48 protein-coding genes and 1 pseudogene (1 of these 49 only partly in view) are annotated in these 54,160 nt (G+C 73.2%); 30 read left to right on the top strand and 19 right to left on the bottom strand.

The window, feature by feature from the left end:
- The 10 genes and pseudogenes from ACQZ2A_RS09435 to ACQZ2A_RS09390 form a co-directional block, all read left to right on the top strand.
- A pseudogene (locus ACQZ2A_RS09435) lies at positions 1 to 516 on the top strand (metal-sulfur cluster biosynthetic enzyme); the annotation flags it as partial.
- Entirely contained in the window at positions 513 to 1,547 is a 1,035-nt protein-coding gene (locus tag ACQZ2A_RS09430) for an NAD(P)-dependent alcohol dehydrogenase (RefSeq protein WP_430209974.1), read from the top strand. The pseudogene ACQZ2A_RS09435 and the gene ACQZ2A_RS09430, both read left to right, overlap by 4 nt.
- A 62-nt stretch (positions 1,548 to 1,609) precedes the next feature.
- Positions 1,610 to 2,116, top strand: a complete 507-nt coding sequence (locus ACQZ2A_RS09425) for a DUF1097 domain-containing protein (protein WP_430209972.1) — start codon at positions 1,610 to 1,612, stop codon at positions 2,114 to 2,116.
- 109 nt (positions 2,117 to 2,225) lie between these two features.
- Positions 2,226 to 2,555 carry a putative quinol monooxygenase gene (locus tag ACQZ2A_RS09420; RefSeq protein ID WP_430209969.1) on the top strand — a complete coding sequence of 110 codons (330 nt, stop codon included), beginning with the start codon at positions 2,226 to 2,228 and terminating at the stop codon, positions 2,553 to 2,555.
- Between the two features lie 175 nt (positions 2,556 to 2,730).
- Positions 2,731 to 3,057 (top strand): DUF6504 family protein, encoded by a 327-nt coding sequence (locus ACQZ2A_RS09415; protein ID WP_430209967.1) that lies wholly within the window; start codon positions 2,731 to 2,733, stop codon positions 3,055 to 3,057.
- A gap of 11 nt (positions 3,058 to 3,068) precedes the next feature.
- Positions 3,069 to 3,485: an SAV_6107 family HEPN domain-containing protein gene (locus ACQZ2A_RS09410; RefSeq protein WP_430209964.1), complete on the top strand. Its 417-nt coding sequence runs from the start codon at positions 3,069 to 3,071 to the stop codon at positions 3,483 to 3,485.
- Positions 3,486 to 3,494: 9 nt separating this feature from the next.
- Positions 3,495 to 7,436, top strand: coding sequence for a DNA polymerase III subunit alpha (locus ACQZ2A_RS09405; protein WP_430209961.1), 3,942 nt, complete (start codon positions 3,495 to 3,497; stop codon positions 7,434 to 7,436).
- 45 nt (positions 7,437 to 7,481) lie between these two features.
- The gene (locus ACQZ2A_RS09400) at positions 7,482 to 8,255 is read left to right on the top strand and encodes a class I SAM-dependent methyltransferase (protein WP_430209958.1); all 774 of its coding nucleotides are present in this window, start codon (positions 7,482 to 7,484) and stop codon (positions 8,253 to 8,255) included.
- Positions 8,256 to 8,273: 18 nt separating this feature from the next.
- Complete coding sequence (gene dinB / locus ACQZ2A_RS09395; protein ID WP_430209955.1) at positions 8,274 to 9,572, top strand: DNA polymerase IV; 1,299 nt, start codon at positions 8,274 to 8,276, stop codon at positions 9,570 to 9,572.
- 59 nt (positions 9,573 to 9,631) lie between these two features.
- Positions 9,632 to 10,015 (top strand): DUF3040 domain-containing protein, encoded by a 384-nt coding sequence (locus tag ACQZ2A_RS09390; RefSeq protein ID WP_430209953.1) that lies wholly within the window; start codon positions 9,632 to 9,634, stop codon positions 10,013 to 10,015.
- Between the two features lie 34 nt (positions 10,016 to 10,049).
- On the opposite strand, the gene ACQZ2A_RS09385 is transcribed toward ACQZ2A_RS09390, so the two are convergent.
- The gene (locus ACQZ2A_RS09385; RefSeq protein WP_430209951.1) at positions 10,050 to 10,544 is read right to left on the bottom strand and encodes a DUF456 domain-containing protein; all 495 of its coding nucleotides are present in this window, start codon (positions 10,542 to 10,544) and stop codon (positions 10,050 to 10,052) included.
- A 1-nt stretch (position 10,545) separates the two neighbouring features.
- The gene (locus ACQZ2A_RS09380) at positions 10,546 to 10,758 is read right to left on the bottom strand and encodes a DUF7455 domain-containing protein (RefSeq protein WP_430209949.1); all 213 of its coding nucleotides are present in this window, start codon (positions 10,756 to 10,758) and stop codon (positions 10,546 to 10,548) included.
- A 228-nt stretch (positions 10,759 to 10,986) separates the two neighbouring features.
- Between ACQZ2A_RS09380 and ACQZ2A_RS09375 the strand changes: the two genes are divergently transcribed.
- Both ACQZ2A_RS09375 and ACQZ2A_RS09370 read left to right on the top strand, forming a co-directional pair.
- The gene (locus ACQZ2A_RS09375; RefSeq protein ID WP_430209947.1) at positions 10,987 to 13,113 is read left to right on the top strand and encodes a DNA gyrase/topoisomerase IV subunit B; all 2,127 of its coding nucleotides are present in this window, start codon (positions 10,987 to 10,989) and stop codon (positions 13,111 to 13,113) included.
- 98 nt (positions 13,114 to 13,211) lie between these two features.
- Positions 13,212 to 14,666, top strand: a complete 1,455-nt coding sequence (locus ACQZ2A_RS09370; RefSeq protein ID WP_430209945.1) for an APC family permease — start codon at positions 13,212 to 13,214, stop codon at positions 14,664 to 14,666.
- 30 nt (positions 14,667 to 14,696) lie between these two features.
- Here ACQZ2A_RS09370 and ACQZ2A_RS09365 read toward each other — a convergent pair whose 3' ends face one another.
- The 6 genes from ACQZ2A_RS09365 to ACQZ2A_RS09340 all read right to left on the bottom strand — a co-directional run bounded on the left by ACQZ2A_RS09365 (position 14,697) and on the right by ACQZ2A_RS09340 (position 22,506).
- A complete protein-coding gene (locus ACQZ2A_RS09365) occupies positions 14,697 to 15,695 on the bottom strand; it encodes a LacI family DNA-binding transcriptional regulator (RefSeq protein ID WP_430209942.1) in 999 nt (332 codons plus the stop codon).
- Between the two features lie 52 nt (positions 15,696 to 15,747).
- Complete coding sequence (locus ACQZ2A_RS09360; protein ID WP_430209941.1) at positions 15,748 to 16,716, bottom strand: carbohydrate ABC transporter permease; 969 nt, start codon at positions 16,714 to 16,716, stop codon at positions 15,748 to 15,750.
- A complete protein-coding gene (locus tag ACQZ2A_RS09355) occupies positions 16,716 to 17,741 on the bottom strand; it encodes a carbohydrate ABC transporter permease (RefSeq protein WP_430209939.1) in 1,026 nt (341 codons plus the stop codon). Before ACQZ2A_RS09355 ends, ACQZ2A_RS09360 begins: the two co-directional genes overlap by 1 nt.
- A gap of 87 nt (positions 17,742 to 17,828) precedes the next feature.
- Complete coding sequence (locus ACQZ2A_RS09350) at positions 17,829 to 19,202, bottom strand: ABC transporter substrate-binding protein (protein ID WP_430209937.1); 1,374 nt, start codon at positions 19,200 to 19,202, stop codon at positions 17,829 to 17,831.
- Between the two features lie 162 nt (positions 19,203 to 19,364).
- The gene (locus tag ACQZ2A_RS09345; protein ID WP_430209935.1) at positions 19,365 to 21,809 is read right to left on the bottom strand and encodes a DNA gyrase/topoisomerase IV subunit A; all 2,445 of its coding nucleotides are present in this window, start codon (positions 21,807 to 21,809) and stop codon (positions 19,365 to 19,367) included.
- Between the two features lie 91 nt (positions 21,810 to 21,900).
- Complete coding sequence (locus tag ACQZ2A_RS09340) at positions 21,901 to 22,506, bottom strand: nitroreductase family protein (RefSeq protein ID WP_430209933.1); 606 nt, start codon at positions 22,504 to 22,506, stop codon at positions 21,901 to 21,903.
- A gap of 53 nt (positions 22,507 to 22,559) precedes the next feature.
- Between ACQZ2A_RS09340 and ACQZ2A_RS09335 the strand changes: the two genes are divergently transcribed.
- From ACQZ2A_RS09335 to ACQZ2A_RS09320, 4 genes are read left to right on the top strand one after another with little or no spacing between them, the layout of a single operon-like run.
- Positions 22,560 to 25,226, top strand: a complete 2,667-nt coding sequence (locus tag ACQZ2A_RS09335; protein ID WP_430209930.1) for a GNAT family N-acetyltransferase — start codon at positions 22,560 to 22,562, stop codon at positions 25,224 to 25,226.
- Between the two features lie 47 nt (positions 25,227 to 25,273).
- On the top strand, positions 25,274 to 25,864 hold the full coding sequence (locus tag ACQZ2A_RS09330) for a DUF5998 family protein (RefSeq protein ID WP_430209927.1): 591 nt from the start codon (positions 25,274 to 25,276) through the stop codon (positions 25,862 to 25,864).
- 2 nt (positions 25,865 to 25,866) lie between these two features.
- On the top strand, positions 25,867 to 27,018 hold the full coding sequence (locus ACQZ2A_RS09325; RefSeq protein ID WP_430209925.1) for an alkaline phosphatase family protein: 1,152 nt from the start codon (positions 25,867 to 25,869) through the stop codon (positions 27,016 to 27,018).
- 11 nt (positions 27,019 to 27,029) lie between these two features.
- Positions 27,030 to 27,707, top strand: a complete 678-nt coding sequence (locus ACQZ2A_RS09320) for a thymidine kinase (RefSeq protein WP_430209922.1) — start codon at positions 27,030 to 27,032, stop codon at positions 27,705 to 27,707.
- A 25-nt stretch (positions 27,708 to 27,732) separates the two neighbouring features.
- On the opposite strand, the gene sepH is transcribed toward ACQZ2A_RS09320, so the two are convergent.
- Complete coding sequence (sepH, locus tag ACQZ2A_RS09315; protein ID WP_430209920.1) at positions 27,733 to 28,806, bottom strand: septation protein SepH; 1,074 nt, start codon at positions 28,804 to 28,806, stop codon at positions 27,733 to 27,735.
- A 107-nt stretch (positions 28,807 to 28,913) separates the two neighbouring features.
- On the opposite strand from sepH, the gene ACQZ2A_RS09310 reads away from it, so the two are divergent.
- From ACQZ2A_RS09310 to ACQZ2A_RS09280, 7 genes are all read left to right on the top strand, one after another.
- A complete protein-coding gene (locus ACQZ2A_RS09310) occupies positions 28,914 to 30,023 on the top strand; it encodes a ferrochelatase (RefSeq protein ID WP_430209918.1) in 1,110 nt (369 codons plus the stop codon).
- Positions 30,023 to 30,907: an inositol monophosphatase family protein gene (locus tag ACQZ2A_RS09305; RefSeq protein ID WP_430209915.1), complete on the top strand. Its 885-nt coding sequence runs from the start codon at positions 30,023 to 30,025 to the stop codon at positions 30,905 to 30,907. Before ACQZ2A_RS09310 ends, ACQZ2A_RS09305 begins: the two co-directional genes overlap by 1 nt.
- 149 nt (positions 30,908 to 31,056) lie before the next feature.
- On the top strand, positions 31,057 to 31,356 hold the full coding sequence (locus ACQZ2A_RS09300; RefSeq protein ID WP_430209912.1) for a DUF4193 domain-containing protein: 300 nt from the start codon (positions 31,057 to 31,059) through the stop codon (positions 31,354 to 31,356).
- Complete coding sequence (gene dut, locus ACQZ2A_RS09295) at positions 31,344 to 31,841, top strand: dUTP diphosphatase (RefSeq protein WP_430209909.1); 498 nt, start codon at positions 31,344 to 31,346, stop codon at positions 31,839 to 31,841. Before ACQZ2A_RS09300 ends, dut begins: the two co-directional genes overlap by 13 nt.
- Positions 31,842 to 31,878: 37 nt before the next feature.
- A complete protein-coding gene (locus ACQZ2A_RS09290) occupies positions 31,879 to 32,643 on the top strand; it encodes a DUF3710 domain-containing protein (RefSeq protein ID WP_430209906.1) in 765 nt (254 codons plus the stop codon).
- On the top strand, positions 32,643 to 33,002 hold the full coding sequence (locus ACQZ2A_RS09285; protein WP_430209903.1) for an OB-fold nucleic acid binding domain-containing protein: 360 nt from the start codon (positions 32,643 to 32,645) through the stop codon (positions 33,000 to 33,002). Before ACQZ2A_RS09290 ends, ACQZ2A_RS09285 begins: the two co-directional genes overlap by 1 nt.
- On the top strand, positions 32,999 to 33,742 hold the full coding sequence (locus tag ACQZ2A_RS09280) for a DUF3159 domain-containing protein (protein WP_430209900.1): 744 nt from the start codon (positions 32,999 to 33,001) through the stop codon (positions 33,740 to 33,742). The genes ACQZ2A_RS09285 and ACQZ2A_RS09280 overlap by 4 nt, the downstream gene beginning before the upstream one ends.
- A gap of 13 nt (positions 33,743 to 33,755) precedes the next feature.
- On the opposite strand, the gene ACQZ2A_RS09275 is transcribed toward ACQZ2A_RS09280, so the two are convergent.
- Together ACQZ2A_RS09275 and ACQZ2A_RS09270 are read right to left on the bottom strand one after the other, a co-directional pair.
- Positions 33,756 to 34,448 carry a potassium channel family protein gene (locus tag ACQZ2A_RS09275; protein ID WP_430209898.1) on the bottom strand — a complete coding sequence of 231 codons (693 nt, stop codon included), beginning with the start codon at positions 34,446 to 34,448 and terminating at the stop codon, positions 33,756 to 33,758.
- A gap of 21 nt (positions 34,449 to 34,469) precedes the next feature.
- Positions 34,470 to 35,132: a potassium channel family protein gene (locus tag ACQZ2A_RS09270; RefSeq protein ID WP_430209895.1), complete on the bottom strand. Its 663-nt coding sequence runs from the start codon at positions 35,130 to 35,132 to the stop codon at positions 34,470 to 34,472.
- 71 nt (positions 35,133 to 35,203) lie between these two features.
- Between ACQZ2A_RS09270 and ACQZ2A_RS09265 the strand changes: the two genes are divergently transcribed.
- From ACQZ2A_RS09265 to ACQZ2A_RS09250, 4 genes are all read left to right on the top strand, one after another.
- Positions 35,204 to 37,228, top strand: a complete 2,025-nt coding sequence (locus tag ACQZ2A_RS09265; RefSeq protein ID WP_430209892.1) for an APC family permease — start codon at positions 35,204 to 35,206, stop codon at positions 37,226 to 37,228.
- Complete coding sequence (locus ACQZ2A_RS09260; RefSeq protein ID WP_430209889.1) at positions 37,228 to 38,529, top strand: class I SAM-dependent RNA methyltransferase; 1,302 nt, start codon at positions 37,228 to 37,230, stop codon at positions 38,527 to 38,529. Before ACQZ2A_RS09265 ends, ACQZ2A_RS09260 begins: the two co-directional genes overlap by 1 nt.
- Positions 38,529 to 39,386, top strand: a complete 858-nt coding sequence (locus ACQZ2A_RS09255; protein WP_430209886.1) for an alpha/beta hydrolase family protein — start codon at positions 38,529 to 38,531, stop codon at positions 39,384 to 39,386. The genes ACQZ2A_RS09260 and ACQZ2A_RS09255 overlap by 1 nt, the downstream gene beginning before the upstream one ends.
- Before the next feature lie 226 nt (positions 39,387 to 39,612).
- The gene (locus ACQZ2A_RS09250) at positions 39,613 to 42,426 is read left to right on the top strand and encodes an aconitate hydratase (protein ID WP_430209883.1); all 2,814 of its coding nucleotides are present in this window, start codon (positions 39,613 to 39,615) and stop codon (positions 42,424 to 42,426) included.
- A gap of 76 nt (positions 42,427 to 42,502) precedes the next feature.
- On the opposite strand, the gene ACQZ2A_RS09245 is transcribed toward ACQZ2A_RS09250, so the two are convergent.
- From ACQZ2A_RS09245 to ACQZ2A_RS09230, 4 genes are read right to left on the bottom strand one after another with little or no spacing between them, the layout of a single operon-like run.
- Positions 42,503 to 43,399 (bottom strand): carbohydrate ABC transporter permease, encoded by an 897-nt coding sequence (locus ACQZ2A_RS09245; RefSeq protein ID WP_430209880.1) that lies wholly within the window; start codon positions 43,397 to 43,399, stop codon positions 42,503 to 42,505.
- Positions 43,396 to 44,577, bottom strand: a complete 1,182-nt coding sequence (locus ACQZ2A_RS09240) for a carbohydrate ABC transporter permease (RefSeq protein WP_430209877.1) — start codon at positions 44,575 to 44,577, stop codon at positions 43,396 to 43,398. Before ACQZ2A_RS09240 ends, ACQZ2A_RS09245 begins: the two co-directional genes overlap by 4 nt.
- Positions 44,574 to 45,824 (bottom strand): sugar ABC transporter substrate-binding protein, encoded by a 1,251-nt coding sequence (locus ACQZ2A_RS09235; RefSeq protein WP_430209875.1) that lies wholly within the window; start codon positions 45,822 to 45,824, stop codon positions 44,574 to 44,576. The genes ACQZ2A_RS09240 and ACQZ2A_RS09235 overlap by 4 nt, the downstream gene beginning before the upstream one ends.
- Positions 45,825 to 45,864: 40 nt before the next feature.
- Positions 45,865 to 46,890 (bottom strand): LacI family DNA-binding transcriptional regulator, encoded by a 1,026-nt coding sequence (locus ACQZ2A_RS09230; protein ID WP_430209873.1) that lies wholly within the window; start codon positions 46,888 to 46,890, stop codon positions 45,865 to 45,867.
- A 105-nt stretch (positions 46,891 to 46,995) separates the two neighbouring features.
- Between ACQZ2A_RS09230 and ACQZ2A_RS09225 the strand changes: the two genes are divergently transcribed.
- The gene (locus tag ACQZ2A_RS09225; RefSeq protein ID WP_430209870.1) at positions 46,996 to 49,107 is read left to right on the top strand and encodes a glycogen debranching N-terminal domain-containing protein; all 2,112 of its coding nucleotides are present in this window, start codon (positions 46,996 to 46,998) and stop codon (positions 49,105 to 49,107) included.
- Positions 49,108 to 49,138: 31 nt separating this feature from the next.
- Here the strand turns inward: ACQZ2A_RS09225 and ACQZ2A_RS09220 are convergent, their stop codons facing one another.
- On the bottom strand, positions 49,139 to 49,855 hold the full coding sequence (locus ACQZ2A_RS09220) for a phosphoadenylyl-sulfate reductase (protein WP_430209867.1): 717 nt from the start codon (positions 49,853 to 49,855) through the stop codon (positions 49,139 to 49,141).
- The gene (locus ACQZ2A_RS09215; RefSeq protein ID WP_430209864.1) at positions 49,852 to 51,561 is read right to left on the bottom strand and encodes a nitrite/sulfite reductase; all 1,710 of its coding nucleotides are present in this window, start codon (positions 51,559 to 51,561) and stop codon (positions 49,852 to 49,854) included. The genes ACQZ2A_RS09220 and ACQZ2A_RS09215 overlap by 4 nt, the downstream gene beginning before the upstream one ends.
- 111 nt (positions 51,562 to 51,672) lie before the next feature.
- On the opposite strand from ACQZ2A_RS09215, the gene ACQZ2A_RS09210 reads away from it, so the two are divergent.
- Positions 51,673 to 52,131 (top strand): hypothetical protein, encoded by a 459-nt coding sequence (locus ACQZ2A_RS09210; protein WP_430209861.1) that lies wholly within the window; start codon positions 51,673 to 51,675, stop codon positions 52,129 to 52,131.
- A 5-nt stretch (positions 52,132 to 52,136) separates the two neighbouring features.
- Here ACQZ2A_RS09210 and ACQZ2A_RS09205 read toward each other — a convergent pair whose 3' ends face one another.
- Together ACQZ2A_RS09205 and ACQZ2A_RS09200 are read right to left on the bottom strand one after the other, a co-directional pair.
- A complete protein-coding gene (locus ACQZ2A_RS09205) occupies positions 52,137 to 52,781 on the bottom strand; it encodes a DUF305 domain-containing protein (RefSeq protein WP_430209858.1) in 645 nt (214 codons plus the stop codon).
- Positions 52,782 to 52,792: 11 nt separating this feature from the next.
- Entirely contained in the window at positions 52,793 to 53,440 is a 648-nt protein-coding gene (locus ACQZ2A_RS09200; RefSeq protein WP_430209855.1) for a DUF3105 domain-containing protein, read from the bottom strand.
- A 224-nt stretch (positions 53,441 to 53,664) separates the two neighbouring features.
- On the opposite strand from ACQZ2A_RS09200, the gene dxs reads away from it, so the two are divergent.
- Positions 53,665 to 54,160 carry the start of a 1-deoxy-D-xylulose-5-phosphate synthase gene (gene dxs, locus ACQZ2A_RS09195; RefSeq protein ID WP_430209852.1) on the top strand. 1,373 nt of this gene lie beyond the right edge of the window, so the window shows 496 of its 1,869 coding nt (coding positions 1–496); its start codon is at positions 53,665 to 53,667; the stop codon falls past the right edge of the window.

Raw genomic sequence — 54,160 nt, 5'->3', positions numbered from 1 at the left:
GACTCCGACCTCATCAACGCCGGGCTCGCGGCGGACGCCGGCTACCGGGGCACCTTCGGCCACGAGGCGGAGAAGGACCTCGAGGAGCTGCGGACGACGTTCCGGCGCAAGGCGCACACCGCCGCGATGGAGCGCTGCCTCACCGCGCTGCTCCGGGCCGACTCCACTCTCGCGGAGGACGGGCTGGGGGAGGTACGGCTCGGTGACCTCGTCCCCGGGCGGCACACCGAGGCGCTGCTGCGCCGGCGGGCGGCCATCGGGCTCCCGCTCGACGACGGTGCCGCGGTGCTCGTCGACCACGCCGGGCACGGGTACCCGCCCGAGCGGGTGCCGATGGCCCTGCGCCGCGCCCGGGCCACCCGCATCTCGATCGACGGCAACGCCCACTTCTGCCGCGGGCTGTTGCGGACGCGGTACGACGGCTCGGGGTCCGACCAGGTGCCCCGTCCGGAGGGTGCCGAGCCGTCCGACCACCACCACCTGATCCCCCTGAGCGTCAAGGAGATTCCCCGATGAGCACCATGCGCGCCGTCCAGGTCGTCGGCTACCACCAGAAGCTCGAGATGACCGAGCTGCCGATCCCGGAGGCCTCGAACCCGTGGGACGTCGTCGTGCGGATCGGGGGAGCGGGCGTGTGCCGCACCGACCTCCACATCCTCGAGGGTCAGTGGGCCGAGAAGTCGCAGGTGACGCTGCCGTACACCATCGGCCACGAGAACGCCGGATGGGTGCACGCCGTCGGGTCCGCGGTGACCAACGTCCGGGAGGGCGACAAGGTCATCCTCCACCCGCTCGTCACGTGCGGGCTCTGCCGCGCCTGCCGCTCCGGCGACGACGTCCACTGCGAGACGAGTGTGTTCCCCGGCATCGACAGCAACGGCGGGTACGCGGAGTACCTCCTGACCTCGGCCCGCTCGGTCGTGCGGATCGACGACGCGCTGGAGCCGTCCGACGTCGCGGCCCTCGCCGATGCCGGCCTCACCGCGTACCACGCGGCGGCCAAGGCGGCCCGACGCCTCACCCCGCGCGACACCTGCGTCGTCATCGGCGCAGGAGGGTTGGGGCACATCGGGATCCAGGTGCTCAAGGCGCTCTCACCCGCCCGCCTCGTCGTCGTCGACCGCAACTCCGCGGCCCTCGACCTCGCGAAGGGCATCGGGGCCGACGTGGGCGTCCTCGGCGACGGCACGCAGGTCGAGCAGGTCCTCGAGCTCACGGCCGGACAGGGCGCCGAGGTCGTCGTCGACTTCGTCGGGGAGAACGGCTCGACCGCCGAGGGCATCGCGATGACGCGCCGCGCCGGCGACTACCACGTCGTCGGCTACGGCGAGAACGTCGACGTCCCGACGATCGACCTCATCTCGACGGAGAAGAACGTCCTGGGCAACCTCGTGGGGTCCTACAACGACCTCCAGGACCTCATGGCCCTCGCGGCCTCCGGGGCGGTGACGCTGCACACCCAGAAGTACGCGCTCGACGACTTCCAACAGGCCGTCACCGACCTCGACGACGGTGCCGTCCGCGGCCGCGCCATCCTCGTGCCCTGACCGGGCTCCGGCCCTCGGCGCACCCTCTCTCGCAACCTCCCTCTCGGACAAAGGAGTCCGTCATGAAGAGCTACATCGGCGTCGCCGTCTCGATCGGCGTCCTCGCGGGTGTCTGGACCCAGGTCAGCACCGAGCTGGGCCTGGTCACCTGGATCGCGTTCATCGTCTGGGCGGGGTTCTTCGCCGCCGGCGGCGGGCGTGACGGGTTCGTGCGCGTCCTCGCCTCGGCGCTCTCGGGCGTGCTGTACGGCTGGCTGGCCGTGTGGTTCGCCGGACACGTCCCGGTCCCGGGTGCGCTGGCGATCGGGGTGGCGGTGATCGCCGCCGCGATGTGCCTGCAGGCCGGCTGGCACGTGCTGTCCTTCATCCCCGGGGCGTTCTTCGGCGCCGCGTCGCTGTTCGGCAACGCCGTCGACGTCTGGCCGACGGTGCTCGCGATCGTCATCGGGGCGGTGCTCGGATGGGCCTCGGCCGTGGCCGGTGCCCGCATCCAGGCGATGGTCGACGGCCGCTCGCCCGCGGCCCAGCCGCCCGCCGCCGAGCCGCCGGCCTCGCCCGCCACCGCCTGACCCTGCCCCACCCCCCACCCCGGGCCCGGCCCGGTGGCCCCACCGCCACCGGGTCGGGCCGCCCCGTAGCGTGACGGCGCACGACCCACTCCCCGAGAAAGGACCCCCGATGATCCTCATCACCGTGAAGTTCCCCATCCGCGAGGACAGGCTCGAGGAGTGGAAGGAGCTCTCGCAGTTCTACGTCGAGCACGTCACGGCCGAGCCGGGCAACGTCTTCTTCGAGTTCTCCGAGAGCGTCCACGAGCCGAACACCTTCGTGTGCATCGAGGGTTTCCGCGACGGTGACGCCGGGGCCGAGCACATGCGCAAGGCCCACGTCGAGCGGTTCATGGCCGAGATGCCCGACATCGTCTCCGCGCAGCCGCAGATCATCTACGTGGACGCCGAGGAGGTCACCGGCTTCGGGCCGATGGGGGAGATCCAGCCCCGCGCCTGACCTCCCGCCGGGGGCGGCGTCGCGGGTTCCTCCGAACGGCTTGACGCGACGTCGGACCCCCGGGGTACAGTGGACGGAGTAGTCGAACGCATGTTCGATCACTCCATCCACCGGGTCGCGCCGGCGGGGCAGTCCGCCCGTCGGGCGATCGGTGCTGCCCACCCGGAGGTGTCCCATGGTCCGTCGCCACGACGCGCCGCTCCAGGTCGCCACGGGGGAGCGGGCCACCGACACCGCCGCGGCGAGCCGCGCCGGCACCCTCCACGACGACGCCCCGCGCTCCTTCGTCTGGCGCGGCCGGCGCTACACCGTGTGCGCCGTCCTCGACGCCTGGCAGGAGCGGCGGGCGTGGTGGCGCGAGGTCGGCGAGCACCCCGAGGGCCCCACCGACACCGAGCGGAGGGTCTGGCGGGTCGAGGCCCGGCCCCCGTCCGGCAGCGCCGGGGTCTTCGACCTCGGCCGCGACGACGACCACTGGCTCCTCCTGCGGGCCCACGACTGAGGAGACACGCGATGCCCCACGCCGAGACCACCCTCGACCTCCTCGAACGCTCCCGCGAGGCCCTGACCCGCGGCTACACCGACACCCTCGCCTCCGCGCGCCACCTCGACGCCACGCTCGCCGCGCTGCGGGCCGCGGCCGCCCTCGTCTCCTCCCGCGCCGGCGCCGCCCCGGCCGGCAACGGGCCGCACGACGTCTGGGCGCTCGCCGCGCGCACCGCCCCCGAGCTCGCCGAGTGGGCCGACCGGTTCGCCGGCGTCACCGGGCAGCGGGTCGGGGTCGAGACCGGGCTGGTACGGGTCAGCGCCCGCGAGGCCGACGACCTGCTGCGCGAGGCCGAGACCTTCGTCGACCTCGTCGCGGCGCGCCTCGGCGTCCCCGCCGTCCACCCGGCCACCCGGCGGCTGGTCCCCGTCCGCTCGGCCTGAGGCCCGGCCGTGCCCGGCCCCGACGGCTTCGCCCACCTCCACGTCGCCTCCGGGTTCTCGATGCGCTACGGCGCCTCGCCCCCCGAGGACCTCGTCGCCCGCGCCGCCGAGCTCGGCCAGGGCGCGCTCGCCCTCACCGACCGCGACGGCCTCTACGGCGCGATCCGGTTCGCCCAGGCCTGCGGGTCCGCCGGCCTCGACCCGGTCCTCGGCGTCGACCTCGCCGTCACCGACCTCGTCCCCGACCCGCACGCCCGCCCGGCCCGGCCCACCCGCACCCCGGTGCGCGGCGGGGCGATCGTCGACCCGCGCCGGCCGCGGGTCACCGTCCTGGCCCGCGGCGGGGCCGCCGGCACGGGCGCCGGGGCCGGCTGGGCGGCGCTGTGCCGGCTCGTCACCGGCACCCACCTGCGCGGCGAGCGCGGCGTCCCGGTCACCACCCCCGAGCTCCTCGCCACGTGGTCCCGCGGCGCCGATCCGGGCGCCCCGGCCCGCCTCGTCGTCCTGCTCGGCCCGGACTCCGACGTCGGCCGGGCGGTCCTCGCCGGGGAGCGCGAGCACGCCCGCACACTCCTCGCCCGCTGGCGCGCCCTCCTGCCCCGCGACGCCCTCGCCGTCGAGGTCGTCCTCCACGGCGGCCCCGAGGGCACCCCGGGCTGCCGCTCGCACGCCGCCCGTCTCCTCGGCCTCGCCGACGCTGCGGGGCTGCCGGCCGTCCTGTCCGCCGCCGTCCGGCACGCCGAGCCCGGCCAGGTCCGCACCGTCGACGTCCTCGACGCCGCGCGCCGCCTCGTCGTCCTCGACTCCCGCCACCTCGACCGCGTCACCGACGCCGGCCACCTCGCCGGCACCGACACGATGCGCGCCCGCGCCCTCGAGGTCACCTCCGGCGACACCGCCCGCGCCGACCGCCTGCTCGTGATGACCGCCCGGCTGGCCGCCGAGTGCACCCAGGACGCCCGCGACGACCTCGGCATCGGGGCGGTGCACCTGCCCGAGCCGGAGGTCCTCGGCATCGAGCCCGGCACCGACCCGATGGACGTCCTCGCGCAGAAGTGCCGGGCCGGGGTCGAGCGGCGCTACCCGGGCGCCGGCGACACCGAGCGGCGGGTCGTCCTCGACCGCCTCGACGCCGAGCTCACCGTCATCCGCTCGCTCGGCTACCCCACGTACTTCCTCACCGTCGCCGAGGTCACCGACCTCATCCGCGCCCGCGGCGTGCGGGTCGCCGCCCGCGGTTCGGGCGCCGGCAGCCTCGTCAACCACCTGCTCGGCATCAGCGGCGTCGACCCCATCCGCCACCGCCTCCTCATGGAGCGCTTCTGCTCCCCGCTGCGCGCCGAGCTGCCCGACATCGACGTCGACGTCGAGTCGGCCCGCCGCACCGAGATCTACGAGGCCGTCCTCGAGCGCTTCGGCGGCGAGCGCGTCACCTGCGTCTCGATGATGGACACCTACAAGGTGCGTCACGCCGTCCGCGACGTCGGGGCCGCGCTCGGGATGCCACCGGTCGAGGTCGACGAGATCGCCAAGGCCTTCCCGCACGTGCGGGCCAAGGACGCCCGGCACGCCATCGCCGACCTCCCCGAGCTGCGCAGCCGCGGTCTCGACAGCCCGCGCCTCGCACAGTTCTTCGACCTCGTCGAGTCCCTCGACGGCCTGCCGCGGCACATCGCCCTGCACCCGTGCGGCGTCGTGCTGTCCAACGCCGGGATGCTCGACCGCACCCCCGTCGAGGCCTCCTGGCTCGGCTTCCCGATGAGCCAGTTCGACAAGGACGACGTCGAGACCCTCGGCTTCCTCAAGCTCGACGTCCTCGGCATCCGGATGCAGTCCTCGATGGCCCACGCCGTCGCCGAGGTCGAGCGGGTGAGCGGGCAGCGCATCGACCTCGACGACGAGCGCGAGGTCACGCTCGACGACCCCGACACCTTCGAGCTCATCCGCACCACCCGCACCCTCGGGATGTTCCAGATCGAGAGCCCCGGCCAGCGCGAGCTCGTCGGCAAGCTCGGGCCCACGGCCTTCGACGACCTCATCGTCGACATCTCGCTGTTCCGGCCCGGGCCGGTCAAGTCCGACATGATCACGCCGTTCCTCGAGTCCCGGCACGGCTGGCGCGAGACGCGCTTCCTCCATCCCAGCCTCGTCCCGGCGCTGGCCGAGACCGAGGGGGTCGTCGTCTTCCACGAGCAGGTGCTGCTCATCGTCGCCGAGACCACCGGCGTCACCCTCGCCCAGGCCGACGAGGTCCGCCGCTCGATGGGCACGCCGCACGGCCAGGAGGAGGTCGAGGCGTGGTGGCGCCCGGCGGCCGCCGCCCGGGGCTACGCCGCCGAGGACCGCGACCGGATCTGGGAGGTGCTGAAGTCCTTCGCGTCCTTCGGGTTCTGCAAGGCGCACGCCGCGGCCTTCGCGCTGCCCACCTACCACTCGGCCTGGCTGAAGACCCACCACCCGGCGGCCTTCCTCTCCGGCATCCTCACCCACGACCCGGGGATGTACCCCAAGCGGCTCCTCCTCGACGACGCCCGCTCCTTCGGCATCCCCGTCCTCGGCCTCGACGTCAACGCCTCCGGCGACACCTACCGCATCGAGCCCGTCGTCGAGACCCCCGCCGACGACTCCGACGAACGACGAGAACATGCCGCCGGCCCGGGCGAGGAGGCGGCATGTCCTCGTCGTTCGACCGGTGGTCCGGGGTGGAAGCAGGACCCGCAGCCGTACGGCATCCGGCTCTCGCTCGCCGACGTCAAGGGCATCAACGAGGCCGAGGTGGCGCGCGTCGTCGCCGGCCAGCCGTACGCCGACCTCGGCGACTTCTGGACCCGCGCCCGGGTCAGCCGTCCGGTGATCGAGCGGCTCGTGCTCGCCGGCGCCTTCGACTCCCTCCACGGCACCGGCGACGGCGGGCTCGGGCGCCGCGGGCGGGTCACCCGGCGCGACCTGCTGCTCCACGTCGCCGAGCTCGACCGCTGGGACCGGGGGAGCGGGCGCCCCCGCCCGAGCCGGCGCCGCACCCTGCCCACCTCGGCCGCCCGCGAGGTCCAGGACGCCGGTGTCGACGTCCGGGTCCGGGCCCGGGCGCAGAGCCAGGCGGCTCGCGAGGTCGTCCCGGCCGCCGAGCAGCCCACCCAGCTGACCCTCGACCTCGGCGACCGGCCGACCCTCGTCGCCGGCACCGGCCTCCCCGAGCTCACCGGTCCCGAGCGGGTGCGCGCCGAGCTCGACGTCCTCGGCCTCGACGTCTCGGCGCACGTCGTCGCGTTCTACGACCCCCTGCTCACCGCGCTCGGGGTCACCCGCAGCCGCGACCTCGTCGGCACCCGCAGCCGCAGCGAGGTGTGGGTCGCCGGCGTCAAGGTCGCCACCCAGACCCCGCCGGTGCGCTCCGGGCGCCGGGTCGTCTTCCTCACCCTCGACGACGGCACCGGCCCCTCGGACTGCACCTTCTTCGAGGACGTCCAGGGCCCCTACTCGGGCGTGGTCTTCCACTCCTGGATGCTCCTCGTGCGCGGCGTGCTGCGGCGCACCGGCGAGCGCGGCGTCTCCATCCGGGCCACCGGCGCCTGGGAGCTCGCCGCCCTCTGGGACGCCTGGCAGCTCGGCGGCACCGCCGGGGCGCGCGCGGCGATCGCGGCGGGGGAGGCCGACGCGATCGCCCGGGCCGAGGCCGCCGAGCACGCCGCCCGCGAGGCCGCCGAGCGCACCGGCCGACGGGTCCTCGTCCACGCCTCGGGGTTCCGGCAGTCGCCGTACGCCGACATCAAGCCGGCCGGGGCCGACCCGCGGGCCGGGCGCGGCGCGCCGGTCCTGGACCACCCCGGGGGCCTGCCCCGCCCGGTCCCCGGCACGCCGCCGGGCGCGGTCGTGCCGCCCGCCGCGGCCGCCGCACCGGCCCTGCCGTCGCGCAAGCTGTGGCACGCGAGCCCGGGCAGCTCGGGACACTAGGGTGGAGCGCGCCCAGCCATCGCCCGCCCGACGAGGAGACCCACCGTGCCCGAGCACCGCGGCCGGCGCCCCGGCCCCGCGGGCGGACCGCGCACCACGGCGGTCCAGCGCGTCCTCGACGCCCACACCGAGCAGCGGCGCACCGCGCTCGGCCGCCCGCTGCGGGTCCTCGACCTCGGGGGCGGCACCGGCGGCACCGCCGTGCCGCTCGCCGTCGCCGGCCACGAGCTCACCGTCGTCGACCCCAGCCCCGACGCCCTCTTCTCGCTGCGCCGCCGGGCCACCGAGCGCGGCGTCGAGGACCACGTGCGCGCCCTCCAGGGCGACGCCGACACCGTCGGCGACCTCGTCGGCGCCGACCCCGCCTTCGACCTCGTCTGCCTCCACGGCACCCTCGAGGTCGTCGACGACCCCGCGGCCGCCGTGGCCGCGGTCGCCGCGCTGCTCGCCCCGGGTGGCACGCTCAGCCTCGTCGTCGCCCAGCGGCTGCACGCCGTCCTCACCCACGCCCTCGCCGGTCGCCTCGAGCGCGCCCGGGCCGTCCTCGAGCGCCCCGACGGCCGCTGGGGCGAGGAGGACCCCGCGCCCCGCCGCTTCGACGAGGACGCCGTCCTCGACCTCGTGCGGGCCGCCGGGCTCGGCCCCGTCCACGTCCAGGGCGTGCGGGTCTTCGCCGACCTCGTCCCCTCGGCCCTCCTCGACTCCGAGGCCGACCGCACCGCCCTGGCCGCCCTCGAGGAGGCCGCGGCCGCCGCGCCCGGGCACCCGCTGCTCGGCAGCCTCGGCAGCGCCCTCCACGTCCTCGCGACCAGGGACTGAGTCCCGGGGGAGCACCCGATGAGCCGCCGCCAGTTCGCCCTCCCCGAGCGCATCGCCGACGGCCCGCCCGACGACACCGGCTGCACGGTGCTGCACGTCGACATGGACGCCTTCTACGCCTCGGCGACCCTGCTGTCCCACCCCGAGCTCGTCGGCACGCCCGTCATCGTCGGCGGCGGCACCCGCGGCGTCGTGCTCTCGGCCACCTACGAGGCCCGCCGCTTCGGGGTCACGAGCGCGATGCCGATGTCCCGCGCCCGCCGGCTCTGCCCGCAGGCCACGGTGCTCGCCCCTGACCACGAGCTCTACGCGCAGATCTCCGCCGGGGTGATGGAGACCTTCCGCGCGGTGACGCCCGTCGTCGAGCCGCTCTCCCTCGACGAGGCCTTCCTCGACGTCTCGGGCGCGGTCCGGCGGATGGGCAGCCCGGCCACCATCGGGCAGCTGGTCCGCGACACCGTCCACGACGAGCAGGGCATCACCTGCTCGGTCGGGGTCGCCCCGAGCAAGTTCGTCGCCAAGCTCGCCTCGGGCCTGGCCAAGCCCGACGGGATGGTCGTCGTCCCGCGCGACGAGGTCGTGCCGTTCGTCCAGCAGCTGCCGGTCGCCGCCCTCTGGGGCGTGGGGGACAAGACCGAGGAGGCGCTGGTGCGCCTCGGCCTGCGCACCGTCGCCGACATCGCACACACCCCGCTGGCCACCCTCGTCCGGGGGCTCGGCGAGGCCACCGGGCACCACCTCCACGAGCTGGCCTGGGGCCGCGACCCCCGCCCCGTCGAGCGCGAGCAGCGCGAGAAGAGCATCGGCAGCGACCAGACCTTCGAGGCCGACATCGACGACGCCGCCGAGATCCGCCGCCGGCTGCTCGGCCTCAGCGAGCGCACGGCGGCCCGGATGCGCGCCGCCGGGATGACCGGGCGCACCGTCACCCTCAAGGTGCGCTTCAGCGACTTCACGACGATCACCCGGGCCCGCACGCTGCGCGAGCCCACCGACAGCGGCCGGGCCGTCCACGAGGCCGCCGTCGGCCTCTTCGACGCCCTCGGGCTCCAGCGGGCCCGCCTCCGGCTCGTCGGGGTGCGGATGACCGGCCTCGTCCCGGTCCACGAGGCCCCGATCCAGGGCGTCATCGGCGAACCGGAGCACGGCTGGCGCGACGCCGACCGCGCCGTCGACCGGGCCCGGGCCCGCTTCGGGTCCGGTGTCGTGCGGCCCGCGAGCCTGCTCGATCGGGCCGGTTCCCGTCCGGAACGTGACACAGTCCGCACACAAGGTGACCCATCCGCTTCCGCACGGCGACGCGGCGACCTATCCTGAGGTCTCAGGGACAACGTGGGGCGCCCAGCCGGGCGCCCGGGCCGACCACGGGAGGATCAGTGCCCCTCTCAGACCACGAGCAGAAGATGCTCGACCAGATGGAGCAGGCGCTCGCCGCCGAGGACCCGAAGTTCGCGTCGCAGATGCAGGGCAGCGGGCTCGCCGCGCTCCAGCGTCGACGCTGGCTCGTCGGTGCCGTCGGGGCGCTCGCCGGCCTCGGCCTGGTCATCGTCGGGATCAGCACGACGATGTGGGTGGGCGCCATCGGCTTCGCCCTCATGGTCGCCGCCGTCGCCTTCGCCGCCACCCCACCGCGCAAGGCGCGTCTCGGGGTGGTCCAGCAGGACGGCGGGGTCGCGCCCAAGGCCGGCCGCGGCCGGAAGAAGAGCTCACTCCTTGACCGCCTCGACGAGCGCTGGGAGCGCCGCGAGAACAACTGGTGAGCCCCCGCCGCGCGGATGACCCGGCGCGGCGGCCTCAGGAGACCAGCAGCCCCACCACGTAGAGCCCGGCCACGCTCAGCGCGCCCGCCAGCTCGATCCCCACGCTCTGCAGGACCCCCACGGCCGCGTGCTTCGTGCGCGTCCAGGCCTGCGCGCGCGGCGTGCCCCGCCCGACCTCCACGAGCCAGATGCCGAGCAGGAAGCCCACGGCGGCCCCGATGACGGGGATGACGAAGAACCCGACGACGGCGAGCAGCACCGCGACGGCGAGGGTGGAGGTGCGCACCCCCTGCTGCTTCATCCGGCGGCCCGGGACGAGGTACTGGAGCACCCGGGCGACCGCGGCGACGAGCACCGACAGCGAGAGCACCACCCATCCGGTGGTGCTCTGCTCGGTCAGGGCCCAGACGAGGACGCCGGCGAGGACGAGGAGGGTGCCCGGGAGGACCGGGACGACGACGCCGACCAGCCCGACGACGACCAGCAGCGGCGGGAGGATCTGCCAGGTGTCCGCCGCCAGGGCGTCCACGTCAGTCGACGGCCGGGGTCACCGGCTCGTTCAGCCGCTCGCTCTCGTCGATGATGTCGGCCTTGTCGGCCAGGGCGGGCACGTGCTCGCGCCCGTGGTGCGCGCAGAACAGCAGCTCTCCGCCGGCGTGCAGACGGGCCCGGACGTACGCCTGGGCACCACAGCGGTCACAGCGGTCCGCGGTGGTCAGGGTGGGTGCCAGTGCGGCGTTCACGTCGGCCTCCTCGGCTCGGCTCGGGGTGGGTCTCGCGGGTGGTTCGTGGCCGACGACCCAACGGATCGGCGACCTGTCCAACAGTCAAGCACGCCGGATGCTTCCCACTGCGCAGGGGGGCCCGAATGGGCCACGTGGTGTCGAGATCGTGACCGTTCGCCCGAGCGTGGCCTGGGTCGTCGGTGCGCCTGTCCGGCGGCGTCGGGGGCGCCGGATACCCTGCCGGACGTGCCTGCGACCGCTGCCAAGAAGACCGCGACGAGCAAGTCCGCGTCCGAGTACACCGCCCACCACCTCCAGGTCCTCGAGGGCCTCGAGGCGGTGCGCAAGCGTCCCGGCATGTACATCGGCTCCACCGACTCCCGCGGCCTCATGCACTGCCTCTGGGAGATCATCGACAACGCCGTCGACGAGGCGCTCGGCGGCCACTGCGACCGCGTCGAGGTCGTCCTGCGCGCCGACGGCTCGGTCGAGGTCGGCGACAACGGGCGCGGCGTGCCGGTCGACATCGAGCCGCGCACCGGCCTGACCGGCGTCGAGCTGGTCTACACGCGCCTGCACGCGGGCGGGAAGTTCGGCGGCGGCTCCTACACCGCCTCCGGCGGCCTGCACGGCGTCGGCGCCTCCGTCGTCAACGCTCTCTCCGCGCGCCTCGACGTCGAGGTCGACCGCGGTGGCAAGACCTACGCGATGAGCTTCCGGCGCGGCGAGCCGGGCGTCTTCTCCGACGTCGCGGGCGCCCAGGGCCGCAAGGACCCCGAGCACGCGTTCACCCCCTACGTGAAGACCAGCGCCCTCGAGGTCGTCGGCAAGGCCAAGCGGGGGGTCACCGGCACCCGGGTGCGCTACTGGGCCGACGGGCAGATCTTCCTCAAGGACGCCGGCCTCGACCTCGAGGGCCTGCTCGGGCGGGCCCGCCAGACCTCCTTCCTCGTCCCCGGCCTGACCATCGTGGTCCGCGACGAGCGCGGCGAGGAGCCCACCGAGGAGGTCTTCCTCCACGACGGCGGCATCTCCGAGTTCTGCGAGTACCTCGCCCCCGACTCCCCGGTCACCGACGTGTGGCGGCTCCAGGGCACCGGCACCTTCACCGAGACCGTCCCGGTCCTCGACGCCCAGGGCCACATGACCCCCACCGAGGTCGAGCGCGAGTGCGGGGTCGACGTCGCCGTGCGCTGGGGCACCGGCTACGACACCACGGTCCGCTCGTTCGTCAACATCATCGCCACGCCCAAGGGCGGCACCCACCTCGCGGGCTTCGAGCAGGCGCTGCTCAAGGTGCTGCGCAAGCAGGTCGAGGCCAACGCGCGCCGGCTCAAGGCCGGCAACGACAAGCTCGACAAGGACGACGCCCTCGCCGGGCTCACCGCCGTCGTCACCGTCCGCCTCGCCGAGCCGCAGTTCGAGGGCCAGACCAAGGAGGTGCTGGGCACCGCCGCGGTGCGGGCCATCGTGGCCAAGGTCGTCGAGACCGAGCTCGCCACCCTGCTCACCTCCGCCAAGCGCCCGACCAAGCAGCAGGCCGCGACCCTCCTCGAGAAGGTCGTCGCCGAGATGAAGTCGCGGATCAGCGCGCGGATGCACAAGGAGACCCAGCGCCGGAAGACCGCGCTCGAGTCCTCCTCGCTCCCGGCCAAGCTCGCCGACTGCCGCAGCAGCGACCCCGAGCGCACCGAGCTCTTCATCGTCGAGGGCGACAGCGCCCTCGGCACCGCCAAGCTGGCCCGCAGCAGCGACCACCAGGCGCTGCTCCCGATCCGCGGCAAGATCCTCAACGTCCAGAAGGCCTCGGTCACCGACATGCTCGGCAACGCCGAGTGCGCGGCGATCATCCAGGTCATCGGGGCCGGGTCCGGGCGCACCTTCGACCTCGAGTCGGCCCGGTACGGGAAGGTCATCATCATGACCGACGCCGACGTCGACGGCGCCCACATCCGGACCCTGCTGCTCACCCTCTTCTTCCGCTACATGCGCCCGCTCGTCGAGGCCGGGCGGGTCTACGCCGCCGTGCCGCCGCTGCACCGCATCGAGGTGGTGAACCCGGGCAGCAAGGCCAACGAGGTCATCTACACCTACTCCGAGGCCGAGATGCGCCGCACGATGGCCGCGCTCGCCAAGCGCGGCAAGAAGACCAAGCCGCTGCAGCGCTACAAGGGCCTCGGCGAGATGGACGCCGACCAGCTGGCCGAGACCACGATGGACCCTGGGCACCGCACGCTGCGCAAGGTGACCCTCGGCGACATCGAGAACGCGGGACGGGTCTTCGAGCTGCTCATGGGCGGCGAGGTCGGCCCGCGCAAGGACTTCATCATCGACAGCGCGGCCTCCCTGGACCGCGAGCGGATCGACGCCTGAGCCAGATTCTCTGCACCGACAGTCCACAGGACCCTCGGCCCACGCCACAGTAAGGGCCACGAGGACGTCGGCCGACGTCCGACGTCCGGGAGGGCACGATGAGCACCACGGTGGGTCGAGACGAGCAGGCCGGCGCGGTCGAGGGCGAGGAGCCCACCGAGCTCAAGCGGGTGATGGGGCCCAAGCTGCTCCTGCTCTTCATCGTCGGCGACATCCTCGGCACCGGCGTCTACGCGCTGACCGGCGAGGTCGCGGCCGAGGTCGGCGGTGCGGCCTGGGTGCCGTTCCTCGTCGCCTTCGTCATCGCGACGATCACGGCGTTCTCCTACCTCGAGCTGGTCACCAAGTACCCGCAGGCCGCGGGTGCTGCCCTGTACACGCACAAGGCGTTCGGCCTGCACTTCGTCACGTTCATCGTGGCCTTCACGGTGATGTGCTCGGGCATCACCAGCGCCTCGACCGCCTCGCGGGCCTTCGCCTCGAACCTCGCCACGGGCTTCGGCCTCGACAAGGGCAACAGCAACCTCGTCCTCTTCATCGCGCTGGGCTTCATGGCGCTCGTCGCCCTCGTGAACTTCCGCGGGGTGGGCGAGTCGGTCAAGGCCAACATCGTCCTCACCTGCGTCGAGCTCTCCGGCCTGCTGCTGGTCATCATGGTCGGGTTCTACGCGCTCTTCGCCGGCAAGACCGACTTCAGCCGGACCATGGTCTTCGAGAGCCCGGGGGACAAGAACGCCTTCCTCGCCGTCACCGCCGCGACCTCGCTGGCCTTCTTCGCGATGGTCGGCTTCGAGGACTCGGTGAACATGGCCGAGGAGACCAAGGACCCGGTGCGCAACTTCCCGAAGATGATGCTCACCGGGCTCGGCATCACCGGGGCCATCTACGTCCTCATCGCCCTCTTCGCCGTGGCCATCGTGCCGGTCGGCGAGCTCGGGGCCGGCGACACACCCCTGGTCACGGTCGTCGAGACCGCCGCACCGGGCATTCCCATCGACAAGCTGCTGCCGTTCATCTCGATGTTCGCCGTCGCCAACTCGGCCCTCATCAACATGCTCATGGCCAGCCGGCTGCTCTACGGCATGGCCCGCCAGGAGGTCCTGCCGCCGTTCCTCGGCAAGGTCCACAAGGGCCGGCAGACCCCGTGGGCGGCCATCCTCTTCACGACGGCCATCGCCGTCGGCCTCATCACCGTCGTCACGAAGAACGCCGAGGGAGAGGTGATCTCGGCCCTCGGCGGGACCACCGCCCTGCTCCTCCTCGGGGTGTTCACGATCGTCAACGTCTGTGTGCTGGTGCTGCGCCGCGACACCATCGACCGCAAGCACTTCGTCGCCCCGACCGTGCTGCCCGTCGTCGGTGCCCTGCTCTGCGCGTTCTTCGTCGGGCCGTGGACCGGCCGCGACGGGCTCCAGTACCAGATCGCCGGCTGGCTGCTCGTGATCGGTGTCGTGCTGTGGGCGATCACGTGGGTCGCCAACCGCAGCATCCGCGGCAAGCGCACCTACCTGCGCGACGTCGACAGCCTGGGTGGCGACGGCCCGGTCAACTGACCGGCCCGGTCGACCGACCGGCGGGACGCCTCAGGCGTCGGCGGGCGCCGGGCCGGTGGAGTCGCGGCGCACCAGCTCGGTGGGCATGACGACCACCTCCTCGGTGGGCTGCTCGTCGTCGACGAGCGCCCGCAGCAGCAGCCGGGCCGCCTCGCGGCCCTGGGCGGCGACGTCCTGGCGCACGGTGCTCAGGCCGAGCACCTCGGAGAGCACGTAGTCGTCGATGCCGATGACCGAGAGGTCCTCGGGCACCCGCAGGCCGAGCCGGCGCGCGCTCTCGCGCACCCCGATCGCCATCTCGTCGGAGGCGGCGACGATGGCTGTGGGTCGGCGGTCGTGGGTCAGCAGCAGCGCGCTGTCGCGGGCCGCGGCCTCGGCGGTCCAGTCCGAGCCGAGGATCCAGTCCTCGACGACGGGCAGCCCGGCGCCGGCCATCGTGTCGCGGAAGGCGCGCAGGCGGTCCTGCGGCGTCTGCACGTGCGCCACGTTGCGGGGGACGTCGCCGATGTACCCGATCCGCCGGTGGCCGAGGTCGATGAGGTGCTCGACGGCGGTGCGCATCGTGGCGGGGTCGTCGATGCGCACGCACGGCCGCCCGGGGACCGCGGAGCCGATGGCCACGAGGGGCAGACCGAGCCGGTCGACGAGCTCGACCTCCTCGGGGTCCATCGGCACGTTGAGGGTGATGACACCGTCGACCCGCTTCCACAGCATGTTCTGCGTGAGCGGGAGACGCTGGTCGTAGCTGTCGTCCTCGAGGTCGAAGAGGATCGCGTGGTGCCCCTGCGAGCGCAGCTCCTTCTCGATCGAGCTGACGAGGGTGGCGAAGAACCACCGGGTGAGGAACGGCGCGACGACGGCGACGACGCGGGTCCGACCGGACGCCAGCGACGTCGCCGTCGGCGACGCGACGTAGTGCAGCTCCTCGGCCACCTCGAGGACCCGTTGCCGGGTCTCGGGGGAGACGCGGTCGAGGCCGCGGAGGGCGCGGGAGACCGTGGCGACCGACACCCCGGCCGCCCGCGCCACATCGGTGATGGTGCTGATGGCGTGCTCCTCCGCCCGCCCGCGCCGGTCCTCGTCAGCCCTTCGTGCCGCCGGCGAGCAGCCCGCGGACGAAGTACCGCTGGAGGCTCAGGAAGACGATGACCGGGAAGGCGATCGAGATGAACGCCGCCGCCGACATCAGGTACCACCGGTTGCCGAGGGTGCCACTGATGTTGTTGAGCACCATCGTCAGCGGGGCCAGGCTGCCCTCGCCCGCGTTGCCGCCGAGCATCGTGATGGCCACGAGCAGGTCGTTCCAGACCCAGAGGAACTGGAAGATGCCGAACGAGGCCAGGGCCGGCGTGATGAGCGGCAGCAGGACCTGGAAGAAGATGCGGACGTGGCCCGCACCGTCGACCCGGGCCGCCTCGAGCAGCGAGGCCGGGATCTCCTTCATGAAGTTGTGCAGGAGGAAGACGGCCAGCGGCAGCGCGAACGCGCTGTGCGACAGCCAGAGTGCCCAGTACGTGCCGTTGATGCCGATCTGCTGGTACATCGTGACGAGCGGCAGCAGGGCGATCTGCAGCGGCACGATCTGGAGGGCGAACACCCCGACGAACAGGGCGTTGCGGAAGGGGAACTCGATCCACGCGAAGGCGTAGGCCGCGAGCGAGGCCAGCAGCAGCGGCAGGAAGACCGCCGGGATCGCGATGACGAAGCTGTTGACGATGAAGTCGGTGAGCGGCGGCTGCCCCTCGGCGCCTCCGAGCACCTGCGAGTAGTTGTCGAGGGTGAACCCGGTGGACAGGGCGGTCCACCAGCCGGACTCCTGGATGTCCTTCTGGTCACGGAAGGAGGTGACGAGCAGACCCACCGTCGGGGTGGTCCAGGCCAGCGCCAGGATGATCGCGACCGCGGAGGCCCAGGGGGAGGTGACCGCGCGGGCCGCGTTGCCCGCGGCCGACTTCTTGCGCTTGCGCCCGGCGGGGGTGTCGAGGTGGACGTCGCTGGCCGCGTCGGCGACCTCTCCGGAGACCGGGGGAGGAGGGGTGGCGGTGCTCATCAGGCGTCCTTCCGCAGCTGGATGACGTTGAAGACGATGATCGGGGAGACCAGCAGGAAGATGACGATGGCGATGGCCGCACCGAGACCGGGCTGCTGGGTGACGAACGAGCGGTTGTAGAACTCGTTCGCGAGGATCGAGTCGCCGAACTTGCCGCCGGAGGAGGCCTGGACGATGTCGAAGGCCTTGAGGGTGCCGATGGCGATCGTCGTGAGGACGACGATGACCGAGGGCCGGATGCTCGGGAGGGTGACGAAGCGGAACATCTGCATGCCCTTGACGCCGTCGAGCTTGGCGGCCTCGATGATCTCGTCGGGAATCGCCTTGATGGCCGCCGAGAGGACCGTCATCGCGAAGCCGGCCTGGATCCAGATCATGATCGCGATGAGCGAGAACGTGTTTCCGGGCGCGTTGCCGATGAAGTCGATCGGTTCCATGCCGAGCTTGGTGATGATCGCGTTGAGCAGGCCGACCTGCTGCGAGCCGGGGTCGCCGTTGTAGAAGTAGACGAACTTCCAGATGAGCGTCGCGCCGACCATCGAGATGGCCATCGGGAGGAAGATCAGCGCCTTGGCCACGGCCTCGCCGCGGGCGCGGTCGATGAGGATCGCGTAGAGCAGGCCGACGCCGGTGGCGAAGAGCGGCACGAGGATCACCCAGAGGGCGGTGTTGCGGAACACCTCGGGCAGGCCGGGGGTGGTCCACAGCGCGGTGAAGTTGTCGAAGCCGACGAACTTGCCGCGGGTGCGCGGGGTGCCGAAGTTGAGGTCGAAGAACTTGCCGGAGTAGAAGGCCCGGCGGATGGTGAGGATCGCGGGGTAGATCAGCGCGATCGCGATGAAGAAGATCGTCGGGCCGACGAAGGCAGCGGCCTGGATCTTCTCGCCCCGGCGTCCCTTGAAGAGGGAGGCGAGGAGCAGGATGCCGACGAACACGGCGGCGAAGACGGCCAGCCCGAGGACCATGGTCCCGAGGCGGGACGCGGCGCCGCCGGCGTCCGCGGCGATGACTGACGTGGCGAACATGCGCACCTCCGGGTACTGGGGACCACCGGTGGGCGGGGCTGGGCCCCGCCCACCGGTACTGGGGGTCTACCTACGTGCTGACCGGGGTCAGCTCGTCGGCCAGGACTTCTCGATGTTGTCGAGGGTCGTCTTGTCGTCCTGACCCTTGATCCAGTTGGTCATCTCCGACCAGAAGGTGCCCGCACCGACGGCGCTCGGCATCATGTCCGACCCGTCGAACCGGAAGACGGCGGCGGGGTCCTGGAGGATCTTGGCCGACTGCTGGTCGATCGGGGAGACCAGGTTGTTCGGGTCGAGACCCTTGTTGGCGCTGACCCAGCCGCCACCGGTCGTGGCCTTGGCCTTGGCGTTGGCCCAGTCCGGGGACGCGAGGAACGCGGCGAAGGCCTTGACCTCGGGGGCGTCACGGAAGGTGGCCACGAACTCGCCACCGCCGAGGACCGGCTTGGTGGAGGTGTCGACGCTCGGCAGGTAGAAGGCCCAGACGTCGCCGTCCTCGGCGACCTTGGTGCCCTCGGGCCAGTTGGTCGCGTAGAACGACGCCTGGCGGTGCATGTAGCACTTGCCCTTGAGGATCGGCTGGCCGCCGTCCTGGAACGTCGTCGTGGCGATGGTGGACGGGGCGCCGAAGCCACCGTTGGTGTACTTGGCGTCCTTGAGGATGGCGCCGACCTTGGACAGGGCGTCCGCGACCTTGGCGTCGTTGAACGGGATCTTGTGCGCGACCCACTGGTCGTAGGTGTCGGCGCCGGCCGTGCGCAGCAGCACGTCCTCGACCCAGTCCGTTCCCGGCCAGCCGGTGGCGGTGCCCGAGCCGAACCCGGCGCACCACGGCTTGGCGGCCGGGTCGTCGGCGGCGATCTTGCTGGTCAGGGTCATCAGCTCGTCCCACGTGGTGGGGACGGTGTAGCCCTTGGCGGAGAAGGCCTTCGGGGAGTACCAGACGTACGACTTCACGTTCGCGCCGAGCGGAGCGGCGTAGAGCGTGTCGTCGACGGTCCCGTACTTGCGCCAGGACTCACCGAAGTACTCGTCGACCTCCTTGCCGACCGTCTCGGTGGCGGGGATGGCCTTGCCGGTGTCGACCATGGTCTGGAGGAGACCGGGCTGGGGGATGAAGGCGACGTCCGGCAGGTTGCCGCTCTGGGCGCGCTGCGGGAGGTTCTTCTCGAAGTCCTTGTCGCCTTCGTACTTGATGGTGACGCCGGTGCAGTCCTCGAACGCCTTGTACGACGCCTTGTGGGCGGCGTCCTCGGGGGTGACGATCGAGGTGTAGATGCTGACCGACTTGCCCTGGAGCTGGGACTTCAGGTCGCACCACTTGCTGTAGTCGGTGGTGTCCGCAGCAGTACCGTCTCCGCCGTCACCGGAGTCCGAGCTGGAACCGCACGCCGCGGTCACGAGCGACATCGCGGCGATGCCGACGAAGGCCGCCGCCTTGCGCTTCGAGTTGAGGGCCATTGCCCGCCTCGCTTTCACTGGGTCGCGCCGAGACGGGATGCCTCGGCGGTGAGGGGAACCGGACCAAAGGTAAAAGCGTTTACACACCGCGGTCAACGGGCCGTCGAGCGTGTGCGGTAACGATTGAGTAACGCGGCCGTGACGTGCCGGCCACCGGCGGGGTCAGCGGACGGGCGCGCCGATGCCCGCGATGACCGCGCCGTGCGCCACGCCCGAACCGTCGCGCTTCCCGGTGGCCTCGGGCAGCTCGAGGGCGACGCCGCCGGCGCCGGAGGCGCGGGCCGGCAGGCCGCCGACCCACGAGAGCACGAGCGCGTCCTCACCACGCAGGAACCGGTGTGCGCGAACGCCACCCGTGCCCCGACCCTTGGCGGGGTACTCGGCGTACGACGTGACCTTCAGCGAGCCGGCCTGGGTGCCGGGCAGCGCGTCGGAGGCGCCCGACGAGGTGACGACGACGTTCTCGGCGGCGGGGTCGACGGCACCGAAGAACGTGACGGACGCCTTCGGGGAGAGCCGGATCCCGGCCATGCCCCCGGCCGCGCGGCCCTGCGGGCGCACCGCGGCGGCGGGGAAGCGCAGCAGCTGGGCGTCGGTGGTGACGAAGACGAGGTCCTCCGCGCCGTCGCGCAGCTCGACGGCCCCGACGAGGGAGTCGCCGTCCTTGAGCGAGACGACCTCCCAGTCGGCGCTCTTCGGGTACTCGGGCACGACCCGCTTGACGACGCCCTGGGCCGTGCCGAGGGCCAGGCCCGGGCCGGAGGGGTCGAGCGAGACGACGGTCAGCGGCTCCTCGCCGCGCGGGAGGTCGACGTACACGGCGAGCGGGGCGCCGCCGGACAGGCTGGGCGCGCCGCCGAGCGGTGGCAGGGCGGGCAGCTCGAGGGCGGACATCCGCACCATCCGGCCGCGAGAGGTGACGAGAGCGAACTCGCCTCTCGCGGTGGTCTTCACGGCACCCACGATGGCGTCGTGCTTGGCGCGGGGACCGTCGGCGGGTACCGGCTCGGCGTCGGAGGTGCGCGCGAGCAGCCCGGTGGAGGACAACAGCACCCAGCACGGGTCGTCGGCCACCTCGAGCGGCGCGGCCTGCGTGGCCGGCGTGCCGGCGGACTCGAGCAGGACGGTGCGGCGCGGGGTGCCGTGGGCCTTGGCGACGTCGGCGAGCTCGCCGGAGACGGTCTTCCGGAGCAGCTTCTCGTCGGCGAGGATCGCCTCGAGCTCCTCGATGACGCGCTGGAGCTCGTCGCGCTCGGCCTCGAGCTCGATGCGGCTGAACTTCGTGAGCCGGCGCAGCTGGAGCTCGAGGATGTACTCGGCCTGGGCGTCGGAGAGGTCGAAGACGTCGATGAGCCGGGCCTTGGCGCTGGCGGCGTCGTCGCTGGCGCGGATCAGCTGGATGACCTCGTCGATGTCGACGATGGCGATGAGCAGGCCCTCGACGAGGTGGAGGCGGTCCTTGCGCTTGCCGAGCCGGTACTCGGTGCGGCGGCGCACGACGTCGGTGCGGAACTGCACGTAGGTGCGCAGCAGGTCCTTCAGGCCGAGCGTCTGCGGCTGGCCGTCGACGAGCGCGACGTTGTTGATGCCGAAGGAGTCCTCCATCGGCGTGTGCTTGTAGAGCTGCTCGAGGACGGCCTCGGGGTTGAACCCGTTCTTGACCTCGAAGACGAGGCGCAGGCCGTTCTTGCGGTCGGTGAGGTCCTTGACGTCGGAGATGCCCTGGAGCTTCTTGGCCTGCACGAGCGTCTTGACCCGCTCGATGACCTTCTCCGGGCCGATGAGGTGCGGCAGCTCGGTGACCACGATGCCCATCCGGCGCGGGGTCAGCTTCTCGACCCGGGCGGTGGCCCGGGTGAGGAACTTGCCGCGGCCGGTGAGGTAGGCGTCGCGGATGCCGTCGAGGCCGATGATCCGGCCGCCACCGGGCAGGTCGGGCCCGGGGACGAACCGCATCAGGTCGTCGAGCGAGCAGTCGGGGTGGTCGAGGAGGTGGCGGGCGGCGCCGATGACCTCGACGAGGTTGTGCGGGGCCATGTTCGTGGCCATGCCGACGGCGATGCCGCTGGTGCCGTTGACGAGCAGGTTGGGGAAGGCGGCCGGCATGACGCCGGGCTGCATCATCGAGTCGTCGTAGTTCGGGACGAAGTCGACGGTGTCCTCGTCGAGCCCGGTGACCATCAGCAGGGCCGCGGGCGCCATGCGGGCCTCGGTGTACCGGGAGGCGGCCGGGCCGTCGTCGAGGGAGCCGAAGTTGCCGTGGCCGTCGACGAGCGGCAGGCGCATCGTCCACGGCTGGGCCAGGCGCACCAGCGCGTCGTAGATCGCCTGGTCGCCGTGCGGGTGGTACTTGCCCATGACCTCGCCGACGACGCGGGAGGACTTCACGTGCGGGCGGTCCGGGCGCAGCCCCAGCTCGGACATGCCGTAGAGGATGCGGCGCTGCACCGGCTTGAGGCCGTCGCGGGCGTCGGGGAGCGCGCGGCTGTAGATGACGCTGTAGGAGTACTCGAGGAACGCGGAGCGCATCTCCTCCTCGACGTCGATGTCGACGACCTTGCCGAGGGCGTCCTCGGGGGGAGGCGGGGTGGTGCTGCGCTTGGCCATGGGGTGGGGTGCTACCTCGTGTCGTGCGGTGCCGGGGCCGGGGTCCCGGCAGGGATCCGCACCATCCTCACAAACGCCGGGCGCGGGGTCGTCACGACACTCCGAACCGCCCGAGGTGGAGCACCTCCTCGACCGGGCGGCGGCGGCGCGTGCGGCTGGACCCGGACACCCGCTCGGCCTCGGCGCCCAGGGCCACGACGCCCACCAGCCGCCGTCCGTCCGGGATGCCGAGCGCCGCCCGGACGGCGTCGTGCCGGGGCGCCGGCACCCCGAAGAAGAGCGCCCCGAGCCCGCGGTCCTCGGCTCCGAGGAGCACGAGCATCGCGGCCATCGCCGTGTCGGTGTCCCAGTAGGGGACCGGCCAGCGGTCGGGCGAGCGGTCGGTCCAGCCCTTGTCGGGCTCGGCGTAGCGGTCGAGGTAGGCGCCGGGATCGGACAGGCAGACGAGCAGGGCCGGGGCTGCTGAGACCCCGCGCAGCCAGGCGTCCCCGCGGCCGTCGCCGGAGGCCGCGCCCCAGAACCGGGCCCGATCCGCGGGGTCGAGGAGGGCGACGAAGTCCCAGCCCTGGCTGAAGCCGGCGCTCGGCGCCCGCACGGCGAGCGCCACGAGCTCGCGGACGACCTCCTCGGGCACCGGGACCGCGGGGTCGAAGCGCCGCACCATCCGCCGTCGTCGGACCACCTCGTTCAGCTCCACGGGGCCAGTGTGCCGGTCGGTGGCCGCGCGCCGGCGGGTGGCAGGATGGGGTCATGGCGGAGGCGACGCTCCCCCCGGGGTACCCCACCTCCTGGGAGGCCGACGTCGTCCTGCGCGACGGCACGGTGGCCAGCGTGCGCCCGATCCGCCCCGACGACGGCGACGCCCTCCAGCGCTTCCACAACGCCCAGTCCGACGAGTCGATCTACCTGCGCTTCTTCGCGCCGCTGCGCCGGCTCTCGGCCGCCGACGTGCAGCGGTTCACGCACGTCGACTACGTCGACCGCGTCGCCCTCGTCGTGACCATGCGCGAGGAGATCATCGGGGTCGGCCGCTTCGACCGGCTCGACCCTCGCAGCGCCGAGGTCGCCTTCAACATCAGCGACCACTACCAGGGCAAGGGGATCGGCTCGGTGCTCCTCGAGCACCTCGCGGCCATCGCGCGCGACCTCGGCATCGCCCGGTTCACCGCCGAGGTGCTGCCGCAGAACCGCAAGATGCTCGCCGTCTTCTCCGACGCGGGGTACGAGGTCACCCGCCGCGTCGAGGACGGCGTCGTCGAGGTCGGCTTCGACATCGAGCCCACCGACCGCTCGCGCGCGGTCGAGATGAGCCGTGAGCACCGCGCCGAGGCCCAGAGCCTGCGCTCGCTGCTCACCCCGTCGACCATCGCCGTGGTCGGCGCCAGCCGGCGCACCGACACCTTCGGCGGGCAGCTGCTCGACCGGCTCCTGGAGTCGAAGTTCGCGGGGCGGGTGGTGCCCGTCAACCCGCACGTGAAGAAGCTGCGCCGCCTCACCTGCTACCCGACCGTCTCCTCCGTGCCCGGGACCGTCGACCTGGCCATCGTCGCGGTGCCGGCGCCGGCGGTGCTCGAGGTCGTCGACGAGTGCGCGGAGGCGGGGGTCAAGGCCCTGCTCGTCGTCTCTGCCGGGTTCGCCGAGGAGAGCGCCGAGGGTGCCGCCCTCCAGCTCGAGCTCGTCCGCCGGGCCCGGGGCGCCGGGATGCGCGTCATCGGCCCGAACTCCTTCGGGCTCATCAACAACGACCCCGCGGTGCGGCTCAACGCCACGCTCGCCCCGACCCTGCCGCCGCCCGGCCGGCTCGGGCTGTTCGCCCAGTCGGGGGCGCTCGGCATCGCCGTCCTCGCCTCGGCCGCCCGGCGCAACCTCGGCATCTCGACCTTCGGGTCGGCCGGCAACCGGGCCGACGTGTCCGGCAACGACTTCATGCAGTACTGGATCGACGACGAGGCCACCGACGCCGTTGGCCTCTACCTCGAGTCGATGGGCAACCCGCGCAAGTTCTCCCGCATCGCGCGCAAGCTGGCGCTCATCAAGCCGGTCATCGTCGTCAAGTCCGGCGTTTCCCGGTTCGGGGTGCCGCCCGGGCACACCGTGCGCGAGACCAAGGCCCGCCCCGCCGTCTTCAAGGCGATGCTCAAGCAGGCCGGCGTCATCCGCGTCGAGAACGTGCACCAGCTCTTCGACGTCGCCCAGCTCGTGGTGCACCAGCCGTTGCCGGCGGGGGACCGGGTGGCGATCGTCGGCAACTCGGCGGCCCTCGGTGCGCTCACCGGCGACGCCTGCTCGAGCTGGGGGCTGACCGTCGCGCACGGCCCGGTCTCGCTGCCCAGCGAGGCCTCCGCCGAGGACTTCCGGGCCGCCCTCGACCGCGCCTTCGAGGACCCGGGCGTCGACTCCGTGGTCTCCTGCTTCATCCCGCCGCTGGCCACCGGCGACGAGCAGGTGGCCGCCGCGGTCCGCGAGGCCGCCGCCGCGTCCGAGAAGCCCTGCGTCGCAACGTTCCTCGGTCTGCGGGGCGTCGACGACGGCCACAGCTCGCTCAAGGGCACCGGAGGTGAGACCCGGGCCATCCCCGTCTACGCGATGCCGGAGGACGCCGTGCGGGCCCTCGCCTCAGCCACCCGGTACGGCCAGTGGCGCTCGCGCGACCAGGGCACGCCCGTCGCCCCGGTGGGCATCAACCGCCGCATCGCCGAGGACGTCGTCGGCACCGTGCTCTCGGTGAGCCCGGCCGGCCGACGGCTCACCCACGACGAGGCGACCGCGCTGCTGGCGGCCTATGGGGTCGACGTCTGGGGCCAGCACGAGGTCGACACCGTCGAGGACGCCGTCGCGGCCGCCGACCGGCTCGGCTACCCGGTCGTCCTCAAGTCGGTCGCGCCGATGGTCCGCCACCAGGGGGGGAGCGGGGGCGTGCGCGTCGACCTCGTCAACGAGCAGGAGGTCCGCTCGGCCTGGGCCTCACTCAGCGAGCGGCTGGCCCCGCTGCAGGCCGACCGCTTCGTGGTCCAGAAGATGGCCTCGCAGGGTGTCGCCTGCGTCGTCACCTCCGACGAGGACCCGCTGTTCGGGCCGGTGCTCTCCTTCTCGATCGCCGGCCTGCCGACCGAGCTCCTCGACGACGTCGCCTACCGCATCCCGCCACTCACCGACGTCACCGTCTCCGAGCTGATCTCGTCGGTGAAGGCGGCGCCCGTGCTGCACGGGTACCGCGGCCAGACACCGGTGCACCGGGCCGCGCTCGCCGACCTCATCGCGCGCATCTCGGTACTCGCCGACGACATGCCCGAGATCGCCTCGCTTGTGCTCAACCCGGTCAACGCGCACCCGGGCGGCATCGAGGTGCTGGGGGCCGAGATCACCCTCGCACCGGCGCCCCGGCGCATCGACCCGGGGCGGCGCTCGCTCACCTGAGGGCCGGTCGCGGCCGGGGTGCTCGTGGCTCACGGCATGATGGGGGCATGACCAGCCCGCACCACGCCCCCGTCCTGCCGGACGACCTCGTCGCCTCGATCGAGCGCGCCGGGTACTACCCGGCCCTCGTCGCCGACGTCGTCGCCGCGGCGCTGTCGGGGGAGCGGATCGCCGCGCACCTGGTGCACCTCGAGACCACGTTCGACCGCGACGTCGTCCGGCGCCACATCACCGTCCTCGTGCTCACGCCGTCGCGCCTGCTCATCGCGCACGCCGACGACCACGCCGACGAGCCGCCGGCGCCGCAGGACGTCGCCACCGCCACCACCGAGTCCATCCCGCTCTCGGCGGTCAAGGGCGTCATGCTCACGCACGTCGTCGAGAACCCCGAGGGCTACGTGCCGGGCACGCTCGGCCGGGAGGTGACGCTGACCCTCGGCTGGGGCACCGTGGCGCGCGTCGACCTCGTCCCCGCCTCGTGCAGCGACCCCGACTGCGACGCCGACCACGGCTACGAGGGCACCATCACCGGCGACGACATCGCCCTGCGGATCTCCGCCGCGGCCGACGGCGAGGACCGCCTCGCCGCGGCGCTCGCCTTCGCGCGCGACCTCTCCGCCGCCATCGGCAAGGCCTGAGGGTGGCGGAGCCGGCCGCCCCCCACTACGCCACGGGGAGCCTGGCCGACGTCCTGCCCAGCGTCTGCGCGAGCCTCGGGGTCCCCTCTGCCGCAGGCGAACCCACGTGGTCCGGTCGGCTGGCGATGCCGCCGGCGCGGCGGGGCGTCGTCGTCCTCGTCGACGGCCTCGGCGCCGACCAGCTGGCCCGCCGCCTCGGTCACGCACCCTGGTTCCGGGCGCACGCGGCCGCCACCCGGCGGGTCCCGGCGGGTTTTCCCGCGACGACGGCCACCTCGATGGGCAGCTTCGGCACCGGTACGCCCCCCGGCGCCCACGGGATGCTCGGCTACGAGGTGCTGGTGCCGGGGGAGGACCGCGTCTTCAACGAGCTGTCGTGGGAGGGCGGGCCGGTCCCCGAGCGCTGGCAGCCCACCACGACGTGGTTCGAGCGGGCGGCCGTCGCCGGACTCGAGGTCGTCCGCATCGGCCCGGGGTTCTTCGACGGCTCGGGGCTGACCCGGGCCGCCCTGCGCGGCGGGCGGTTCACCGCCGCGGAGTCGCTCGCGGCCCGCGTCGACGTCGCGCTGCGGGCGGTCCGCTCCTCGCCGCGCGCGCTCGTCTACCTGTACTGGGGCGAGGTCGACAAGCTCGGCCACGTCCACGGCCCGGAGTCCTTCGAGTGGACCACCGAGCTCGAGTCCGTCGACCGCGAGCTCGCCCGCCTGGCCGCCGGCCTGCCCGACGACGCCTCGCTCACCATCACGGCGGACCACGGGATGGTCGCCTGCCCGCACGACACGCGCGTCGACGTCGCCGACGAGCCGAGCCTGCGCGCCGGCGTGCGCCACCTCGGCGGTGAGCCGCGCGCGACGCACGTCTACTGCCACGACGGCGCGGCCGCCGACGTGGCGGCGGCGTGGTCGGCGCGGCTCGGGGACCGGGCCCACGTCCGGCTGCGTGAGGAGGCGGTGGCCGCGGGGTGGTTCGGCGCCGTCTCGCCCGGCAACCTCGCGCGCATCGGTGACGTGGTGGTGGCGTCCGCCGACGACCTCGCGGTCGTCGACTCGGCCCGGATGCGCCCGCAGCTGCTGGCCCTGGTCGGGATGCACGGGGCGCTGACGTCCGAGGAGCTCGACGTGCCGGTGCTCCACGTGCCGGCCCGGGTCGCCTAGGGTGGGCGCCCGTGGCTGATCTGGTGTTCTTCTCGGGGACGATGGACTGCGGCAAGTCGACACTTGCGCTGCAGATCGACCACAACCAGCGCGCCCGCGACCGCCGGGGCCTGATCTTCACCAAGCTCGACCGCGCCGGCGACTCGGTGCTCTCCTCGCGGCTCGGCCTGGAGACCACCGCCGTCGAGGTGGGGGACGACCTCGACTTCTGGGACGTCGTGGTCGGGCAGCTGACCGCCGGCGACCGCGTCGACTACGTCATCTGCGACGAGGCGCAGTTCTACACGCCGACCCAGGTCGAGCAGCTCGCCCGGCTCGTCGACGAGCTGGGCATCTCGGTCACCGCGTTCGGCATCACCGCCGACTTCCGCACCGAGCTCTTCCCGGGGTCGCGCCGCTTCATCGAGCTCGCCGACCGGGTCGAGGTGCTCCAGGTCGAGGCGCTCTGCTGGTGCGGGCGCCGGGCCACGCACAACGCCCGCATCGTCGACGGCGTCATGGTCGTCGAGGGCGAGCAGGTGGTCGTCGGGGACACCGCGGCGGCCTCGGCCGGGCTCGTGGAGTACGAGGTGCTCTGCCGGCGCCACCACATGCGGCGGATGAACAGCCACGCCGCCCGGGCGGCCTCGCCGACCCCGGACACCCTGCCGTTCGACCTCGACGCCTGCCCGGTGCCCCCACCCGCCTGAGCATCCGCGGGGGCGGTCGGCGGGCTCAGGAGGGGCCGGAGCCCTTCGTGCCGAACACGATGTCGTCCCAGCTCGGCACGCTGCGCCGGCCGCGGCGCGAGCCACTGGCCGTCCGGTCGTCGGACCCCGTCGCGCGCGGGGCGGCATCGGTCTCGGGCTGCTGCGAGCCGTCGTCCTCGGGCCAGCCCCCGACCATCGCCCTGGAGCGGGTGGGCTCCTCGAGGTGCTCGGCGACCGGCTTGCGCGCCCGCGCGGCCGGCGGCGGACCGGCTTGGGACAGGTCGCCGGCGAGCTCCTCGATGGGGAGGGCGTCCTCGCGCGGGCGGTCCTCGCCCGGCGTGTGGCTGGGGGAGCGGCGCTTGGAGCGCCGGCCCCGGGCGCTGTGCTCGCGCATCGCGGCCATGAGGTCGATCGGCTCGTGGACCGCGCGGACGACCTCGGTGCTGCGCTCGATGCCGCCGTCGGCGTCGACGTCGTAGACGTCGAGGTCGTCCGGGGTGGGCGTGCGGTGCGGCGTGGGGATGAGGCCGGAGGCGGAGTCCTCGCTGAGCCAGCGGGCCTCGTCGTTGGTGGGGGAGACCGACCCGCCGAGCGGCTCGTAGTGCCAGGTCGCGGTGCGCCGGCGCCCGCCGGCGGCGAAGGTCATCGAGACCTGCCAGACGCCCTCCTCGTCGCGGGCGGAGTCCCACTCGATGTCGTCGCGCTCGACCCCGCGGTCGCGCAGCCGCTCGGAGACGCGCTCGGCGAGGCTGACCGGGGCCGGGCCCCGGGTGCCGACGGCGCACGCGGAGGCGACGCGCGCGACGTGCTCGCGCTCGGCGAGGATCGGGCCCTCGAAGCGGCGCACCTTCTCGACGCTCCAGCCGGAGCGGTCGGCGACCTCCTCGGCGGACAGGCCGCGCCGGATGAGGGACTGCACCTCACGGGGGCGCATGCCGCCCTCCATCTCGATCTGCAGCTGGCCGAGGCGCGGCCGGTCGCGCCGGGCCGCCGCCCGCAGCGGCTCGTCGAGGGGCAGCCGGAACCGGCCACCGTCGGCGTCCGCGAGCAGGAGGTGGTGTCCGTCCTCGTGGACGCCGATCAGGCGAAGGTCCTGCATGTCGGTCTCCCGGGTCGCTCGTCGTCACCCCGACGATGCCACCGCGGCCCGCCCGGATCGTGGAGCCCACGCCGGGCGCGCCGCGATTGCCCGGATAGCGTGGACCCATGCCCGACCCCGCAGCCGACCTCTCGCCGTACGACGTCGTCCTCCTCGGCTCCTTCGGCGGCCCGGAGGGGCCGGACGAGGTGATGCCCTTCCTGCGCCGCGTCACCGCCGGCCGGGGCATCCCCGACGAGCGGCTCGCCGCCGTCGCCGAGCACTACGACGCGCGCGGCGGCGTGAGCCCCATCAACGCCCTGAACCGCGACCTGCTGGCGCGGCTGCGCGCCGAGCTCGAGCGCCGCGGCCTCGACGTCCCCGTGGTGTGGGGCAACCGCAACTCCGAGCCGTTCTTCGCCGGCGCACTGCACGAGGCCCTCGACCAGGGCGCGACCCGGGTCGTCTCGCTCTTCACGAGCGCCTACTCCTGCTACTCCTCCTGCCGGCAGTACCGCGAGGACCTCGCGGGCGCGCTGGAGGAGGTCGGCCCGGCGGCCGACGGCCTCGTCATCGACAAGGTGCGCCAGTACGTGCACCACCCGCGGCTCGGCCGGGCCTGGACGCGCGCGATGGTGACCGCGCTGCGCACCCTGCCGGACCCCTCCGCCGCCCGGGTCCTCTACGTGACGCACTCGGTGCCCCTCGCGATGGACGACACCTCCGGGCCCGGCGACGGCGAGGGCAACCTCTACACCGACCAGCACCTGCGGCTGGCCCGTCGCCTCGACGAGGCCGTCGGCGCCGAGCTGGGTACGCAGCTGCGCGGCGAGCTCGTGTTCTGCTCGCGCTCCGGCCCGCCGAGCCAGCCGTGGCTGGAGCCGGACGTCAACGACCGCATCGAGGAGCTCGCCGCCGAGGACGCCTCCGCCCCGGTCGTCGTCGTGCCCATCGGGTTCGTCTCCGACCACATGGAGGTCGTCCACGACCTCGACACCGAGGCCGCCGAGACCGCCGAGCGGGTGGGCGTCCCGTTCGTCCGCGTGCCGACCCCCCACGGCGACGACGAGTTCGTCGAGGGCCTGGCCGACCTGCTCCTCGAGCGGGCCGCGGAGGCGCGCGGCGAGGTGGTCGTCCCCGACTCCTGGCTGCCCGGCGACGTCCGGCCGTCCGTGTGTGCCCCGGGCTGCTGCCCCAACCTGCGGGTCGCGAAGCCCGCGCTCTGCGGCCGCGACTGATGTCCTCCGCCCCCTCGGCCCCGCCCGCCCTGCCCCCGGGCCTGGACCTCGCCGACCTCGAGCGGGTCGCCTGCACGGTGGCGCGCGAGGCCGGCCGGCTCGTCCTCGAGGACCGCCCGCGCCGGCTCGGGACGTCCTCGAAGTCCACCCGCACCGACGTCGTCACCGAGATGGACCAGCGCAGCCAAGAGCTCCTGCTCGACCGGCTCGGCGCGCTGCGCCCCGACGACGGCGTGCTCGGGGAGGAGGAGGGCGGACGCACCGGCACGAGTGGCGTCACCTGGGTCATCGACCCGATCGACGGCACCATCAACTACCTCTACGACGCGGCCGAGTACGCCGTCTCGGTCGCTGCCGTCGTCGGGGACCCGGCACGGCCCGGTGCCTGGCGACCGGTGGCCGCCGCGGTCCTGGGCCCCCCGAGCGCCGAGCTGTTCCACGCCCACCTCGGGGGTGGCGCGCGGCTCACGACGCCGGGTGGCTCCCGCGTCCTGCGGGCGAACCCCGTCACCGACCTCGGTCTCTCCCTCGTGGGGACCGGCTTCGGGTACGACGCCGCCCTCCGGGAGCGCCAGGCCCGCGCCCTGGTCGAGCTGCTGCCGAGGGTCCGCGACGTGCGACGTCACGGCAGCGCCGCCCTCGACCTCTGCGCCGTCGCGTGCGGTCGCCTCGACGGCTACTACGAGACGGGGCTCAACGCCTGGGACCGTGCGGGCGGGGAGCTCGTGGCCACCGAGGCGGGTGCGCTCGTCGGCGGCGAGGTCGGCGGCGTGACCACCCGGGACCTCACCTGGGCCGCGGCGCCGGGGGTCGCCGAGGAGCTGGCCGCCCTCGTCCGCGAGCTCTCCGCCCGCCACGTCGGGTCGGTCGGGGACCCCGCCTGAGGCCGTCCCGCGGCCGCGGGATGGACCCGCGTGGCGGGCCCGACCGGCGATGGTGCACAATCTGGCGCGCACGGCCCCGGGAGCGGGCACAAACCCGGCACTCCACGCGTTGTCAGGGCCGATCGCACGACGAAGGGTGGACATCCACGATGGCAACCGACTACGACGCACCGCGCAAGACCGACGACGAGCTCTCCGAGGACTCCATCGAGGAGCTGAAGAACCGTCGCGTCGACAAGCGCGCCTCGGCCGTCGACGTCGACGAGACCGAGCAGGCCGAGGGCTTCGAGCTGCCGGGGGCGGACCTGTCCGGCGAGGAGCTGTCCGTGCGGGTCCTCCCGCGCCAGGCCGACGAGTTCACGTGCTCGCGCTGCTTCCTGGTGCACCACCGGAGCCAGCTCGCCAGCGAGACCTCCGGGGTGCTCGTGTGCCGGGAGTGCGCGGCCTGAGCGGCCCCGACCCCGTGGCCGCGCCGACCCGTGTCCCCGTCGCCGTCCGGCGCCTGCACCCGGATGCGGTGCTGCCCGCGTACGGCAAGGACGGCGACGCCGGCGCCGACCTCACGAGCGTCGCCGAGGTGACGCTCGCCCCGGGCCAGCGCGCCCTCGTGCCCACGGGCATCGCGCTGGCCCTGCCCCCGGGCAGCGTCGGCCTGGTGCACCCGCGCTCGGGGCTGGCCGCTCGCCACGGCGTGAGCATCGTCAACGCCCCCGGCACCGTCGACTCCGGCTACCGCGGCGAGGTGCTCGTCAACCTCGTGAACCTCGACCCCTCCGAGCCGTTCACCGTGCGGGTGGGCGACCGCATCGCCCAGCTCGTCGTCCAGGAGTACCTCCACGGCGACTTCTCGGAGGCCGATTCGCTTCCGGAGAGCGCGCGGGGGGAGACTGGACACGGGTCCACCGGGGGCTTCGGCTCCGCCGGTCACCGGTGAGCCCGCCGACCACCAGACACCCGAGGACCCCACTGCCGTGAGCATCTTCCGCAGGAGCAAGACCACCTCCGCCGAGCCCGAGGTCGCCGAGGACGTCGCCCCGGACGCCGACCTCGAGGGCACCGCCTCCGACGAGGGCACCGGGTCCGACGAGGACGCGGGCGACCCGGGCGCGGCCTCGCGCGAGGCCGGTCCGTTCGACGTCACCGAGGTCGACGGCCGGGACGGCCGCGTCGACCTCGGCGCGCTGTGGGTCCGTGGCGTCCCGGGGATGGAGCTGCGTCTCGAGGTCGAGCAGGAGAGCCAGCAGGTCAACGCGGCCACCGCCGTGATCGGCGAGTCCGCCCTCCAGCTCCAGGCCTTCGCCGCACCGCGTTCCAGCGGCCTGTGGCGCGAGATCCGCCGCGAGATCGCGATGGCCGTCGAGCAGCAGGGCGGCACCGTCGAGGAGCGCGACAGCGACCTCGGCACCCAGCTGCGCACCCGCATGCCGTCGGCCGGCCCCGACGGGCGCACCGTCTTCGCCCCCGCCACCTTCGTCGGGGTCGACGGTCCGCGCTGGTTCCTGCGCGGGGTGCTCTCCGGCCGCGCGGCCATCGACGACGACGCCGCCGACACCCTCCTCGAGGTCCTGCGCGAGGTCGTCGTCGTGCGCGGGGGCGACCCGATGGCCCCCCGCGAGCTGCTGCCGCTCACCCTGCCGCAGGACGCCCAGCCCGAGGCCGAGGCGGCGCAGGACGAGGACGCGCCCGAGACCCTCGACCCGTTCGAGCGCGGGCCCGAGATCACCGAGGTGCGCTGATGGGCGTGCGCGAGCGGTTGCGCGACCTGGCGCGCACCACCACCGAGCAGCACGCCGACGAGCTGCGCGAGCAGACCGTCTCCGAGGGCGGCGACGACCTCACCGCGCTGGCCCCCCGGCACGCCGCCTGCGTGTGCGGCACGGTCCGCACCGTCACGCTCCCGCCGAAGACCAGCGTGCCGGCGCTCGTCGCGGAGATCTGGGACGGCAAGGGCGCGGTGAACCTCGTGTGGGTGGGCCGGCGCTCCATCGGCGGCATCGAGCCGGGCACGTTCGTGCGGGCCCGCGGCCGGGTCGCCACCGTCAAGGGCAACCCGACGATCTTCAACCCGGCCTACGAGATCATCCCGAAGCAGTGACGACCCCCGCTCCCTCCGCTCCCGACGCCCACGGCCCGCGCGCGGAGACCGTCGAGGCACTCATCCGCCACCGACTCTCCGTCGCGCTCGGCGGCTGGCGCGGCTCGGTCGAGACCGCGCTCCCGACCGTCGTCTTCGTCCTCGCCTGGTCGGTCACCGACCACGACGTGCGCACCGCCGCGATCGCCGCCATCGGTGTCGCGCTCGTCCTGGCCGCGGTCCGCGTCGTCCAGCGCTCCTCGCTCCAGCACGTGCTCGGGGCGGTCTTCGCCACGGCGATCGCCGCGTTCTTCGCGCTGCGCTCGGGGCAGGCCGAGGACGCGTTCCTCCCCGGGATCCTCACCAGCGCAGCCTTTCTCGTGGCGAGCCTGGTGTCCATCGCCACCCGCTGGCCGTTCGTCGGGTTCATCGTGGGCGCGGGCGACCCCAGGGCGCAGGAGGACCCCTTCGGCTGGCGCCGGGACCGCGGTCTCGTCCGCGTCTGCACGCGCCTCACCTGGGTGCTCGTCGCGATCTACGTCGTGCGGCTCGCCATCATGGTGCCGCTGTACCTCGGCTCGCACGTGACGCTGCTCGGGGCGGCCAAGATCGCACTCGGCTGGCCGCTGTGGGTCGCCGGACTGGCGGTCATGGGCTGGATGCTCGTCTCGGGGCACACGCCGCTGGAACCGGGTGAGGGCCCGGGCGCCGAGGACGAGCAGGACGAGAGCGACGCGAAGGTCACCGACCGCGAGGCCTGAGCCCCCGGACGCCTCAGCCCTCCGGGTCCTCCTCGCGCTTGTGGCGCTGGCCGGGGGAGAGGAGGGACTCGAGCTCGGGCTCGGCGTCCGGGGTGGTGACGAAGAGCAGCTCGTCGAGGGGCTCGAGGGCGTCGTCGCGGCTCGGGGCGATGGGGTGCCCGTCGCGGATGATGCCGGTGAGCACGGTGTCGCCGGGGAACGGGACGTCGCCGACGCGCGAGCCGGCGTAGGGGCTGCCGACGGGCAGGGTCATCTCGACCATCATCGCCCGACCCTGCTGGAACTCGAAGATCCGCACGAGGTCGCCGACACTGACGGCCTCCTCGACGAGGGCGGTCATCAGGCGCGGGGTGGAGACGGCGACGTCGACGCCCCAGGCCTCGTCGAACATCCACTCGTTCTTGGGGTTGTTGACGCGGGCGACGGTGCGCGGCACGCCGAACTCGGTCTTGGCGAGCAGCGAGAGCACGAGGTTGACCTTGTCGTCACCGGTGGCGGCCACGACGACGTCGCAGTCGGCGAGCCCGGCCTCGGTGAGGGAGTCGATCTCGCAGGCGTCGGCCTGCAGCCAGCTGGCATCGGGGACCTTGGAGACCCGCTCGCCGTCGGCCTCACGGTCGACGAGGAGCACGTGGTGCCCGTTGCGGATCAGCTCGCGGGCGATGGAGCGCCCGACCGAACCGGCTCCGGCGATGACGACGCGCATGGAGGGTGGCCTCTTTCGGGGTCAGTGGGCGGGGGGAGGGGCGTCGAGCGCGCGCTCGGCGGCGGCAAGGTCGTCGCGACGCAGGGCGAGGTGGATGAGGTCGCCCTCCTGGTACACCGTGTCGGCGCCCGGCAGCAGGCCGTCGCCGAGGCGGGTGAGGTAGGCCAGCCGCCCACCCGTCGCCTGCTCGATCTCGGTGACCCGGCGTCCGATCCACGGCGCGGACACCGGCATCTCGGCGATGACGACGCGGCCGGAGGGGTCGGTGAACTCGGGGACGTGGCCCTGCGGGAGCAGGCGGCGCAGCATCTGGTCGCTCGTCCACTTCACCGTGGCGACGGTGGGGATGCCGAGGCGCTGGTAGATCTCGGCGCGGCCGGGGTCGTAGATGCGGGCGACCACGTTCTCGACGCCGAACTTCTCGCGGGCCACGCGCGCGGCGAGGATGTTGGAGTTGTCACCGCTCGAGACGGCCGCGAAGGCGTAGGCGTTCTCGATGCCGGCGGCGCGCAGGCAGTCGCGGTCGAACCCGACGCCGGTGACCGTGCGCCCCTCGAAGGAGGTGCCGAGCCGCCGGAAGGCCGACTCGTCCTGGTCGACGACGGCGACCTCGTGGCCGGCGCGCTCGATGGCGCGGGCGAGCGAGGCGCCGACCCGGCCGCAGCCCATGATGACGAAGTGCACGGCCCCGACGCTACTACGGCCGCCACCGGTGCGAGCCGTGGTCCGGGACGTGTGCACCGCGGGGCCCCGTCATGCCTACAGTTGTCCTCGTGTCCACACCCGGTCGCCTCGTCAAGCGTGTCCTGCTCGGTCGTGCGATGCGCAGCGACCGCCTCGGCGAGACCCTCCTGCCGAAGAAGCTCGCGCTGCCCGTCTTCGCCAGCGACGCGCTGTCGTCGGTCGCCTACGCGCCCGACGAGATCCTGCTCACCCTCGGCCTCGCCGGGGGTGCGCTCGCGCTGACCCAGTCCTGGAAGATCGCGCTCGTCGTCGTGGTCGTCATGGCCGTCGTCATCATGAGCTACCGGCAGAACGTGCACGCCTACCCCTCCGGCGGAGGCGACTACGAGGTGGCCAGCGTCAACCTCGGCCCGCGCGCCGGCCTCACGGTGGCCAGCGCGCTGCTCGTCGACTACGTGCTCACCGTCGCGGTCTCCATCTCCTCCGGCGTGCAGAACGCCGCGGCGGCCTTCGGGTTCGTCCGGGGGCACGAGGCGATCGTCGGCGTCGTCATCATCGTGCTGCTCACCGCGATGAACCTGCGCGGCGTGCGCGAGTCGGGGGCGGCGTTCGCCGTGCCCACCTACCTCTTCATGGCCGCCGTCATCGGGATGGCGCTCTTCGGCTTCTACCGCAAGCTCTCCGGTGACCTGCCGCTCGCCGAGAGTGCGTCCCTGACCCTCGCGCCCGAGGACGGGTACGAGCAGCTCGGCACGCTCGCGATGGCCTTCCTGCTGCTGCGGGCCTTCTCCTCCGGATGTGCCGCGCTCACGGGGGTCGAGGCCATCTCGAACGGCGTGCCGGCGTTCCAGAAGCCCAAGAGCCGCAACGCCGCCACCACGCTGCTGCTCATGGGCAGCATCGCCGTCACGATGCTCATGTCGATGATCGTCCTGGCCAACTGGACCCAGGTGCACTACGCCGAGGACGAGGCGAGGCAGCTCCTGCGCGACGGCGTCCCGGTCGGGGACTCCTACATCCAGGACACCGTCATGGGGCAGGTGTCCAAGGCGGTCTTCTCCGACTTCCCCATCGGGGTCGTGCTCGTCTCGATCGTCACCGGCCTCATCCTCGTGCTCGCCGCGAACACGGCCTTCAACGGTTTCCCCGTGCTCGGGTCGATCCTCGCCCGCGACGGCTTCCTCCCGCGCCAGCTGCACACCCGCGGCGACCGTCTCGCGTTCTCGAACGGCATCCTCATCCTCGCCGGGGCGGCGGCGGCGCTCGTGGTCATCTTCAACGCCGACGTCACCCGCCTCATCCAGCTCTACATCGTCGGGGTCTTCGTCTCCTTCACGCTCTCCCAGATCGGGATGGTGCGGCACTGGAACCGGCACCTGCGGGTCGAGAAGGACCCGGCCGGGCGGGCGCGGATGATGCGCAGCCGGGCCATCAACGCCGTCGGCGCCACGATGTCGGGCACCGTGCTGCTCGTCGTCCTCGCGACCAAGTTCACCCACGGGGCGGGGTACGCGATCGCCGCGATGGCGGTGCTGTTCTTCCTCATGCTCGCCATCCGCCGCCACTACGACCGCGTGCGCGACGAGCTGACGGTGATGGAGGGCGACACCAAGCACCAGCTGCTGCCCTCGCGGGTGCACGCCATCGTCCTCGTCGCCAAGATCCACAAGCCGACGCTGCGCGCGCTGGCCTACGCGCGGGCCACCCGCCCCTCGATCCTCGAGGCGCTGACCGTCGACGTCGAGCCCGACGAGACCCGCGCGCTCCAGGCCGAGTGGGACCGGCGCGACATCCCGGTGCCGCTCAAGGCCCTCGACAGCCCGTACCGCGAGATCACCCGGCCGGTCGTCGACTACGTCAAGTCGATCCGCACCGACAGCCCGCGTGACCTCGTCGTCGTCTACATCCCCCAGTACGTCGTCGGTCACTGGTGGGAACAGCTGCTGCACAACCAGAGCGCGCTGCGACTGCGCACCCGGTTGCTCTTCACGCCGGGCGTGATGGTCTCGTCCGTGCCGTGGCAGCTCGCGTCCTCCGAGGGTGTCGAGGAGCGGATGGACGGCCCCGTCGTCGGCGACGTCCGCCGCGGCGAGTGATGGCCCGGCCCGAGGGGTCGGGGCTGGCGGTCGGTGACGAGGTCGACGTCGAGGTCACGGCCTTCGCGCACGGTGGCCACGGCGTCGCCCGGCACGAGGGCCAGGTGCTCTTCGTGCGCCACGCCGTCCCGGGGGAGCGGGTGACCGCCCGGGTCACCGAGATCGGGTCCGGGGCGCGGTTCGTCCGGGCCGATGCCGTTGTCGTGCACGTCGCCTCGCCGGACCGGGTGAAGCCGCCGTGCCCGTGGGCCGGTCCGGGGGCCTGCGGCGGATGCGACCTCCAGCACGTGTCGCTCGGCGGCCAGCGCGCGCTCAAGGCCGGTGTGGTCCGCGAGCAGATGGCGCGCCTCGCCGGGCTCGAGGTCGACGTCGAGGTCGAGCCCGTGCCCGGTGACGCCGGCGGCCTCGACTGGCGCACCCGCGTGGAGTTCGCCGTCGACGCCGAGGGACGGGCCGGGTTGCGGCGCTTCCGTTCCCACGAGGTCGTGCCCGTCGACCACTGCCGCATCGCCGCGCCGGGCGTGGACTCGTTGCGCGTGACGGAGCGGTCGTGGACGGGGCCCGACGCCGTCGACGCGGTGGCGCCGTCGGTGGGGGAGCCGGTAGCCGTCGAGGTGCCGGGAGGTGCGGTGCCGGACGTCGTCGAGCGGGTCGCGGCGACGTGGTCCTCGGCCGACGGGCCGGTCTCCTTCGAGCACGATTTCGCGGTCTCCGCCCGTGGATTCTGGCAGGTGCACCCCGGCGCCGCGGCCACCTTCCTCGCGGCCGCCCTCGAACCCCTCGACGTCCGGCCGGGCGAGCGCGCGCTCGACCTGTACTGCGGCGTGGGGTTGTTCGCGGCCGCGCTCTCCGAGCGGGTCGGCCCCACCGGCCAGGTCGTCGCCGTCGAGGCCGACCGGGCCGCGGTCGAGCGGGCCGAGCGCGACCTCGCCGCCGCCGGCAACGTCGCGCTCGTCGCGGCGCGGGTCGACGACGCCTTCGGGCTGCCGCGGGAGGAGCGTGGTCGAGGGCGTGGCCGGGGTCGCACCCGGCGACCGGCCCGTTCGCCACTCGTGCCGCCGCGCGCCGACGTCGTCGTCCTCGACCCTCCCCGCACCGGCGCCGGCGCCGCCGTCGTCCGGGCCGTCGCGGCGATGCGCCCGCGCGCGGTGGCCTACGTCGCGTGCGACCCCGCCGCCCTGGCCCGCGACACCGCCACCCTTCTCGCGCAGGGCTACCGACTCAAGAGCCTTCGGGCCTTCGACGCCTTCCCGATGACGCACCACGTCGAGTGCGTCGCGCACTTCGTGCCGGACGCCTGATGCCGGGCCGGGGGGCCGGGGCGGCATCGGTGGGCCGCCGGGCGGTGCTGGCGGCGGGGGTCGCCGCTCCGGTGCTCGCCGGGTCGGCCTGTGGCGCAGCGGCTCCCGCGGCGCCGAGACCATCGGGCTCCGAGCTGCTCACGTACGGCGCCGACGCCTCGCAGTTCGCCGAGCTGCTGCGCCCGAAGGGTCCCTCGCGCGGCACGGTCGTGGTGCTGCACGGCGGCTTCTGGCTGCAGCAGTACGACATCTCGCTCGCCCGCCCGCTCGCCGAAGACCTCGTGGGTCGGGGGTGGACGTCGCTGTCCGTGGAGTACCGGCGGGTCGGTGGCGGTGGCGGCTTCCCCGCGACGCTCGACGACGTCTCGGCGGCCTTCGACCTCCTCGAGGGCGCCGGCGCGGCCGGGGGCGTCGTCGTCGCCCTCGGCCACTCCGCCGGAGGCCAGCTCGCCGTGTGGGCGGCCGGCCGGCGGCGCCTCGAGCGCTGGCGTGCGGCACGCGTCGTCCCGACGCACGTGGTCAGCCAGGCAGGCGTCCTCGACCTGCGGGCCGCGGCGGAGCAGGACCTCGGGCTCGGCGCGGTGCAGGACTTCCTCGGCGGGTCGCCGCAGGACCGGCCCGAGACCTACGCCGCTGCCGACCCCCTCGGCCAGGTCCCGGTCGACGTGCCGGTGTGGTGCGTGCACGGGACCGGCGACACGACCGTCCCGCCGTCGCAGTCGCGGTCCTACGTGGAGGCGGCCCTGGCTGCCGGGGGAGAGGCGACGCTCGTCGAGGTGCCCGGCGAGCACCTCGACCAGGTCGATCCCGCGTCGCCGGCCTGGGCCCGCACCGTCAGCCTTCTCGAGGCCCTCTGACCTTTCCGCGTCACCACCGTGACGGCGCGGAAGATGGCAGATGACGCGGATGCATCCCCGTCCCCGCCTACCTTCCCCGTCATCACCGTGACGGCGCGGAACTTCGTGCGCCCACCCGACCCGGTCACGGGTGACGACGAACGGGGCGACGTCCGGGGAGCGGGCATAGGCTCGACCGAGACGACCCGGTGTGGTTAGATATCTTGACATCAAGATAAATCACGGGATGAGTCGCGCGACGACGCAGAAGGGAGCCCCGGTGGCCAGCACGAACAGCTTCGACGCCCACGGAACGCTCGAGGTGGGTGAGCGGTCCTACGAGATCTACCGGCTGAGGTCGGTCGAGGGCAGCGAGTCCCTCCCGTACAGCCTCAAGGTGCTCCTGGAGAACCTCCTGCGCACCGAGGACGGCGCCAACATCACCGCCGACCACATCCGCGCCCTCGGCGGTTGGGACCAGGACGCCCAGCCCGACACCGAGATCCAGTTCACGCCGGCGCGCGTCATCATGCAGGACTTCACCGGCGTCCCCTGCGTCGTCGACCTCGCGACGATGCGCGAGGCGATGAAGGACCTCGGCGGCGACGCCTCGAAGATCAACCCGCTCGCCCCGGCCGAGCTCGTCATCGACCACTCCGTCCAGATCGACGTCTTCGGCCGCGCCGACGCCTTCGAGCGCAACGTCGAGATCGAGTACCAGCGCAACGGCGAGCGCTACAAGTTCCTGCGCTGGGGCCAGACCGCCTTCGACGACTTCAAGGTCGTCCCGCCGGGCACCGGTATCGTCCACCAGGTCAACATCGAGCACCTGGCCCGCACGGTCATGGTCCGCGACGGCGTCGCCTACCCCGACACCTGCGTCGGCACCGACAGCCACACGACGATGGTCAACGGCCTCGGCGTGCTCGGCTGGGGCGTCGGCGGCATCGAGGCCGAGGCCGCGATGCTCGGCCAGCCCGTCTCGATGCTCATCCCGCGTGTCGTCGGCTTCAAGCTGACCGGCGAGATGAACCCCGGCGTCACCGCCACCGACGTCGTCCTGACCATCACCGACATGCTGCGCAAGCACGGGGTCGTCGGCAAGTTCGTCGAGTTCTACGGCGCCGGCGTCTCGGCCCTCCCGCTCGCGAACCGCGCGACCATCGGCAACATGAGCCCCGAGTTCGGCTCCACCTGTGCGATCTTCCCGATCGACGACGTCACCCTCGAGTACCTGCGCCTCACCGGCCGCGCCGACGAGGACGTCGCCCTCGTCGAGGCCTACGCCAAGGAGCAGGGCCTCTGGCTCGACCCGGCCGCCGAGCCGCGCTTCTCCGAAAAGCTCGAGCTCGACCTCACCACGGTCGTGCCCTCGATCGCCGGCCCGAAGCGCCCGCAGGACCGCATCGAGCTCACGCAGGCCAAGACCGCGTTCCGCGAGGTGCTGCCCACCTACGTCGCGCACGAGGAGGGCTCCGACGGCGAGGCCTCGTCCTTCCCGGCCTCCGACCCGACCCCGCAGGGCAGCCCCGACGGGCAGAACGGTGGCGAGGCGCCGGCGCACGAGGGGTCGGCCTCCGGCCGCCCGAGCCGCCGCGTGCCGGTCACGCTCTCCGACGGCACGAGCTTCGAGATCGACCACGGCATCGTCTCGATCGCCTCGATCACCTCGTGCACCAACACCTCGAACCCGTCGGTGATGATCGCCGCCGCGCTCCTCGCGAAGAACGCCGTCGACCGCGGCCTGGCCGCCAAGCCGTGGGTCAAGACCTCGATGGCGCCCGGCTCCAAGGTCGTCACCGGCTACTACGAGGCCGCCGGCCTGTGGCCCTACCTCGAGAAGCTCGGCTTCCACCTCGTCGGCTACGGCTGCGCGACGTGCATCGGCAACTCCGGCCCGCTCCACGAGGAGATCTCGGCGGCCATCCAGGAGAACGACCTCGCGGTCACCGCGGTGCTCTCGGGCAACCGCAACTTCGAGGGCCGGATCAACCCGGACGTCAAGATGAACTACCTCGCGAGCCCGCCGCTGGTCATCGCCTACGCCCTCGCCGGGACGATGGACTTCGACTTCGAGTCCGACGCCCTCGGCCAGGACACCGACGGCAACGACGTCTTCCTGCGCGACCTGTGGCCGGCCCCGGCCGACGTCGAGGAGACCATCCGCGGCGCCATCACCCGCGACCTGTTCGAGAAGGACTACGCCGACGTCTTCGCCGGCGACGAGCGCTGGCAGTCGCTGCCGACGCCCGAGGGTGACACCTTCGCGTGGGACGCCGAGTCGACCTACGTCCGCAAGCCCCCGTACTTCGAGGGCATGCAGATGGAGCCCTCGCCGGTCACCGACATCAGCGGCGCGCGCGTGCTCGCCAAGCTCGGCGACTCGGTGACGACCGACCACATCAGCCCGGCGGGCTCGATCAAGGGCGACAGCCCCGCGGGCCGCTACCTCGCCGAGCACGGCATCGAGCGCAAGGACTTCAACTCCTACGGCTCGCGGCGCGGCAACCACGAGGTGATGATCCGCGGCACCTTCGCGAACATCCGCCTGCGCAACCAGCTCCTCGACGGCGTCGAGGGCGGCTTCACCCGCAACTTCCTCGCCGGTGGCGAGCAGACGTCGATCTACGACGCGTCGGCCGCCTACCAGGAGGCCGGGGTTCCGCTCGTCGTCCTCGCGGGCAAGGAGTACGGCTCCGGGTCCTCGCGCGACTGGGCCGCCAAGGGCACCGCGCTCCTCGGCGTCAAGGCCGTCGTCGCCGAGTCCTACGAGCGCATCCACCGCTCGAACCTCATCGGGATGGGAGTCCTGCCGCTGCAGTACCCCGAGGGCCAGAACGCCGAGTCGCTCGGGCTCGACGGCACGGAGACGTTCTCCATCACCGGGATCGAGGCGCTCAACGACGGCACGACGCCGAAGTCGGTGAAGGTCGTCGCGAGCAAGGACGGGGGCGCGGACGTCGAGTTCGACGCCGTCGTGCGCATCGACACCCCCGGCGAGGCGGACTACTACCGCAACGGCGGCATCCTCCAGTACGTGCTGCGGAGCCTCGTGCGCTGACGCTGGACGAACGACGAGAACATGCCGTGCACCCCCTCAGGTGCACGGCATGTTCTCGTCTCTCGACCGGGGGCGGCTACTCCTTGACGCCTCCCTCGAGCGCGCCCCCGATGATGCGCTTCTGGAAGACGAAGAACATCACCGCGACCGGGATGGTCATGAGCACCGCGGCCGCGAGCTTGAGCGGGTAGCGGTTGCCCGCGCCCAGCGCACCCGTGAGCAGCCCCGCGACGCCGGTCGTCAGCGTGTTGAGCGCGGGGTCCTGCCGGGCGATGAGCATGTGCGCCAGCTCGTTCCACGACGACTGGAACGAGATGATCGTGATGGTGATGAGCGCCGGCCGGGCGATCGGCAGGACGACCGACCAGAAGGTGCGGAACGGCCCGCAGCCGTCGAGCCGGGCTGCCTCCTCGAGGCTCACGGGGATGCTCTCGAAGTACTGCTTCATGATGAAGACGCCCGCGGCGTCGGCCAGCAGCGGCACGATCATGCCGGAGTAGGCGTCGTACATCCCGAGCTGCTTGAGGACGAGGAACTTCGGGATGAGCAGCACGACGCCGGGCACGGCCATCGTCGCGATGAGTCCCGCCGTCACCGCCCCGCGGCCGCGGAAGCGCAGTCGCGCCAGCGAGTACCCGGCCAGGCTCACGAGGAAGACGCGGCCCACCGTGACGCAGAGCGTGACGATGACCGAGTTCTTCGTCCACGTGAGGAAGTCCTGCTGGAACAGCTGGGCGTACGCGGACGTCGTGAACGTCGACGGGATCGGGTTGAGCGGCGAGGCCGTCGCGTCCGGGTCGGTCTTGAAGCTCGTCCCGATCTGGATGACGAACGGGAAGAGGTACAGGAGCGCGAACACGATGAGCAGCGCGTAGCCGAGCGAGACCAGCGCGACCTTGCGGTTGCTCCGCTTCCGGCGCCGGGGGGCGCCGGCGACGGCCGTCGTCGAGGGTGGTGCCGTCGTCGTCGTCATGACAGGCCTCCGGACGTGTTCGAGGTGCGGCCGACACCCGCGGTGGCGGTGACGGTCGGGAGGGCCCGGTTCGACAGCGGGCCGTCGTCGTCCCCGGGGTCGGTGCCGCCGCGCCGACGCCGCCGGAACAGCGGGGTGTCGCGGTCGCGCATGACGAGCCACTGGATGGCGGTCATCACGAGGATGATCCCGAAGAGGATGAACGACATCGCCGTCCCGGCGCCCCACTCGCCGTTGTTGATGGACGCGTCGTAGGCCAGGTAGGCCGGGGTGAGCGTCGTCTTGGCGGGGTTGCCCTTGGACATGATGTAGATCTGGTCGAAGACCTGCCACGTCCCGATGAGCCCGAGCGTCAGCACGGTGAAGAGCGTCGGCTTGAGCTGCGGGATGACGACCGACCAGTACGTGCGGACGGTGCCGGCGCCGTCGATGGCCGAGGCCTCGAAGACGTCACCCGGGATGTTCTGGAGCGCGGCGAGGAAGAGGAGCATGTACGCCCCCGCCGAGACCCAGATGACCAGCCCGATGATCGTGCACATCGCGACCGACGGTCCGGCGAGCCAGTCCCACCAGGTGAGGCTGAAGACGCCGTTGTCGGTGAGTGCGGCCGGTCCGTTCTGGCCGTCACCGACCCCGACGAGGCCGAGGAGGAGGTGCCCGACGCCGCGCGGGTCGGCGAACCAGTTCGGCCCGTTCACCCCGATCGCGCCGAGGATGGCGTTGATGCTGCCGGCCCCGGCGAAGAGGAAGAGGAAGACCGACCCGATCGCGACCGAGCTCGTGACTGACGGGAAGTAGTAGGCCGTGCGGAAGAAGCTGAGGCCCTTGAGCTTCTGCTGGTTGAGCAGGATCGCGAGCCCCAGCGCGAGGACGGTCTGGATGGGGACGACGAGCAGGACGTAGTAGAAGTTGTTCCGGATCGCCGTCGCGAAGTCGCTGCGCGCGAGCGAGTCCTGCGCGAGGAGCGCCTTGTAGTTGTCGAGGCCGACGAAGCTCACCGACCCGGACAACGGTGACCCCTTGCCCGCCCAGTCGCTGACGCTCACCCAGAGGGCGATGAGGATCGGCGCGACGAGGAAGAGCCCGAGGATGACGAGGACGGGGGTGACGAACAGCCACCCCGACCGCGCCTCTGCGGCGCGGGCGGAGGTGGTCGTCCGCCGGGCGGTGGTCGTCACTTGAGGACGGCCTCGCCGTTCTTCTGCAGGCGCTCGAGCATGGCCTTCGGGTCGGCCTTCGGGAGCCCGGCGATCTGGCTGTCGAAGTCCTTGAGGACGGGGTCCATCCCGGCGACCGTCACCGGGCCCTGGGCGTACTCGGCGCCGTCGAGGAAGGCGGCGTCGTCCGGGAAGGCCTGGAGGTAGCCGTCGCGGGCGGACTTGATCGGCGGGATGACACCGAGGCCCTTGGCGAGCTCGAGCGACGGCTCGGCCGTCGAGAGGTAGTTGACGAGGTCGATGGCCGCGGCCTGGTTCTTGCTCGCGGCGGCGACGCCGTAGCACTGGGTGAAGCTCAGCGTGCCCTTGCCGGCCGGGCCCTCCGGCAGCTCGACGGCGGTGTACTTGATGTTCGGGTAGTCGGCCTTGAGCGCACCCTTGATCCAGTTGCCCTCGATGGTCATCGCGGCCTTCTTCGTGCCGAACGCCTCACCGCCCCAGCCGGAGTCGACCGATTTCGGGAACGCGGCGCTGCCGTCGGAGAGGAGCTTCTGGACCTCCTGGAGACCCGCGAGGTTCTCGGCGCTGTCGGCCGTCATCTGCGTCTGGTCCTCGTTGACGATCCAGCCGCCGGCCTGCTTCATGAAGGCGCCGACCCGGTCGCGGGTGTCGCCGATGACGAGACCCTTCTGCTTGTCGGTCGTCAGCTTCTTGGCGACCGCCTCGAGGTCGGCCCAGGTCTTCGGGACGTCGGCGTCGGTGAGCCCGGCCGCCTTCCACAGGTCGGTGTTGATGATCAGGGCGAGGACGGAGAAGTCCTTCGGGGCGCAGTAGACCTGCCCGTCGTAGGTGAAGGTCTTCGTCAGGCCCTCGTAGAAGTCCCCGGAGTTCGCGATCTGCTTGCCGTAGGGATACATGTTCCCGGCCTTCGCGTACGTCGGGAAGACGTTGGCGTCGGTGAAGAACAGGTCCGGCGGGGAGCCCGCGGCGAAGCCCTGGGTCAGCTGCTGGTTGATGTCGGAGGCGGCGACGATCTCGACCTTGTTGCCGGTCTTGGTCTCCCACGCCTTGACGGTGTCCTGCTGGAGCTTGACGTCAGCGGGGCCGTTCGAGGTGATCATGAACTTCAGGGTGACGGGGCCGCTCTGGCTGCTGGGCGCGGAACTCGAGCCGTCGCCCTCCTCGAATCCGCTTCCGCCGCAGGCGCTCAGGCCGAGCGCTCCGGCGAGGGTGAGGGCCAAGGCGGCGCGTCGGGTGGTGCGGGTCATCGGTGACTCCTTCGTGAGGGGCGGTGCGTCTGGCAGGGGGTCAGGTGGTGGGGGAGGTGCTGCGGTCCGTGCGGAGCGTGGGGCGCAGGAGGGAGCCCGTGGCCGGGGGGTCCTCGCCCCGCATCGCCGAGCGGACGAGGAGCAGCGCCTCCTCGGCGACGGCGTCGTACGGCTGGGCGGCGGAGGTGATGTGGTGCATCGCCGCGGTCTCGGAGCCGTCGAACCCGACGATGCCGAGGTCGCGGCCCGGCTCGAGCCCGGCGCGGACGGCGGCCTGGTGGACGCCGAGGGCGAGGACGTCGGAGGCGCAGACGACGGCGTCGCCGGGGGAGAGCGAGGCTACGAGCGGGACGGCGGAGGCGTACGCGGCGTCGAGGTCCTGCTCGGCCCGGACGACGGGGCCGGGGGAGACACCCGCGGCGGCGCAGGCTTCGGCCCAGCCGGCCTGTCGGTCGTCACCGACGACCGAGCCCTCGGGCCAGCCGAGGAAGGCGATGGTGCGGTAGCCCTGGGCCAGGCAGTGCTCGACCGCGGCCCGGGTACCGGCGGCGCCGTCGACGTCGACCCAGCGGGTGAAGGTGGGGTCGTCCCAGACCCGGCCGAACGAGGCGAACGGGATGTCGCGCTCCTCCAGCCATGGCGGCCGCGGGTCGCCGTGGTGGGTCTCGCTGACGAGGAAGGCATCGACGAGGCGGCCGGCCCACATGGCGCGGTAGCCCTCGATCATCGGTGTGCCGGAGGCCGATCCGAAGGGGACGACGTGGCAGCCGTGGCGTGCCGCGCCGATGCTCAGCTCGGTGAGCACGGGCGCCGTGGTGGCGTTGTGCGAGCCGAGCGTGTGCAGCTCGAGGCCGATGGCGCCGGAGCGCTGGTTGCGCAGGGACTGGGCCGAGCTGGAGGGGTGGTAGCCGAGGTCGTCGATGGCCGAGCGGACACGCTCGAGGGTGTCGGGGCGGACCCGCTCGGGGTTGTTGACGGCGTTGCTGACGGTCTGGCGGGAGACGCCCGCGGCGCGCGCGACGTCGTGGATGGTCACCCGCCCGTCCTGCTGCCGCGGCTCCCGCATCGGTCCTCCTCGACCGTCGGCCGAAGGGGACCTCCGGCGCTGTGAACGTTCAAACCGACGAAACAGGGGTGTGATTTGAACGATCAAATGGCTAGGGTCGTCACTGTGCATCCGACGCCGCCGCCCTGTCAAGACCCTGCACCGGCAGAGCCGCGCTCGCGCCAGCCGTGGCTCCACGAGCTCGAGGTCGCCGTCCGCGGTCCGGTGACCTCCCTGTCCACGGCCGACGGCGACGTCGACGCCGCGCGCCCCGGCGCGGAGGCCAGCGGGGTACTCGTCGACGACCGCCGTGTCCTGCACCGCCTCACCGTGCGCCTCGACGGCCTCCCCGCCACGGGGGTGGCCTCCGCCAGCGCCGCAGGCGTCACCGAGACCGTCGGCGTCGCCCGGCACCTCGGCTCGCCCGGCCCCGACCCGACCGTCGAGGTCGCCCGCCGGCGGGTCCTCGTCGACCTCGGGCTCGACGAGCACATCGTCGTCCGCAACCGCTGGGACGAGGACGTCCGCTGCCGTGTCGAGGTCGGCGTCGCCGGTGACGGCGCAGAGCTGCACGACGTGAAGCACGGTGTCGCGCAGCCGGTCCCGACGCCTGCTGACGCCACGGACGACGGCCTCGAGTGGGCCGACGAGAGGCACCGGGTGCGGGTCGCGCTGGAGGGTGCCGAGGCGACCGCCGGCGACGACGGCGGCACGCTGGCGCTCGACGTCGTGGTGCCCGCCGGGGGAGAGGTCGCCCTCGTCGTGCGCGTCCGCTGCGAGCGCGTGGCGGCGACCCCCTTCGACGCCGAGGCCGGCGCGGACGCCGTGGACTTCGGCGCCGTGGCGGTCACGGCCCAGGACGTCCGGCTCGGACGGACCGTCACCACTGCCCTCGAGGACCTGCGCCACCTCACGATGCGCGACCCGCTCGCGCCGGACGACGTCTTCGCCGGCGCCGGCACCCCGTGGTACCTCACCCTCTTCGGGCGCGACTCGCTCTGGGCCGCCCGGCTCGCCCTGCCCTTCGGCACCGACCTGGCCCGCGGCACGCTGCGGGCGCTGGCCCGTCGCCAGGGCACCGTCGACGACGTCGCCACCGCCCAGCAGCCCGGCAAGATCCTCCACGAGGTGCGCCGCGGCTCCTTCGGTCCGGAGGGGGGCGGGATGGTGCTGCCGAGCACCTACTACGGCACCGTCGACGCCACCCCGCTGTGGGTCTGCCTGCTGCACGACGCCTGGCGCTGGGGGATGGACCCGTGCGTCGTCCGCGAGCTCGCCCCCGCCCTGCGCGCGGCCCTGGGGTGGATGGAGCGCGCCGCCGCCGAGAGCCCCGACGGGCTGCTGCGCTACCTCGACGAGAGCGGCACCGGGCTGGCCAACCAGGGCTGGAAGGACTCCGGCGACTCGATGCGCGACGCCGCCGGCCGCGTCGCCGAGGGCCCCATCGCGCTCGTCGAGACGCAGGGCTACGCGGTGGAGGCCGCGCTCGGTGCCGCGACGCTCCTCGAGGACGTGCTCGGCGAGGACGGCAGCACCTGGCGTGACTGGGCGGCGGCGCTGTCCCGGCGTGTGCGTGACGGCTTCTGGGTGCCGCAGGACGGGCCGCCGCTGCTCGCGATGGCCCTCGACGGCTCGGGTCGCCCGGTCGACGGCCTCGGCAGCAACATCGGGCACGTGCTCGGGGGCGGCCTGCTCGACCCGGCGCGCGAGGCCGTCGCCGCCGATGCGCTGGCCGGCCCGGACCTGCTCGGCCCGCTCGGCGTCAGCACGCTCGCGCGCTCGAACCCGGCGTTCAACCCGATCGGGTACCACACCGGCTCGGTATGGACCCACGACAGCGCCATCTGCGCGCTGGGGCTGGCCCGCGCCGGCCGCACCGACGCGGCGGCCTCCGTCGCGCGGGCGCTCGTCGACGTCGCGGCACAGAGCGACTACCGGTGGCCCGAGCTCTACGGCGCGGATCCCGTTCTCGGACGGCCCGTCCCGTACCCCGCGAGCTGCCGCCCGCAGGCCTGGGCCGCGGCCTCGGCCGGGGCGCTGGTGCAGGTGCTGCTCGGCGTGCGTCCCGACGCGCCAGGCGGCTCCGTGCGGCTCTCACCGCTGGCGCCCGCCCCCTTTGGGGCGGTCCGGGTCGAGGGGCTGCGGCTGGGCGACCGGTCGTGGTCGGTCGCGCTCGACGCGGCGGGCGACGTGGTCGACGTGGTCGCGCCGGAGGGCATCGACGTCGTCGTCGGCTGAGCGGCCGGCCGGGCACCCGGCCGGCCACGGCTCAGTCGTGGATGCCGCACTCCGTCTTCGAGGAGCCGGCCCAGCGGCCCGAGCGCGGGTCGGCGCCCGGCTCGACGCGCGCGGTGCACGGGCCGCAGCCGATGGACGGGTACTCGTCGGAGAGCAGCAGGTTCATCGGCACGCGGTTGCGCATCGCGTAGCCCATGACGTCGTCGGCGCTCCATGCGGCGAACGGGTTGACCTTGACGATGCCGTTGGTCTCGTCGAACGTCACGAGCTGCGTGCCGGCCCGGGCGGCCGACTCGTCGCGGCGGACGCCGGACATCCAGCACTCGTACGCGGTGAGGGCCTCGCGCAGCGGCTCGACCTTGCGCATCCGGCAGCAGGCGCCGGGGTCGCGGTCGTGCAGGCGCGGTCCGTAGGCCGCGTCCTGCTCGGCCACCGACAGGCGAGGCCGGATGCTGCGCACCGTGACGTCGAGCGAGAACTCGACCTCGTCGCGGGCGCCGAGGGTCTCGGCGAAGTGGTAGCCGGTGTCGAGGAAGACGATGTCGACGCCCGGGGCGTGCTGCGAGACCAGGTGCGGCAGAGCGGCGTTCTCCATGCTGGAGGCGACGGCCAGGGTGCCGGGGAAGGTGCGCGCGGCCCAGGCCACGACCTCGTCGGCCGAGGCCTCGCCGACCAGCCGGGCGCCGTCCTCGGCGAGCGCGCGCAGCTGCTCGGTGGAGCGCCGGGTGCGGGTGGCGACGGCGGTCATCGCAGCGCCTCCTCGTCGACCCGGTGCGCCCAGCCGGCGAAGGTCTCCCCGCCCTCGCGCTGGTCGAGGAAGCGGCGCACGAGCCGCTCGACGAGGTCGGGGAGCTCGTCGGCGGTCACCTTGAGCCCGCGCACGGTGCGCCCGAGGCCGGCCTCGTCGCGGTCGGCCGAGGCCAGCCCGCCGCCGAGGTGCACCTGGAAGCCGGGCCGCTGCTCGCCGTCGATGGTCACGAGCTGGCCCTTGAGGCCGATGTCGGCGACCTGGATGCGGGCGCAGGAGTTCGGGCACCCGTTGACGTTCAACGTGATCGGGGAGTCGAGGGAGGCGGTGACATCGGCGAGCCGGCGCTCGAGCTCGGCGACGGCGGTGGCTGCCGTGGCCTTGGTCTCGACGATGGCCAGCTTGCAGAACTCGATGCCGGTGCAGGCCATCGTGTGCCGGCGGAACGGGCCGGGCGTCACCGAGAGCCCGAGCTCCTCGAGGCCGGCGACGAGTGCGTCGAGGCGGTCCGGAGCGACGTCGAGGACGACGAGCTTCTGGTGCGGGGTGAGCCGGACGCGGTCGGTGCCGGCGGCCTCCATCAGGTCGGCGAGGCCGGCGAGGACGTCGGCGCTGATCCGGCCGACGACCGGCGCGGCGCCGACGTAGTGGTTGCCGTCCTTCTGGAGGTGGACTCCCACGTGGTCGCCGGGGCCGGAGGCGGGCGCCGGCGGGGGACCGTCGGGGAGCGGCTCGTCGAGGTACTCGGTCTCGAGGACCTGGCGGAACTTCTCCGGGCCCCATTCGGCCATCAGGAACTTCAGGCGCGCCTTGGTGCGCATCCGGCGGTAGCCGTAGTCGCGGAAGATCGAGATGACGCCGAGCCAGACGTCGGCCGCACGCTCGGGGGCGACGAAGGCGCCGATCCGCTCGGCGAGGCGCGGGGCGGTGGACAGGCCGCCGCCGACCCAGAGGTCGTAGCCGGCGCCGAGTTCGGGGTGGACGACGCCGACGAGCGAGATGTCGTTGATCTCGTGCACGACGTCCAGGCTCGGGTGGCCGGTGACCGCCGACTTGAACTTGCGGGGGAGGTTGGCCAGCTCGGGGTCGCCGACGAAGCGGCGGGTGATCTCGTCGATCGTCGGTGTGGGGTCGATGATCTCGTCGGCGGCGATGCCGGCCAGCGGGCTGCCGAGGACCACGCGCGGGGTGTCGCCGCAGGCCTCGGTGGTCTGCAGGCCGACCTCCTCGAGGCGGCGCCAGATCTCGGGCACGTCCTCGACGCGGATCCAGTGGTACTGGATGTTCTGCCGGTCGCTGATGTCGGCGGTGCCGCGGGCGAACTCGTGGCTGATGTCGGCGAGGACGCGCAGCTGGTGCAGCGTCAGGGCCCCGCCGTCGAGGCGCACGCGGAGCATGAAGTACTCGTCGGAGAGCTCGGTGTCGTCGAGCTGGGCGGTGCGCCCGCCGTCGATGCCCGGCTTGCGCTGCGTGTACAGGCCCCACCAGCGGAAGCGGCCGCTGAGGTCCTGGGGCGGGATCGAGGCGAAGCCCTCCTTCGAGTACACCTGCTCGATGCGCTCGCGGACGTTGAGTCCGCCGTCCTCCTGCTTCCACTCCTCGTTGGCGTTGAGCGGTGCCTTTCCGTCGACGGCCCACTGGCCGTTGGAGCGGCCGGAGCGCGGCGGACGCAGGGCACGGCCCGATGCGTCGGTCGTCGTCGTCATGTCAGAGGTCCTCGGAGGCAGGGGAGTCACCACGTGTCATGCAATCTATAACGCCCGGTTATTCCCGACAGCGTGGTCCACGATGTGGTCGGAGCGCCTATCATCGAACACGTGTTCGACGATGCGGGAGCCGGTGGAGGGCCCCCGCTGCGTGCGCCCACCCCGGCGGCCCCCGCGCGCCGGCGCTCCGGGGCCGGCGCCACCGGGGCCGGCGGACCGCCCGGCTGGCCGCAGGGCGTGCCCCCTCCCGGCACCCGCGGCTGGGAGCACCGGGCGCTGGCCTGGCTCCTCGACCACTGCCCGCCCGACTACCGGCTCTACCCGTCGTGGCGGCGCCACCCGGTGGCCCTGGCCTGGCTGGCCGTGCGCCACCTCGACGCCCAGCTCGAGGCCATGCGCTCCTCCTACCGCGAGGTGCGCGTGGCCCTCGTCGACGACATCGGCCCCGAGGGGGTCACCCAGGTACTGGCCGACCTCGAGTGCGAGGGCGTGCGGCTCGTCGCGGCCCGGCGCGCGGCAGGCCTGCTCCTCGACGCCCTGCGCGGCCTCGAGTTCGTGCCGCGGCTCTGAGCGGGTCAGGAGCGCTCGCGGAGCATCCCCTCCATGAGGGTGATCTCGGCGGTCTGGGCCCGGCTGATCGCCCGCGCGAGGGTGCGCACCTCGTCGGTGCGGGCGTCGGCGAGCGCGGCGTCGGCCATCTCCACCCCGCCCTTGTGGTGGGCGATCATCAGCCGCAGGAAGATCCGCTCGGCCTCGACGCCGGTGGCGCCCCGCAGCTCGTCGAGCTGCGCGGGGGTGGCCATCCCGGGCATCGGCTTGCCGGTGGCGGCGTGCTCACCGTGCTCGCCGCCGACCCAGGCCATCGGGGGGCGCTGGCCGGTCTGCGGCAGGCCCCACTGCACGAGCCAGCCGTACATCTGCCCGGCCTGCTGCTGCTGGCTGGTAGCGATGTCGTAGGCCAGCGTGCGCACGGACTCGTCGGTGCTGCGGTCGCGGATGATCATCGCCATCTCGACGGCCTGCAGGTGGTGGGTCTGCATGTCGCGGGCGAAGCCGGCGTCGGCGCCGAACTCGCTGACCCGGCTGGTGTCGGTGGCCCGCTGGACGAGCAGCGTGCCGCCCACCCCCACGAGGAGGGCGAGCACGGTGAGGAGTGCCACGAGGCCGCGGCGCACGCCGGACGGCGCGGCCGCGGTCGTGGTGTCCTCCTCGACGCTCACGGGCGCGATGCTCACGACGAGGGCGAGGGGGAGGGCGCGGCGGCACCGGTCGGGTAGGTCCCGTCCGTGCCGTCGCTGCCACCGGTGCAGGCCGCGCCCGGCTCGGGGGTCTGCGGGCCCTGGCGGTACTTCTGGATGAACTCCTCGAGGCGCGGGTCGTCGGCGCCGGTGAGCTCGAGCTGGGCGCCCCACGCCGAGGCGATGACCGGCGCGCGCAGGTCGTCGACGGGGGAGACGACCATGTAGGTGTCGGGCACGTTGTCGGTGAGGGTCTTGACCTGCGCGGCCGGCAGGTCGGAGCGGTAGGTCACCCACACGGCGCCGTGCTCGAGGGAGTGCACCGCGAGCTCGTTCTTCACCGGGGCGTCGTACACGCCGCAGTTGAGCCACACGGGGTTGTGGTCGCCGCCGACGGGGGGGTTCTCCTTGTACGTGACCGGGGTAGTCACGTGCGTCGCGGTGACGCCCTCGAAGGTCTTGACGGCGTCGAGCGAGGGCTTGTTCGCCGACTCGGTGCGGACGGCGAAGACGACGGCCCCGACGAGGGCCAGGACGACGAGCGAGACGCCGCCGACGACGAGGAAGCGGCTGCGGCGTTCCTTGGCCCGCTGGGCCTTCTGCACCTCGGCGAGGGCGCGGGCTCGGGACGACGACGGCACGGTGGGACCTCCTGGGGAACGGCTCGGGGGCAGGGACCCGGGCTCGCCCTCCCCAGCGTACGGAGCGCCGCGAGAGTTCCCGGGGCGTGACCGGTGTGTGGAGGACCGGTGGAGATCGCGGACGGGGCCCGCCGCGGTGCGGGGCGACGGGGGAGCAGCGCCTAGACTCGTCGGGTTCGACCGGTCCCCGAGCCGGACCCGAGAAGGACGAGGAGGTAGGCGCGGTGAGCCTGCTGGAACGGATCACCGGTCCCCGCGACCTCAAGGCGCTCCCGGCGGCGGACCTGCCGGCGCTGGCGCAGGAGGTCCGCGAGTTCCTCGTCGACCAGGTCGCCCGCACCGGCGGCCACCTCGGGCCGAACCTCGGCGTCGTCGAGCTGACCATCGCGCTGCACCGCGTCTTCGACAGCCCCACCGACGCCGTCGTCTTCGACACCGGCCACCAGTCCTACGTGCACAAGCTGCTCACCGGGCGCCACGACTTCTCGGCGCTGCGCAAGGAGGGCGGCCTCTCCGGTTACCCGAGCCGCGCCGAGTCCGTCCACGACGTCGTCGAGAACTCGCACGCCTCCACCTCGCTCTCCTGGGCGCACGGCATCGCCGCCGGCCGGATGGTCCGTGGCGAGCGGAACCGGCACACGGTGGCGGTCATCGGCGACGGCGCGCTCACCGGCGGGATGGCCTGGGAGGCGCTGAACAACATCGCCGCCGAGACCGACC

The organism is Phycicoccus avicenniae (assembly GCF_050496545.1).
Lineage (GTDB): Bacteria > Actinomycetota > Actinomycetes > Actinomycetales > Dermatophilaceae > Phycicoccus > Phycicoccus avicenniae_A.
This window is presented reverse-complemented; position numbering and strand designations above follow the sequence as displayed.

What these genes read in the sequence shown, in the direction of transcription:
- ACQZ2A_RS09430 (WP_430209974.1), top strand. Translation starts at nt 513, where the DNA reads ATGAGCACCATGCGCGCCGTCCAGGTCGTCGGCTACCACCAGAAGCTC.
- ACQZ2A_RS09425 (WP_430209972.1), top strand. Translation starts at nt 1,610, where the DNA reads ATGAAGAGCTACATCGGCGTCGCCGTCTCGATCGGCGTCCTCGCGGGT.
- ACQZ2A_RS09420 (WP_430209969.1), top strand. Translation starts at nt 2,226, where the DNA reads ATGATCCTCATCACCGTGAAGTTCCCCATCCGCGAGGACAGGCTCGAG.
- ACQZ2A_RS09415 (WP_430209967.1), top strand. Translation starts at nt 2,731, where the DNA reads ATGGTCCGTCGCCACGACGCGCCGCTCCAGGTCGCCACGGGGGAGCGG.
- ACQZ2A_RS09410 (WP_430209964.1), top strand. Translation starts at nt 3,069, where the DNA reads ATGCCCCACGCCGAGACCACCCTCGACCTCCTCGAACGCTCCCGCGAG.
- dinB (WP_430209955.1), top strand. Translation starts at nt 8,274, where the DNA reads ATGAGCCGCCGCCAGTTCGCCCTCCCCGAGCGCATCGCCGACGGCCCG.
- ACQZ2A_RS09370 (WP_430209945.1), top strand. Translation starts at nt 13,212, where the DNA reads ATGAGCACCACGGTGGGTCGAGACGAGCAGGCCGGCGCGGTCGAGGGC.
- ACQZ2A_RS09360 (WP_430209941.1), bottom strand. Translation starts at nt 16,716, where the DNA reads ATGAGCACCGCCACCCCTCCTCCCCCGGTCTCCGGAGAGGTCGCCGAC.
- ACQZ2A_RS09355 (WP_430209939.1), bottom strand. Translation starts at nt 17,741, where the DNA reads ATGTTCGCCACGTCAGTCATCGCCGCGGACGCCGGCGGCGCCGCGTCC.
- ACQZ2A_RS09350 (WP_430209937.1), bottom strand. Translation starts at nt 19,202, where the DNA reads ATGGCCCTCAACTCGAAGCGCAAGGCGGCGGCCTTCGTCGGCATCGCC.
- ACQZ2A_RS09345 (WP_430209935.1), bottom strand. Translation starts at nt 21,809, where the DNA reads ATGGCCAAGCGCAGCACCACCCCGCCTCCCCCCGAGGACGCCCTCGGC.
- ACQZ2A_RS09335 (WP_430209930.1), top strand. Translation starts at nt 22,560, where the DNA reads ATGGCGGAGGCGACGCTCCCCCCGGGGTACCCCACCTCCTGGGAGGCC.
- ACQZ2A_RS09330 (WP_430209927.1), top strand. Translation starts at nt 25,274, where the DNA reads ATGACCAGCCCGCACCACGCCCCCGTCCTGCCGGACGACCTCGTCGCC.
- sepH (WP_430209920.1), bottom strand. Translation starts at nt 28,806, where the DNA reads ATGCAGGACCTTCGCCTGATCGGCGTCCACGAGGACGGACACCACCTC.
- ACQZ2A_RS09310 (WP_430209918.1), top strand. Translation starts at nt 28,914, where the DNA reads ATGCCCGACCCCGCAGCCGACCTCTCGCCGTACGACGTCGTCCTCCTC.
- ACQZ2A_RS09305 (WP_430209915.1), top strand. Translation starts at nt 30,023, where the DNA reads ATGTCCTCCGCCCCCTCGGCCCCGCCCGCCCTGCCCCCGGGCCTGGAC.
- ACQZ2A_RS09300 (WP_430209912.1), top strand. Translation starts at nt 31,057, where the DNA reads ATGGCAACCGACTACGACGCACCGCGCAAGACCGACGACGAGCTCTCC.
- ACQZ2A_RS09285 (WP_430209903.1), top strand. Translation starts at nt 32,643, where the DNA reads ATGGGCGTGCGCGAGCGGTTGCGCGACCTGGCGCGCACCACCACCGAG.
- ACQZ2A_RS09275 (WP_430209898.1), bottom strand. Translation starts at nt 34,448, where the DNA reads ATGCGCGTCGTCATCGCCGGAGCCGGTTCGGTCGGGCGCTCCATCGCC.
- ACQZ2A_RS09265 (WP_430209892.1), top strand. Translation starts at nt 35,204, where the DNA reads ATGCCTACAGTTGTCCTCGTGTCCACACCCGGTCGCCTCGTCAAGCGT.
- ACQZ2A_RS09260 (WP_430209889.1), top strand. Translation starts at nt 37,228, where the DNA reads ATGGCCCGGCCCGAGGGGTCGGGGCTGGCGGTCGGTGACGAGGTCGAC.
- ACQZ2A_RS09255 (WP_430209886.1), top strand. Translation starts at nt 38,529, where the DNA reads ATGCCGGGCCGGGGGGCCGGGGCGGCATCGGTGGGCCGCCGGGCGGTG.
- ACQZ2A_RS09250 (WP_430209883.1), top strand. Translation starts at nt 39,613, where the DNA reads ATGAGTCGCGCGACGACGCAGAAGGGAGCCCCGGTGGCCAGCACGAAC.
- ACQZ2A_RS09245 (WP_430209880.1), bottom strand. Translation starts at nt 43,399, where the DNA reads ATGACGACGACGACGGCACCACCCTCGACGACGGCCGTCGCCGGCGCC.
- ACQZ2A_RS09235 (WP_430209875.1), bottom strand. Translation starts at nt 45,824, where the DNA reads ATGACCCGCACCACCCGACGCGCCGCCTTGGCCCTCACCCTCGCCGGA.
- ACQZ2A_RS09230 (WP_430209873.1), bottom strand. Translation starts at nt 46,890, where the DNA reads ATGCGGGAGCCGCGGCAGCAGGACGGGCGGGTGACCATCCACGACGTC.
- ACQZ2A_RS09220 (WP_430209867.1), bottom strand. Translation starts at nt 49,855, where the DNA reads ATGACCGCCGTCGCCACCCGCACCCGGCGCTCCACCGAGCAGCTGCGC.
- ACQZ2A_RS09215 (WP_430209864.1), bottom strand. Translation starts at nt 51,561, where the DNA reads ATGACGACGACGACCGACGCATCGGGCCGTGCCCTGCGTCCGCCGCGC.